57 protein-coding genes, 1 tRNA gene and 1 riboswitch (1 of these 59 cut by a window edge) are annotated in these 55237 nt (G+C 72.3%); of the genes, 24 read left to right on the plus strand and 34 right to left on the minus strand.

Features of this window, described 5'->3' with window-relative positions:
* Positions 1-577 precede the first annotated feature (577 nt).
* Positions 578-757, plus strand: a complete 180-nt coding sequence (locus tag ACIBG4_RS27360) for a hypothetical protein (RefSeq protein WP_397204252.1) — start codon at positions 578-580, stop codon at positions 755-757.
* Between the two features lie 83 nt (positions 758-840).
* Here the strand turns inward: ACIBG4_RS27360 and ACIBG4_RS27365 are convergent, their stop codons facing one another.
* Positions 841-1596 carry a hypothetical protein gene (locus ACIBG4_RS27365; protein ID WP_397204253.1) on the minus strand — a complete coding sequence of 252 codons (756 nt, stop codon included), beginning with the start codon at positions 1594-1596 and terminating at the stop codon, positions 841-843.
* Between the two features lie 87 nt (positions 1597-1683).
* Positions 1684-2388 (minus strand): FCD domain-containing protein, encoded by a 705-nt coding sequence (locus ACIBG4_RS27370; protein WP_355437215.1) that lies wholly within the window; start codon positions 2386-2388, stop codon positions 1684-1686.
* A 121-nt stretch (positions 2389-2509) separates the two neighbouring features.
* Here ACIBG4_RS27370 and ACIBG4_RS27375 point away from each other — a divergent pair, with 121 nt between their 5' ends.
* The 7 genes from ACIBG4_RS27375 to ACIBG4_RS27405 all read left to right on the plus strand — a co-directional run bounded on the left by ACIBG4_RS27375 (position 2510) and on the right by ACIBG4_RS27405 (position 10040).
* A complete protein-coding gene (locus ACIBG4_RS27375; protein ID WP_397204254.1) occupies positions 2510-3913 on the plus strand; it encodes a glutamine synthetase family protein in 1404 nt (467 codons plus the stop codon).
* Positions 3914-3932: 19 nt separating this feature from the next.
* Positions 3933-5276, plus strand: coding sequence for an aldehyde dehydrogenase family protein (locus tag ACIBG4_RS27380; protein ID WP_355437213.1), 1344 nt, complete (start codon positions 3933-3935; stop codon positions 5274-5276).
* 97 nt (positions 5277-5373) lie between these two features.
* Entirely contained in the window at positions 5374-6138 is a 765-nt protein-coding gene (locus ACIBG4_RS27385) for a 3-oxoacyl-ACP reductase (protein WP_397204255.1), read from the plus strand.
* Between the two features lie 11 nt (positions 6139-6149).
* The gene (locus ACIBG4_RS27390; protein WP_397204256.1) at positions 6150-6839 is read left to right on the plus strand and encodes a gamma-glutamyl-gamma-aminobutyrate hydrolase family protein; all 690 of its coding nucleotides are present in this window, start codon (positions 6150-6152) and stop codon (positions 6837-6839) included.
* Positions 6840-6914: 75 nt separating this feature from the next.
* Positions 6915-7012: riboswitch (glycine riboswitch) on the plus strand.
* Positions 7013-7140: 128 nt separating this feature from the next.
* Positions 7141-8226, plus strand: a complete 1086-nt coding sequence (gene gcvT / locus ACIBG4_RS27395; protein ID WP_397204257.1) for a glycine cleavage system aminomethyltransferase GcvT — start codon at positions 7141-7143, stop codon at positions 8224-8226.
* Complete coding sequence (gene gcvH, locus ACIBG4_RS27400; protein ID WP_310710656.1) at positions 8223-8612, plus strand: glycine cleavage system protein GcvH; 390 nt, start codon at positions 8223-8225, stop codon at positions 8610-8612. Before gcvT ends, gcvH begins: the two co-directional genes overlap by 4 nt.
* Before the next feature lie 51 nt (positions 8613-8663).
* Entirely contained in the window at positions 8664-10040 is a 1377-nt protein-coding gene (locus tag ACIBG4_RS27405) for an L-serine ammonia-lyase (RefSeq protein ID WP_397204258.1), read from the plus strand.
* Positions 10041-10054: 14 nt separating this feature from the next.
* Here ACIBG4_RS27405 and ACIBG4_RS27410 read toward each other — a convergent pair whose 3' ends face one another.
* Both ACIBG4_RS27410 and ACIBG4_RS27415 read right to left on the minus strand, forming a co-directional pair.
* Positions 10055-10555, minus strand: a complete 501-nt coding sequence (locus tag ACIBG4_RS27410; RefSeq protein WP_397204259.1) for a hypothetical protein — start codon at positions 10553-10555, stop codon at positions 10055-10057.
* A 68-nt stretch (positions 10556-10623) separates the two neighbouring features.
* Positions 10624-11226, minus strand: coding sequence for a DUF6286 domain-containing protein (locus tag ACIBG4_RS27415; RefSeq protein WP_310710653.1), 603 nt, complete (start codon positions 11224-11226; stop codon positions 10624-10626).
* Between the two features lie 139 nt (positions 11227-11365).
* Between ACIBG4_RS27415 and ACIBG4_RS27420 the strand changes: the two genes are divergently transcribed.
* Positions 11366-12559, plus strand: coding sequence for an amino acid deaminase/aldolase (locus ACIBG4_RS27420; protein ID WP_397204260.1), 1194 nt, complete (start codon positions 11366-11368; stop codon positions 12557-12559).
* Between the two features lie 261 nt (positions 12560-12820).
* Here ACIBG4_RS27420 and ACIBG4_RS27425 read toward each other — a convergent pair whose 3' ends face one another.
* On the minus strand, positions 12821-13144 hold the full coding sequence (locus tag ACIBG4_RS27425; protein ID WP_397204261.1) for a DUF3618 domain-containing protein: 324 nt from the start codon (positions 13142-13144) through the stop codon (positions 12821-12823).
* A 178-nt stretch (positions 13145-13322) separates the two neighbouring features.
* Between ACIBG4_RS27425 and bcp the strand changes: the two genes are divergently transcribed.
* Together bcp and ACIBG4_RS27435 are read left to right on the plus strand one after the other, a co-directional pair.
* Entirely contained in the window at positions 13323-13796 is a 474-nt protein-coding gene (gene bcp, locus ACIBG4_RS27430) for a thioredoxin-dependent thiol peroxidase (RefSeq protein WP_397204262.1), read from the plus strand.
* A gap of 127 nt (positions 13797-13923) precedes the next feature.
* A tRNA-Leu gene (locus tag ACIBG4_RS27435) sits at positions 13924-14006 on the plus strand.
* Positions 14007-14009: 3 nt separating this feature from the next.
* Here ACIBG4_RS27435 and ACIBG4_RS27440 read toward each other — a convergent pair.
* Entirely contained in the window at positions 14010-15002 is a 993-nt protein-coding gene (locus tag ACIBG4_RS27440; protein ID WP_397204263.1) for an HNH endonuclease, read from the minus strand.
* 62 nt (positions 15003-15064) lie between these two features.
* Positions 15065-15409, minus strand: a complete 345-nt coding sequence (locus ACIBG4_RS27445) for a hypothetical protein (RefSeq protein WP_397204264.1) — start codon at positions 15407-15409, stop codon at positions 15065-15067.
* A gap of 568 nt (positions 15410-15977) precedes the next feature.
* Between ACIBG4_RS27445 and ACIBG4_RS27450 the strand changes: the two genes are divergently transcribed.
* The 4 genes from ACIBG4_RS27450 (at position 15978) to ACIBG4_RS27465 (ending at position 21278) form a co-directional block, all read left to right on the plus strand.
* On the plus strand, positions 15978-17120 hold the full coding sequence (locus ACIBG4_RS27450) for a sensor histidine kinase (RefSeq protein ID WP_397204265.1): 1143 nt from the start codon (positions 15978-15980) through the stop codon (positions 17118-17120).
* Entirely contained in the window at positions 17120-17791 is a 672-nt protein-coding gene (locus ACIBG4_RS27455; protein ID WP_397204266.1) for a response regulator, read from the plus strand. Before ACIBG4_RS27450 ends, ACIBG4_RS27455 begins: the two co-directional genes overlap by 1 nt.
* Before the next feature lie 133 nt (positions 17792-17924).
* On the plus strand, positions 17925-18689 hold the full coding sequence (locus ACIBG4_RS27460; protein ID WP_355437190.1) for an ABC transporter ATP-binding protein: 765 nt from the start codon (positions 17925-17927) through the stop codon (positions 18687-18689).
* Positions 18690-18767: 78 nt separating this feature from the next.
* Complete coding sequence (locus ACIBG4_RS27465) at positions 18768-21278, plus strand: ABC transporter permease (RefSeq protein WP_397204267.1); 2511 nt, start codon at positions 18768-18770, stop codon at positions 21276-21278.
* 46 nt (positions 21279-21324) lie between these two features.
* On the opposite strand, the gene ACIBG4_RS27470 is transcribed toward ACIBG4_RS27465, so the two are convergent.
* The 5 genes from ACIBG4_RS27470 to rph all read right to left on the minus strand — a co-directional run bounded on the left by ACIBG4_RS27470 (position 21325) and on the right by rph (position 26323).
* Positions 21325-21594, minus strand: a complete 270-nt coding sequence (locus ACIBG4_RS27470; protein ID WP_310710643.1) for a hypothetical protein — start codon at positions 21592-21594, stop codon at positions 21325-21327.
* A gap of 25 nt (positions 21595-21619) precedes the next feature.
* Positions 21620-23065, minus strand: a complete 1446-nt coding sequence (locus tag ACIBG4_RS27475) for a toxin glutamine deamidase domain-containing protein (protein WP_397204268.1) — start codon at positions 23063-23065, stop codon at positions 21620-21622.
* A gap of 132 nt (positions 23066-23197) precedes the next feature.
* On the minus strand, positions 23198-24883 hold the full coding sequence (locus ACIBG4_RS27480) for a molybdopterin-dependent oxidoreductase (RefSeq protein ID WP_397204269.1): 1686 nt from the start codon (positions 24881-24883) through the stop codon (positions 23198-23200).
* Positions 24884-25010: 127 nt separating this feature from the next.
* The gene (gene rdgB / locus ACIBG4_RS27485) at positions 25011-25607 is read right to left on the minus strand and encodes an RdgB/HAM1 family non-canonical purine NTP pyrophosphatase (protein WP_397204271.1); all 597 of its coding nucleotides are present in this window, start codon (positions 25605-25607) and stop codon (positions 25011-25013) included.
* Complete coding sequence (gene rph, locus ACIBG4_RS27490) at positions 25604-26323, minus strand: ribonuclease PH (RefSeq protein ID WP_310710639.1); 720 nt, start codon at positions 26321-26323, stop codon at positions 25604-25606. Before rph ends, rdgB begins: the two co-directional genes overlap by 4 nt.
* A gap of 68 nt (positions 26324-26391) precedes the next feature.
* Here rph and ACIBG4_RS27495 point away from each other — a divergent pair, with 68 nt between their 5' ends.
* A complete protein-coding gene (locus tag ACIBG4_RS27495) occupies positions 26392-27633 on the plus strand; it encodes an MFS transporter (protein ID WP_397204272.1) in 1242 nt (413 codons plus the stop codon).
* Between the two features lie 19 nt (positions 27634-27652).
* Here the strand turns inward: ACIBG4_RS27495 and ACIBG4_RS27500 are convergent, their stop codons facing one another.
* The 3 genes from ACIBG4_RS27500 to ACIBG4_RS27510 form a co-directional block, all read right to left on the minus strand.
* Entirely contained in the window at positions 27653-28405 is a 753-nt protein-coding gene (locus tag ACIBG4_RS27500) for an MBL fold metallo-hydrolase (RefSeq protein WP_397204273.1), read from the minus strand.
* Positions 28374-29225, minus strand: a complete 852-nt coding sequence (murI, locus tag ACIBG4_RS27505) for a glutamate racemase (RefSeq protein WP_355437176.1) — start codon at positions 29223-29225, stop codon at positions 28374-28376. The genes ACIBG4_RS27500 and murI overlap by 32 nt, the downstream gene beginning before the upstream one ends.
* Before the next feature lie 63 nt (positions 29226-29288).
* Positions 29289-30080: a thioesterase family protein gene (locus ACIBG4_RS27510; RefSeq protein ID WP_397204274.1), complete on the minus strand. Its 792-nt coding sequence runs from the start codon at positions 30078-30080 to the stop codon at positions 29289-29291.
* A 180-nt stretch (positions 30081-30260) separates the two neighbouring features.
* Here ACIBG4_RS27510 and ACIBG4_RS27515 point away from each other — a divergent pair, with 180 nt between their 5' ends.
* Positions 30261-32228 carry a DUF3352 domain-containing protein gene (locus tag ACIBG4_RS27515; protein WP_397204442.1) on the plus strand — a complete coding sequence of 656 codons (1968 nt, stop codon included), beginning with the start codon at positions 30261-30263 and terminating at the stop codon, positions 32226-32228.
* Between the two features lie 76 nt (positions 32229-32304).
* On the opposite strand, the gene ACIBG4_RS27520 is transcribed toward ACIBG4_RS27515, so the two are convergent.
* The 5 genes from ACIBG4_RS27520 to clpS all read right to left on the minus strand — a co-directional run bounded on the left by ACIBG4_RS27520 (position 32305) and on the right by clpS (position 34912).
* The gene (locus ACIBG4_RS27520; RefSeq protein WP_355437172.1) at positions 32305-33252 is read right to left on the minus strand and encodes a cysteine synthase; all 948 of its coding nucleotides are present in this window, start codon (positions 33250-33252) and stop codon (positions 32305-32307) included.
* 1 nt (position 33253) lies between these two features.
* Positions 33254-33526, minus strand: a complete 273-nt coding sequence (locus ACIBG4_RS27525) for a MoaD/ThiS family protein (protein ID WP_310710633.1) — start codon at positions 33524-33526, stop codon at positions 33254-33256.
* Positions 33527-33663: 137 nt separating this feature from the next.
* Positions 33664-34065, minus strand: coding sequence for a M67 family metallopeptidase (locus ACIBG4_RS27530; RefSeq protein ID WP_310710632.1), 402 nt, complete (start codon positions 34063-34065; stop codon positions 33664-33666).
* Positions 34066-34074: 9 nt separating this feature from the next.
* The gene (locus ACIBG4_RS27535; RefSeq protein WP_355437169.1) at positions 34075-34599 is read right to left on the minus strand and encodes a DUF2017 domain-containing protein; all 525 of its coding nucleotides are present in this window, start codon (positions 34597-34599) and stop codon (positions 34075-34077) included.
* A 10-nt stretch (positions 34600-34609) separates the two neighbouring features.
* Positions 34610-34912 carry an ATP-dependent Clp protease adapter ClpS gene (gene clpS / locus ACIBG4_RS27540; protein ID WP_310710630.1) on the minus strand — a complete coding sequence of 101 codons (303 nt, stop codon included), beginning with the start codon at positions 34910-34912 and terminating at the stop codon, positions 34610-34612.
* A gap of 43 nt (positions 34913-34955) precedes the next feature.
* Here clpS and ACIBG4_RS27545 point away from each other — a divergent pair, with 43 nt between their 5' ends.
* Both ACIBG4_RS27545 and ACIBG4_RS27550 read left to right on the plus strand, forming a co-directional pair.
* Positions 34956-36233: a nicotinate phosphoribosyltransferase gene (locus tag ACIBG4_RS27545; protein ID WP_397204443.1), complete on the plus strand. Its 1278-nt coding sequence runs from the start codon at positions 34956-34958 to the stop codon at positions 36231-36233.
* 14 nt (positions 36234-36247) lie between these two features.
* A complete protein-coding gene (locus ACIBG4_RS27550; protein WP_397204275.1) occupies positions 36248-36817 on the plus strand; it encodes an isochorismatase family protein in 570 nt (189 codons plus the stop codon).
* Between the two features lie 15 nt (positions 36818-36832).
* Here the strand turns inward: ACIBG4_RS27550 and ACIBG4_RS27555 are convergent, their stop codons facing one another.
* Both ACIBG4_RS27555 and ACIBG4_RS27560 read right to left on the minus strand, forming a co-directional pair.
* Positions 36833-37255 (minus strand): PIN domain-containing protein, encoded by a 423-nt coding sequence (locus ACIBG4_RS27555; protein ID WP_397204276.1) that lies wholly within the window; start codon positions 37253-37255, stop codon positions 36833-36835.
* Complete coding sequence (locus ACIBG4_RS27560) at positions 37255-37488, minus strand: hypothetical protein (protein ID WP_397204277.1); 234 nt, start codon at positions 37486-37488, stop codon at positions 37255-37257. Before ACIBG4_RS27560 ends, ACIBG4_RS27555 begins: the two co-directional genes overlap by 1 nt.
* Positions 37489-37653: 165 nt before the next feature.
* On the opposite strand from ACIBG4_RS27560, the gene ACIBG4_RS27565 reads away from it, so the two are divergent.
* On the plus strand, positions 37654-38475 hold the full coding sequence (locus ACIBG4_RS27565; protein ID WP_397204278.1) for a hypothetical protein: 822 nt from the start codon (positions 37654-37656) through the stop codon (positions 38473-38475).
* Positions 38476-38674: 199 nt separating this feature from the next.
* Here ACIBG4_RS27565 and ACIBG4_RS27570 read toward each other — a convergent pair whose 3' ends face one another.
* The 6 genes from ACIBG4_RS27570 to ACIBG4_RS27595 all read right to left on the minus strand — a co-directional run bounded on the left by ACIBG4_RS27570 (position 38675) and on the right by ACIBG4_RS27595 (position 46333).
* Positions 38675-40426, minus strand: a complete 1752-nt coding sequence (locus ACIBG4_RS27570; RefSeq protein ID WP_397204279.1) for a DEAD/DEAH box helicase — start codon at positions 40424-40426, stop codon at positions 38675-38677.
* 145 nt (positions 40427-40571) lie between these two features.
* Positions 40572-41798, minus strand: a complete 1227-nt coding sequence (locus ACIBG4_RS27575) for a hypothetical protein (protein ID WP_397204280.1) — start codon at positions 41796-41798, stop codon at positions 40572-40574.
* 97 nt (positions 41799-41895) lie between these two features.
* Positions 41896-43287 carry an MFS transporter gene (locus tag ACIBG4_RS27580; RefSeq protein WP_397204281.1) on the minus strand — a complete coding sequence of 464 codons (1392 nt, stop codon included), beginning with the start codon at positions 43285-43287 and terminating at the stop codon, positions 41896-41898.
* Positions 43288-43296: 9 nt separating this feature from the next.
* Positions 43297-44280, minus strand: coding sequence for a zinc metalloprotease (locus tag ACIBG4_RS27585; protein ID WP_397204282.1), 984 nt, complete (start codon positions 44278-44280; stop codon positions 43297-43299).
* A gap of 77 nt (positions 44281-44357) precedes the next feature.
* A complete protein-coding gene (locus ACIBG4_RS27590) occupies positions 44358-44618 on the minus strand; it encodes a DUF3039 domain-containing protein (RefSeq protein ID WP_397204283.1) in 261 nt (86 codons plus the stop codon).
* 104 nt (positions 44619-44722) lie between these two features.
* Positions 44723-46333 (minus strand): MFS transporter, encoded by a 1611-nt coding sequence (locus tag ACIBG4_RS27595; protein ID WP_310710619.1) that lies wholly within the window; start codon positions 46331-46333, stop codon positions 44723-44725.
* A 156-nt stretch (positions 46334-46489) separates the two neighbouring features.
* Between ACIBG4_RS27595 and ACIBG4_RS27600 the strand changes: the two genes are divergently transcribed.
* Positions 46490-47182: a TetR/AcrR family transcriptional regulator gene (locus ACIBG4_RS27600; protein ID WP_397204284.1), complete on the plus strand. Its 693-nt coding sequence runs from the start codon at positions 46490-46492 to the stop codon at positions 47180-47182.
* 4 nt (positions 47183-47186) lie between these two features.
* On the opposite strand, the gene ACIBG4_RS27605 is transcribed toward ACIBG4_RS27600, so the two are convergent.
* The 5 genes from ACIBG4_RS27605 to ACIBG4_RS27625 all read right to left on the minus strand — a co-directional run bounded on the left by ACIBG4_RS27605 (position 47187) and on the right by ACIBG4_RS27625 (position 52141).
* Complete coding sequence (locus ACIBG4_RS27605; RefSeq protein WP_355437143.1) at positions 47187-47765, minus strand: YqgE/AlgH family protein; 579 nt, start codon at positions 47763-47765, stop codon at positions 47187-47189.
* 637 nt (positions 47766-48402) lie between these two features.
* Positions 48403-49812, minus strand: coding sequence for an NAD-dependent malic enzyme (locus ACIBG4_RS27610; protein WP_310710616.1), 1410 nt, complete (start codon positions 49810-49812; stop codon positions 48403-48405).
* 122 nt (positions 49813-49934) lie between these two features.
* Positions 49935-50564, minus strand: a complete 630-nt coding sequence (locus ACIBG4_RS27615; RefSeq protein ID WP_310710615.1) for a cytidylate kinase-like family protein — start codon at positions 50562-50564, stop codon at positions 49935-49937.
* Positions 50565-50590: 26 nt separating this feature from the next.
* Positions 50591-51532 carry a tetratricopeptide repeat protein gene (locus ACIBG4_RS27620; protein ID WP_397204285.1) on the minus strand — a complete coding sequence of 314 codons (942 nt, stop codon included), beginning with the start codon at positions 51530-51532 and terminating at the stop codon, positions 50591-50593.
* A 96-nt stretch (positions 51533-51628) separates the two neighbouring features.
* Positions 51629-52141: a MarR family transcriptional regulator gene (locus ACIBG4_RS27625; RefSeq protein ID WP_310710613.1), complete on the minus strand. Its 513-nt coding sequence runs from the start codon at positions 52139-52141 to the stop codon at positions 51629-51631.
* Between the two features lie 231 nt (positions 52142-52372).
* On the opposite strand from ACIBG4_RS27625, the gene ACIBG4_RS27630 reads away from it, so the two are divergent.
* From ACIBG4_RS27630 to ACIBG4_RS27640, 3 genes are all read left to right on the plus strand, one after another.
* Positions 52373-53725, plus strand: a complete 1353-nt coding sequence (locus tag ACIBG4_RS27630; protein WP_397204286.1) for a hypothetical protein — start codon at positions 52373-52375, stop codon at positions 53723-53725.
* 52 nt (positions 53726-53777) lie between these two features.
* On the plus strand, positions 53778-54449 hold the full coding sequence (locus tag ACIBG4_RS27635; RefSeq protein WP_397204287.1) for a DUF4230 domain-containing protein: 672 nt from the start codon (positions 53778-53780) through the stop codon (positions 54447-54449).
* Between the two features lie 146 nt (positions 54450-54595).
* Positions 54596-54727: a hypothetical protein gene (locus ACIBG4_RS27640; protein ID WP_355437134.1), complete on the plus strand. Its 132-nt coding sequence runs from the start codon at positions 54596-54598 to the stop codon at positions 54725-54727.
* A gap of 16 nt (positions 54728-54743) precedes the next feature.
* Here the strand turns inward: ACIBG4_RS27640 and ACIBG4_RS27645 are convergent, their stop codons facing one another.
* Positions 54744-55237, minus strand: the final stretch of a protein-coding gene (locus ACIBG4_RS27645) for an acetyl-CoA C-acetyltransferase (protein ID WP_397204288.1). 703 nt of this gene lie beyond the right edge of the window; the window shows 494 of its 1197 coding nt (coding positions 704-1197); the start codon falls outside the window, past its right edge; it ends in the stop codon at positions 54744-54746.

A 55237-nucleotide genomic window follows, 5' to 3' on the forward strand; every position in this document is an offset into this window, starting at 1 on the left:
GGGGGGGCCGGCGCGCCGCGCGCCCCCCCTCTCGGCCCGGCCGCCCGCCCCCCCCCCCCCCGCCCGGCCCCCCCCCCCCCCCCCCCCCCCCCCCCCCCCGACGGCGCCCGCCTCCAAGGTCCCCTGCTGACCAGAAGGCACGGCAGAGTCGCTTCCCAGGCCATCAGCGTCTCTGCTCCATCGGAGGATCAACTCTCCGCACATCGACGACGAGAGAGCAGATGAAATCAACTCACGGAACCCTCGCCATGATCGTGGCGGGATCTCTCATCACAGGCGGCACCACGAGCGCCGCGCAGGCGGCCGAGCCGGTGTCTCCCGTGACTGGGGTGTCGGGCTCGGTGACGCTGCTGACCGGCGACCGGGTGAGCGTCACCGCGAACGGTTACCGGATCGAGCCGGGGCCAGGCAGGAAAGAGGGCTTCGACGTTCAGCGCCGTCAGGGCTCACCTTCACGTCATTCCAGAGGACGCGAAGCGGCTGCTGCCCAGGGCTGCTGGATGAGCGCCTGTTCGACGTCACGCAGTTGCTCACCTGGCGGTACGGCGACGCTCACAAGGAGGAGATACCGCTGATCGTGCAGTCAGCCGAGGGGAAGTCGGCACAGGCGCTCAGCGGAACGCGCAGCGGCCCGACCGCGTGCTTCCAGTACGCGGTGCGCTGGCTGCGGCAGAACGACGTGCTGCTGCCGGGGATCAGCAAGCTGACCCGGCTGGTGGCGCGCGAGTTCTCGGCCCGGGAGGGCGGACCGTCGTAACGGCCGTACTCCGCCGACGCACGGGCGCTCCGCGACGGCGGTACGCCGCCGGCCGACCTCGGGCACGTCCGGGTCCGCAGAGGTCAGGGCAGCCGACGTCCGCGCCGGGTGGACGGCAGGTCGTGACGGCCCGACAGGAACTCCTGGAAGGCGATCTTGGCGGTGATCGCCGGGCGTCGCCACCGCTCCTCCCGGTGGACCGCCTTGGCCATCTTGCGCGGCGAGCGCCTCGCGAAGAACCAGTGCGCCCACGGCGACCCCGGTCGCGCCAGCCGTACGGCTCCGACCACCAGCAGCACCGGGACGAACAGCCCCACGAGCCCGGTCCAGATCTTGCCCTTGAGCAGCGTGACGACGGCCAGCGCCAGGTTGGCCACGATGAGCAGCGCCGGGTTGACCGGCGTACCGTAGTCCCAGGTCAGCGGCCGGAGCCCGGTGAGCAGCAGCCCCGCGACGGCGACCGCGACGAACACCGCGTCCACCGACGTGCGGCCCTCCTCCTCCCAGTACACGTCGTGCAGATGGAGGATGAGCGCGAACTCGTCGAGCACGAGCGCCGAGCCGATCCCGAAGATCGACGCCGCGGCGGCGTAGCCGACCTGCGACGCCGACGAGACGATCAGCCCGCTGACCCCGCCCACGAGCATCAGCACCACGCCGAAGACCACGTGGTGGATGTGCATCTCCCCGACGTTGACGTCGCGGAACCAGCCGACCTTCGCCCTGATCAGGCGCACGTTGATGCGGGTGGCGATGAACGAGACGATGAGCGCGACGAAGTAACAGAACAGCGGCAGCCGTCCCGTCGCGATGATGCTCTGCTGGAACCAGTTCCCCATGACCTTCGTCCTCGATGCTACGGGTCTGCCGCCATGGGCGGGCTTGTACCCAATCGGGCACCCCGGAAGGGGCATCGGGCACCGGCGTCAGGAGAGGAACGCGCGCAGCAGCGCGGCGGTGCCCTCCAGGTGCTCGGCGACGGCGCGGCGGGCCGCCTCGGGATCGCCCGCGAGGATGGCGGCGACGATCGCCTGGTGCTGGCTCGCGGAGTGCTCCAGGTTGACCTGGAGCATCGGGATGGCGTTGAGCAGGTCGCCGACCCGCAGGCGGGCGTCCGCGCAGGTGGCGGCGAGCAGCGCCGAGCCGGTGAGCTCGGCGATGGACAGGTGGAAGGCGGTGTCGAGGCGGCGGTAGTCCTCGACGCGGGCCTCGTCGAGGTCGGCCAGCCGGCGGCGCAGCACCGCCCGCCGCTCGTCGGTGAGCTCGCTCGCGGCGAGCACGGCCGCGGCGCCGCACTCCACCGCCATCCGGAACGTCAGCGCGTCGGTCAGGTCGGCGGTGCCCATGTCGGCCACGACGCGGCGCAGGTCGCCCGTGCCGGGCTCGGGCGGGACGTAGGTGACGAACGCGCCGCCATAGCGGCCCCGCCGTACGTCGAGATAGCCGGCTTCCTGGAGCGCGCGGATGGCCTCGCGCAGCGTCACCCTGCTGATGCCGAGCCGGACGGCCAGCTCCCGCTCGGGCGGAAGCTTGGCGCCCGGCGGGACCACGCCGAGCTTGATCGCCTGGAGCAGCCGTTCCACGGTCTCCTCGAAGGCGTTGCCCGCCCGTACCGGGCGGAGCACCGTCATCAAACGCGCAGACTCGTCCAACGTGTCCTCGGGTCTTGACAATTCATCGCATCATGCACATCAATGGTCTGACACTAGCCCAATCAACGGGAATGCGCGGCGGCCGGACGGGAGTGAGCACGTGAGCGAGCCGAACACGCCCGGCAGGCCCAGTGGCAGACCCGGTTACACCCCGGGCCTCCTCGGAGTGCGGGAGCTGCGCGAGGAGGTGGCGGCCGGGCGGATCGACACCGTGCTGCTGGCGATCGCCGACATGCAGGGCCGCCTGCAGGGCAAGCGGCTGTCCGCGCGCTTCTTCCTGGAAGAGGTCCTGAGCCACGGCTCGGAGGGCTGCAACTACCTGCTGGCCGTGGACGTCGACATGAACACGGTCTCCGGGTACGCCATGTCGTCCTGGGAGCGCGGCTACGGCGACTTCGTCATGCGGCCCGATCTGTCCACGCTGCGCCGCGTCCCGTGGCAGGAGGGCACGGCCATGCTCATGGCCGACCTGGTGTGGGAGGACGGCGCGGACGTGACCGCCTCGCCCCGGCAGATCCTGCGCCGCCAGCTCGCCCGCCTGGCCGAGCGCGGCCTGGCCGCCTACGTCGGCACCGAGCTGGAGTTCGTCGTCTACGACGACACCTACGAGGACGCCTGGAGGCGCGGCTACCGCGACCTGACGCCCGCGAACCTCTACAACGTCGACTACTCCCTGCTCGGCACCGCCCGCGTGGAGCCCCTGCTACGCCGGATCCGGCGCGAGATGGAGGGCGCCGGCCTGTACGTCGAGTCGGCCAAGGGCGAGTGCAACCTCGGCCAGCACGAGATCGCCTTCCGCTACGCCGAGGCGCTGCGCACCTGCGACAACCACGCGATCTACAAGAACGGCGCCAAGGAGATCGCCGCCCAGGAGGGCCGCTCGATCACCTTCATGGCCAAGCCCAACCAGCGGGAGGGCAACTCCTGCCACGTCCACATCTCCGTGCGGAGCCTCGACGGGGAGCCGGTCATGGCGGGCGACGGGCCGTACGGGATGTCGCAGCTCGGCGCCCGCTTCGTCGCCGGGCAGCTCGCCTGCCTGCGGGAGCTCACGCTGCTGTTCGCGCCCAACATCAACTCGTACAAGAGGTACGTGCCGGGCAGCTTCGCGCCGACCGCGGTCAAGTGGGGCCTGGACAACCGCACCTGCGCCCTGCGCCTGGTGGGCCACGGGGAGTCGCTGCGCGTGGAGAACCGGGTTCCCGGCGGCGACGTGAACCCGTACCTCGCCGTGTCGGCGCTGGTCGCGGCCGGGCTGTACGGCATCGAGAACGAGCTGCCGCTGGAGGACCCGTTCGAGGGCAACGCCTACGCCTCGGACGCCGAGACCGTGCCCCACACGCTGCGTGACGCGCTGGCGCTGTTCGAGCGCTCGAAGCCGGCCCGCGAGGCGTTCGGCGAGGACGTGGTGGCGCACTACGCGAACGGCGCCAGAGTGGAGCTGGCCGCCTTCGACGCGGCGGTGACGGACTGGGAGCTGTTCCGCGGCTTCGAACGGATGTGACGACTGTGACGGACACGATATGAAGATCATCAATCCGGCGACCGAGGACGTCGTCGCCGAGGTCGAACTGGCCGACGCGGCCGAGGTGGACCGGGCTGTGGAGCGTGCCAGGCGCGCCTACGCGTCCTGGCGGGAGGTGGCGCCCGGTGACCGGGCGCGGCTGCTGCGCCGCTTCGCCGACCTGGTGGACCGGCACGGCGAGGAGCTGGCCCGGCTGGAGACGGCCAACGCCGGCCACCCCATCGGCAACTCCCGCTGGGAGGCGGGCGCGGTCCGCGACGTCCTCCACTTCTACGCGGGCGCGCCCGAGCGCAACCACGGCAAGCAGATCCCGGTGCCCGGGGGCGTGGACGTCACGTTCCAGGAGCCGCTGGGCGTCGTGGGCGTCATCGTGCCCTGGAACTTCCCGATGCTGATCACGAGCTGGGGCGTCGCCCCGGCGCTCGCGGCGGGCAACACGGTGATCGTCAAGCCCGCCGAGTGGACCCCGCTGACCGCGCTGCGGCTGGCCGAGCTGGCCCTGGCGGCGGGCCTCCCCGAGGGGGTGCTCCAGGTCCTGCCCGGGGCAGGGGAGGTCGCGGGAGCCCGGCTGGTCGAGCACCCGGACGTGGCCAAGATCGTGTTCACCGGCTCGACCGAGGTGGGCAAGGAGATCGCCGCCAAGGCCGCGGCCCACGTCAAGCGCATCACCCTGGAGCTCGGCGGCAAGTCGGCCAACATCGTCTTCGCCGACGCCGACCTCGACAAGGCCGCCCGGGCCGCCCCCTACGCGGTCTTCGACAACTCCGGCCAGGACTGCTGCGCCCGTTCCCGGCTGCTCGTCCAGGCCGAGGTCTACGACGAGTTCCTCGAACGCCTCGCGCCGGCCGTGCTCGGCGTCAAGGTGGGCGACCCGCTCGACGAGAGCACCGAGATGGGGCCGCTGGTCAGCGCCGAGCACCTCGAACGCGTGCGCGGCTTCGTGGACGGCGAGCCGCACCTGCGGGGCACCTGCCCGCAGGGCAAGGGCTACTGGTTCCCGGCGACGGTGCTGACCTCGAAGGTCACCGACCGCGCCTTCACCGAGGAGATCTTCGGCCCGGTCGTGTCGGTCGTCCCGTTCGCCGACGAGGCGGAGGCCGTCCGGATCGCCAACGACACCCGCTACGGCCTGAGCGGCTCCATCTGGACCCGCGACGTCGGCCGGGCGCTGCGCGTGGCCCGCGCGGTGGAGGCCGGCGCCCTGTCGGTCAACTCCAACTCGTCGGTGCGCTACTGGACGCCGTTCGGCGGCTTCAAGCAGTCCGGCCTCGGCCGCGAGCTCGGCCCCGACGCCCTGTCCGCGTTCACCGAGACCAAGAACGTCTTCATTTCATCGGAGTGAACCCGACGCAGTGAGCGGAGTGGAGGCCCGACGAAGGAGGGACTCCGCGAAGCGAATGAGGAGCGGTGAGCGACCAATCGAGCAGGGAGTGACATCTATGCAGCGTTTGCAGGACCGGGTCGCCGTCGTCACCGGCGCGGGCAGCGGCATCGGACTGGCCACGGCGCGCCGGTTCGCCCAGGAGGGCGCGCGGGTCGTGTGCGTGGACGTCGACGAGGAGGCGGGCACCAAGGCCGCGGCCGAGGTCGGCGGGTTGTTCGTGCTGGCGGACGTGACCAGCGAGGACGACGTCGAGCGGATGTACCGGACGGCGTTCGAGACGTACGGCAGCGTGGACGTGGCGTTCAACAACGCCGGCATCTCGCCCCCCGACGACGACTCGATCCTGGAGACCGGGCTCGACGCCTGGCGGCGCGTGCAGGAGGTGAACCTGACGAGCGTGTACCTGTGCTGCAAGCACGTCATCCCGTACATGCGGCGGCAGGGCAAGGGCTCGATCATCAACACGGCGTCGTTCGTGGCGGTCATGGGGTCGGCCACCTCGCAGATCTCCTACACGGCCTCCAAGGGCGGCGTGCTGGCCATGTCGCGGGAGCTCGGCGTGCAGTTCGCCCGCGAGGGCATCCGGGTCAACGCCCTGTGCCCCGGGCCGGTCAACACGCCGCTGCTCCAGGAGCTGTTCGCCAAGGACCCGGAGCGGGCGCAGCGCAGGCTCGTGCACGTGCCGGTGGGCCGGTTCGCCGAGGCGTCGGAGATCGCCGCCGCGGTGGCGTTCCTGGCCAGCGACGACGCGTCGTTCGTCACGGCGTCGGAGTTCCTCGTCGACGGGGGCATCTCCGGCGCGTACGTGACGCCGCTGTAGGGGGGCTGATCGTGTCCCGTCCGGTCATCGGCATCACGACGTACGTGGAGCCCGCGCGCTACACCGTCTGGGAGCTGGACACCGCGCTCCTGCCGTTCATGTACGTGGAGCAGGTGGTGCGGGCCGGCGGGCAGCCGGTGCTGCTGCCGCCGGCCGGCGAGCCCGGCCCGGTGGCGGCGCGGCTGGACGGGCTCGTCCTGGCCGGCGGGGGCGACATCGACCCCGCCCGCTACGGCGAGGAGCCGCACGAGCGCACCGGCTACGTGCGCAATTTCCGCGACGACGCGGAGTTCGCGCTGCTGACGGCGGCGCTGGAGCGGGGGCTGCCCTACCTGGGCGTCTGCCGCGGGCTGCAGGTTTTGAACGTGGCGCTCGGCGGCAGCCTCCACCAGCACCTGCCGGACGTGGTCGGCCACACCGGGCACTCACCCGCGCCGGGCGTGTTCGGCCACCTGCCGGTACGGCCCGCGCCGGGCTCGCGGCTGGCCAAGGCGCTCGGCGCCGAGCCGGTGGAGGTGCCGCACTACCACCACCAGGCCGTGAACCGTCTCGGGCGGGGGCTGACCGTGACGGCCACGGCCGGCGACGGCACGGTGGAGGCCGTGGAGCTGGACGGGCACCCGTTCGCCCTGGCCGTCCAGTGGCATCCGGAGGCGGCGGCCGACTGCGCGCTGTTCGAGGCCCTGGTGGCCGCCTGCTGAGACGGACCCGGCGATCCCGAGGGGGCGCACGCGACAACAGCCCCGTCACGGCACTAGGCTTGCGGGCATCACCGGCGAACCCGTGCGGGAGAGCGCCCTGACAGCCATCCAGGGTCCCTGAAGGAGCAAGCCCTCCCCGCGAACCTCTCAAGGCAAAGGACCGCACGGACGAGGTGACCTCTGGAAAGCAGGCCCCCGGGCCTCGCCGAAGGTGAAAGTCCGGCAAAGCCCGGGCGAAGCTCTCAGGCAACCATGACAGAGGGGGAGGATCCTGGCATCCGACCCTGCCCTGAGGTGCGAAATGTCCCGACCCACACCGTTGCGAGACGTTCACGAGAGTCTCGGCGCCACGCTCACCGACTTCGCCGGCTGGCTGATGCCGCTGCGCTACGGCAGCGAGTCCGCCGAGCACAACGCCGTCCGCGGCGCGGCCGGGCTGTTCGACCTCTCGCACATGGGCGAGATCTTCGTCACCGGGCCGCAGGCGGGCGAGGCGCTCGACTACGCCCTGGTCGGCCACCTGTCGGCCCTCGTGCCCGGCCGCGCCCGCTACACCATGATCGTCAATGAGCGGGGCGGGGTGCTCGACGACCTCATCGTCTACCGGCTGGGCGACGAGGAGTTCATGGTCGTGGCCAACGCCTCCAACTACGAGAAGGTCGCCGCCGAGCTGGGCGGGCGCGCCAAGTCGTACGACGCGGTGGTCGAGGACCGCTCCGAGCAGTACGCGCTGATCGCCGTGCAGGGGCCGCACGCGCAGGAGATCCTCGCCACCCTCACCGACGCCGACCTGCCCGGCCTCAAGTACTACGCGGGACTGCCCGGCGTGGTCGACGGGCGGCAGGCGCTGATCGCGCGCACCGGCTACACCGGCGAGGACGGGTTCGAGCTGTTCGTGGCCAACGAGGACGCCGTGCCGCTCTGGCACGCCCTCACGCGGGCCGGCGAGCCGTACGGGCTGCGCCCCGCGGGCCTGTCCAGCCGCGACACGCTGCGCCTGGAGGCCGGCATGCCGCTGTACGGCAACGAGCTGAGCGCCGAGCTGACCCCGTTCGACGCGGGGCTGGGCAGAGTGGTGAAATTCGACAAGCCGGGCGACTTCGTCGGCAGGTCGGCGCTGGAGGCGGTCAAGGACACGCCGCCGCGGCGCCGGCTCGTCGGTCTCGTCGCCCGGGGCCGCCGGGTGCCCCGCCACGGGTTCCCGGTCACCAAGGACGGTGCCGTCGTCGGCGAGGTCACCAGCGGTGCCCCCTCCCAGACCCTGGGCAGGCCCATCGCGATGGCCTACGTCGACACCGGGGCGGACGAAGGTCTGGCCGTGGACATCCGGGGCAGCCATGAGGCCATGGACCTCGTGGAGCTGCCCTTCTACAGGAGGAACAAGTGAGCAACATCCCTGACGAGCTGAGCTACACCAAGGAGCACGAGTGGGTGGCCGGCCTTGACGAGGCCATCACGGTGACCGTCGGCGTCACGGCGTACGCCGCCGAGGCCCTTGGCGACGTGGTGTACGTCCAGCTCCCCGACGTGGGCGCGACGGTCGCGCCCGGTGACTCCGTCGGCGAGGTGGAGTCGACCAAGTCGGTGAGCGAGATCTACGCCCCCGTCGGTGGCGAGGTCGTCGAGGTCAACCAGACCGTGGTGGACGACCCCTCGCTGGTCAACAGCGACCCGTACGGCGAGGGCTGGATGTTCCGCGTGCGCGTCGAGGGCGACCCCGAGGACCTGCTCTCGGCCGAGGAGTACACGGCCCTCACCTCGGGCGAGTCCTGACCCATCCGCCGGGGCCCACCGGGCCCCGGCCCTGCTGAAGGGCGCACATCAATGGCGATCAGCGTCTTCGACCTCTTCAAGATCGGCATCGGCCCGTCGAGCTCCCACACCGGCGGCCCGATGGCCGCCGCGCACAAGTTCGCGCGCGGCCTGGACGAGGACGGCCTGCTCGACCAGGTGGACCGCGTCGAGGCCATCCTGTACGGCTCGCTCGGCTTGACCGGCAAGGGCCACGGCAGCGACAAGGCGGTCCTGCTCGGCCTGTCGGGCGAGAAGCCGGAGCTGGTCGACGTGGACACGGTCGACGAGCGCCTGGCCGCGATGCGCGCCTCCGGCACGGTCAAGCTCTACGGCACGCGCGAGATCCCGTTCGTCGTGGGCGAGGACCTCGTCTTCGAGCGGAAGATCTCGCTGCCGGGCCACCCCAACGGCATGCGCTTCACCGCCCGCGCCGATGACGGCTCGGTGCTGCGCGAGAAGGTCTACTACTCCGTCGGCGGCGGCTTCGTGGTGGACGAGACCGCGACGGGAGCCGACCGGATCAAGCCCGACGACACCATCCTGCCGTACCCGTTCACCACCGGCGAGGAGCTGCTCAAGCACTGCTCGGCCTCGGGCCTGTCGATCTCGGCGCTGATGCTGGAGAACGAGAAGGCGTTCGGCCGCTCCGAGGAGGAGATCCGCTCCACCATCCTGAACCTGTGGCGCGTCATGGCCGAGTGCGTGCGGCGGGGCATCGCCAAGGAGGGCGTCCTGCCCGGCGGCCTGAAGGTCAAGCGCCGGGCCAACCAGCTCCACCGCCGCCTCCAGGCGGAGGCGTCCGGCGACGACCCGCTGCGGGCGATGGACTGGGTGTCGCTGTTCGCCCTGGCCGTCAACGAGGAGAACGCCGCGGGCGGCCGCGTCGTCACCGCTCCCACCAACGGCGCCGCCGGCATCGTCCCGGCCGTGCTGACCTACTACTCCAAGTTCGTCCCGAGCGCCGACGACGAGGGCGTGATCCGCTTCCTGCTCACGGCCGCGGCGATCGGCGTGCTGTTCAAGGAGAACGCCTCCATCTCGGGGGCCGAGGTCGGCTGCCAGGGCGAGGTCGGCTCGGCCTGCTCCATGGCCGCGGCCGGGCTGACCGAGGTGCTCGGCGGCACCCCCGAGCAGGTCGAGAACGCGGCCGAGATCGGCATCGAGCACAACCTCGGGCTGACCTGCGACCCGATCGGCGGGCTGGTGCAGATCCCGTGCATCGAGCGCAACGCGGTCGCCTCCATCAAGGCGATCGCCGCGGCCCGCATAGCGCTGCGCGGCGACGGCCGCCACTTCGTGGCACTGGACAAGGCGATCAAGACGATGCGGCAGACCGGGGCCGACATGCTCGACAAGTACAAGGAGACCTCGCGCGGCGGCCTGGCCGTCAACGTCATCGAGTGCTGAGGCCGCCGGCGGGCTCAGCGGCGGACGTGGAGGCGGACGACCGCGCCGGTGTCGTCGTCGCGGACCTCGCGGCGGATGCGGCCCACGATCTCCTTGTCCAGCTTGCCGACCATCGCGCCCACGTCCGCCGACGGTGCGCAGGTGACGGCGATGCGCAGGTGGTCGCCGTCACCCACGACGCGCACCCCCGTACGGCTCAGCCCGTCCACGTCCTTGAGCCCCACGCACAGCATGGCCGTGCCCGTGCCGGAGCGCACCCCGCGGCGGCCCCATCCCAGGCAGAGCAGCAGCCACCGGAGTGAGACCAGGCCGAGCAGCATCAGCCCGAGGGCCGCGGCCCACAGCGTCCACGACTGGGCGGCGACGATCTGCGCCGTCTGCTCGGGCAGCACCTTGGCCCGCGGCGACAGGCCACTGAGCCTGTCATCGGCGCGCAGCCACGCGTACGCGCCCAGGAGCACCAGCACCGCGCCCACGACGGCCAGCCCGACCCGGTTGCCCGCGTACTGTCTCACCCTTGCCCCTCTCGGCTCACCAGCGTCTCCCTCAGCTCATCACGTCGCTCGCCATCGCCCCTTGTGGTTCACCAGCGCCTCCTTCTGCGCAGCCGGACCACGACCTCTCCCGTGCCGAGCGTGCCGACGCCCGCCAGCCGGTCGCCCACGGCCGCGCCCACCTGGCGGAGCATCGCGCCCGTGCTCTCCGCGCCGGTCGTCACTGTGACCTCGATGGTGCGCCGGCGCAGCCGTACGCGTGCCCGTGACACGCCCTCGACCTCCTGCGCCACGGCGCGCAGCGTGCGGCGCAGGCCCACACGCGTGATGCCGATGACGATGTTCGGGTCGGACGTCTCGACCGGCACCAGGTGGCAGCGGCCCGGGACGACGGCGAGCAGCAGCAGCGCGGCGCCCGCGCCGGCGATCCAGAGCGCGCCCGTGCGCAACTCGGCCCAGGCGTGCCGGCCCGCCAGGTCGATCAGGCGCTCCAGCGGCAGCAAGCCGAGTGGCTTGCCCACCAGCGCCGTGACGATCTCGGCGGCCGACAGGCCGAGGCAGACGGTGAGCGCCAGCGCGACCACCGCCCCGGCGGGGGTGCGCGCCGGTTTCAGCGCACGGGTGGAGCGGAGGAGGGGGCTCTCCTGCGCCGGCAGGAGGGCTCCGGGCAGAAGCTGCTGGAGCGTGCTCATCACACCGACCACAGGTACACGGGCCGGGCATCGGATGGATCATGCCCTCGCCGCCGGTTTGCCCGATCATTACAAGGGTGTCCGGGCAACATGAACTGCCCTCATGTTCAATTGCCCGATATGCGGTTACGCTGCTGGTATGGACGTCCGCCCGCGTTACGACCGCGCCACCGCGACGCTGGACCCGCCGTTCGCCGTCCTCGACCTCGACGCCCTGCGGGCCAACGCCGCCGACCTCGTACGGCGCGCGGGCGGCAAGCCGATCCGCGTCGCGACCAAGTCGATCCGCTGCCGTCCCGTGCTCGAACGCATCATGGCCATGGACGGCTTCCGCGGGCTGATGGCCTTCACGCTGCCGGAGGCGCTGTGGCTGGCGCGCTGCGGGTTCGCCGACATCCTGGTGGCCTACCCTACGGCGGACCGGGCGGCGCTGGCGACCCTGGCCGGTGATCCGCGCCTGGCGCGGGAGATCACGGTGACCGTGGACTCGGCCGAGCACCTGGACTACGTGGACGACGCGGTGGCGGCCATCCACCCCCGCCCCGAGATCCGGATATGTCTCGACATCGACGCTGGATATGTCGCCCTCGGTGGGAAATTTCGGGCGGGAGCGCTGCGCTCCTCGATCCGCGAGCCCGAGGAGGCCGCCGACCTGGCCGCCGAGATCGCCAAACGGCCCGGGTTCCGGCTGTCCGGCCTCATGGCGTACGAGGCACAGATCGCCGGGGTGGGCGACGACCCGCCCGGCAATCCCGCGATGACCCGCGCGATCCGCGTCATGCAGCGACGCTCGGCCCGCGAGCTCATCCTGCGCCGCGGCCGCGTCGTCAACGCCGTCAGCCGGCTCTGCGACCTGGACTTCGTCAACGGCGGCGGCACCGGCTCCATCGAGCGCACGGTCCGCGAGAAGGCCGTCACCGAGGTCGCGGCCGGCTCCGGGTTCTTCCACCCGCGCCTGTTCGACTTCTACCGGGCCTTCACCGGCCGTCCCGCGGCGCTCTTCGCGCTGCCGGTGGTCCGCCGGCCGGCCCCGGACACGATCACGGTCCTCGGCGGCGGCTACCTGGCCTCCGGGCCGCCCGGCCCCAGCCGCCTCCCCCAGCCGTACCTGCCGCCGGGCCTGCGCTACGCGCCCGACGAGGGCGCCGGGGAGGTGCAGACCCCACTGCTCGGCGAGGCCGCGGAGGACCTGCGGGTGGGCGACCGTGTCTGGTTCCGCCACGCCAAGGCGGGCGAGCTGTGCGAACGCTTCGCGGAGCTCCACCTCATCGACGGCGACGAGGTCGTCGGCACGGCCCCGACGTACCGGGGCGAGGGCAAGACCTTCCTCTGACCCTCTCGGCCCTCGGACGCTCTGGGCCTTCCTGACCGTCTCGGCCTCATGCCCTCTGGATCCTCTTGGCCGTCTTGACCCTCTGGACCCCTTAACCCCCTGGCCGTCTTGGCCCGATCCCGCCGGGCAGCCCGGGGGCGGTGGCCGGGCGGCCCGGAGGCGGTGGCCAGGCGGCCCGGGGGCGGCGATCCCGCCGGGCGAGCCAGGGACGGTGGCCGGGCGGCCCAGGGCGGTGGTCCCGCCCCGGGCGACGCCCAGGTCTCAGCGGCGGCGGCGCCGCCACAGCGCGATCGCGGCGCCCAGCACCAGCACGGCCCCCACCCCGATCAGCACAGGCCCCAGCTCGGGCGGCTCGTCGTCCCACAGCCGCTCGGAGTCCTCGCCCGGCGCCGGCCGTTGCGTCACTCCCAGCGCGTCGCCCACGGACGCGACGAACAGCCCGGCCCGCGCCTTCACATCGGCGACCGTGCGCTCCTTCACCCGCTTGGGGCTCACGCGGTCGGCGATGGCGTCGACCGTCTGCGCCAACTCCGCGCGGGTCCGCGCGATCCGCCGCTCCAGCTCGTCGGGATCGGTGTCTGCCATGGCTCTCCTCTCGACCACGCTCCGGTCGGCCGGCTCATGTCGGCGCCCACTCCGTGGTCGCGGACGAGCACGCCGGCTCCGGTCGTGATCAGTCTGTCAGGTCGGCACCCCGCGCGGCACGGCGGGCGGCCCGGCGTACCGGCCCGGTAGGTTTTGCTGGACGAACTCAGGAGGGCCCATGACCGAAACCAAGCTCGCGCCCGGCGACGCCGCGCCCGAGTTCACGCTACCCGCGGCGGGCGGAAACACCGTCTCCCTGGGCGATTTCCGCGGCAAGCGCGTGATCCTGTACTTCTACCCGGCCGCCATGACGCCGGGCTGCACCAAGCAGGCGTGCGACTTCCGCGACAACCTCGCGCAGCTCACCGGGGAGGGGTTCGCCGTCCTCGGCGTGTCCAAGGACAAGCCTGCCAAGCTGGACAAGTTCGTCGAGCGCGACGAGCTGACGTTCCCGCTGCTGTCCGACCCGGAGCTGGACGTCCACAAGGCGTACGGCGCGTACGGCACCAAGAAGCTGTACGGCAAGGAGGTCGTCGGCGTCATCCGCTCGACCTTCGTCATCGACGCGGACGGCAAGATCGAGCAGGCGCTCTACAACGTGAAGGCGACGGGCCACGTCGCGTCCCTGAAGAAGAAGCTCGGCCTCGCCTGACCGCCACCGCGGGCCCTCAACGGGGCCCGCACGGGGGCTGGACCCCTGCGGCGCATGGCGCGAACACGTATGCCCACGCTCGCGCCGGGACGCTAAACTGTCCGGAGCCCGCCACGGCGGGACTTACGCGGGCGTGGCGAAATGGCATACGCGGCAGGTTTAGGTCCTGTTGGTGGAGACACTGTGGGGGTTCGAGTCCCCCCGCCCGCACATTCATCGACGCGTTGAGCCGCGATTCCTGCCCGCAAATGTCGGGGTCTGCGAATGACAGTTCGGGCACAGCAGCCGAAGGTTATCGCTGCGGTTATCCAAGGGATCGCCGTTGACGTGATCCACCTCCAACGTCAGGGGCTGCCCCTGCCATGTTTCGCCACCGCCGCATCGCGCGCACACCGCAGGCACCCCCAGCGCCCGCAGGGCACGGCGGAGCCTGGCGCCGGGAGTTCGGCTCGCGCCAGGCGGACGCACCACCAGGACGGCGGTCGGATCGCGGTACGAGCCGTCGAGCGCGACGCTGGTGGGCTCGCGCCTGAAGTGCGATGTGTCGATGCCGTGACGCGCCAGGCATCGCAGTACGCGCCTCCGGTTCGCCTCGCCCGAGGCGAGCCCCAGTCGCCGCATCAGCTCCGCGACGGAGTGCACATCCCCGACGACTGACCGGACCTCCGCCTCGTCGAGAGCGAGCCGCCGGTATGCGGTCGGCTCCGGGATCCCCGCCGCCCGCAACCGCCGCCGGACCCGCTCGCGTGCCGCACCGCTTCCGGACAGGCCCAGCCTCCGGAGAATTTCCCGCATGCTCTTTGCGCCGCGAGCCGCCTCAGCCAGGGCGTCGTCGCCGAAATCGGCCACCGGATTCAGCTCACCCGAAACACCTGAGAAATGGGACGTGCTGATACCGGCGGCCTTGATGCGCCTGCTGATGTGCGAATGTGCGCCACCGCTGCGCGTGATGCCGAGATAATCCAGAACTCCGTTGACACTCGTCGACGCGGCGACCGCCCCGGCGAGGATTTCCGGTGTGTACGTGACTGCGGCGCCTCGCCGGAAATGTGTCGTGTCGATGCCCAACCGGTCCAATGTCCGCCGCATGCCGGCACGGCGGCCACCCGAGTTGTTCAGCCCCAACTCGGCGAGGACGCCGGCCACGGATGTGACGCGACCCACCAGGCGGGCCAGCTCCTCCGGAGATGGATACGCGGATGGCATGGAAGCACCCTAGGAAATCCCACCGACATTCCCAGCCGCCGTGGTGGCCCGGTGCTCTGCGCTCAGCCCGTGCGGGTGGGGGTCGGGGTGATGGGAGGCGGGGCTGTGGGGGGAAGCGACATGGTGGGGACGGGCGTCGGCGGGATCATGGGTGCGGTGGGGCCCGGCGGGAACGGGGCGGCGTCGCGGCAGTACGTGCCGCCGGGGACCGGGCGGCAGTCCGGGTGGACGCCCGGGTGGCGCTCCCAGTCGCGGTAGGGGCCCCAGCGGGGCCGGTCGTCCCAGTGGGAGGCGCGGTCGTGGTGGGTGACGCCGACGACGAGCGCCACCGCGGTGCCGCCCAGCAGGCCGCCGATGACCAGGCCGATCAGGCCCGCGCCGATGATCTGGGCCGGCTTCTGACGCACGAAGTCGCGGAAGGAGGAGTCCTGTCGCGGAGGCGGAGGGGGCGGAGGCGGTCCCCAGCCGGGGCTCGGGTGCGCCGCCGGCGGTTGCTGCCGCGTGCGGTCCGTTCCTGAAGCCGGCGGCCGTTCCTGCGTGGCGTCCGTCCGTGGAGCGGTGGGCTGGTGCTGTGCCGCGTCCGTCCGTGGAGCGGTGGGCTGGTGCTGTGTGGCGTCCGTCCCTGGAGCGGAGGGCCGGTCGTGCGTGGCGTCCGCTCCTGGAGTGGAGGACTGGTCCTGCCTGGCGTCCGCTCCTGGAGCGGGAGGTCGTTCTACTGAGACCGGGTCGCGCGGCGCTTCCTCTTCGCCGCGCGACCCAGCTCCGCGATCATGATCCGCCATCACGATCTCCCTTTACTGCCCCATAAGGGGGCACTCCCAAGGTCAACTATGCCCATGCAGTCGTAAGGCCGGCGTAAGACCTGGGTCGTACACCGACTTCCCCCTTGAGGCGGACAAAGTCCCGCCAGGCCGTACGTATCGTAAGGATGTGTTCGGCAGGGTACATGCGTGGTCGAAGCGCCATGCGAAGATCATGGATGCCCTCCGGGGCGCGCCGCTCGCGGCGCTGACGTTGATCACCGTCCGGCCGTACGCGGACGGCACCGTCCAGGGACCCGGCGCCACGCTCCACCTGGCCGGGTACCTGGTGCTGTCGGGGCTGCTCATCGTGCCGCTGCTGTGGCAGCGGCGCAGGCCGCTGACGGTGTTCGGGGCCGTGGCGCTGGTCTGCTTCGTCCAGTGGGCGCTGGGTTTCGATCCCGTGCCGGCGAACCTCGCCGTGCTCCTGGCACTGTGGTCGGTGGCCTACCAGTGCGTGTTCCGGTGGGCGCTCGCGGCGGGGCTGGTGGCCGAGCTGGGCGTGTACCTCGTGCTGGTGCACTGGGGCCAGGTCTCGTTCAGCATGTTCTTCAGCGGCTCCATCTTCGTCGTGACCACCTGGCTGACCGGCCTGTACGCCAACACGCGCCGCCGCTACCTGGAGGGCCTGGAGGAGCGCGCCGAGCGGGCCGAGCGCGAGCGCGACCAGCAGGCGCGGCTGGCGGCGACGGCCGAGCGGGCGCGGATCGCCCGGGAGCTGCACGACGTGGTGGCCCACCATGTGAGCGTCATCGTGGTCCAGGCCGACGGCGCCGGCTACGCCATCGACCGCGCCCCCGAGCAGGCCCGCCAGGCCGTGCGGAACATCTCCAGGACCGGCCGTGAGGCGCTGGCCGAGATGCGGCGGCTGGTCGGCGTGCTGCGCGAGGACCGTGAGGGCGGTGCGACGGGCACCGACTACACGCCCCAGCCGGGCCTGGCCCAGCTTGAGGAGCTGGTGCGCGGCGCGGGCGTGCCGGCGCGGCTGCGGGTGTCGGGCGTGCCGAGCGACCTGCCGGAGGGGCAGCAGCTCGCGGTGTACCGAATCGTCCAGGAGGCCCTGACGAACGCGTTCAAGCACGGCGGGCCGGGAGCGCGCGCGCTGGTGGAGCTCACGTACGGAGGGCCGGAGCTGGTGGTGCGGGTGAGCGACGACGGGCGGGGCGCGGCGGCGCCGCGCAGCCACGACGGCCACGGGCTGGTCGGGATGCGCGAGCGGGTCGGCATGTACGGCGGGGCGGTGTCGGCGGAGCCGCGTCCCGGCGGCGGGTTCGAGGTGCTGGCCCGGCTGCCCGTCCCCGCGACCAGGGCCGCCTGATGAGCGGCCGGGAGGGTGCCCCCATCCGGGTGATGCTGGTCGACGACCAGGAGCTGCTGCGCGCCGGGTTCAGGATGGTGCTGGCGGCGCAGCCCGACATCGAGGTGGTCGCCGAGGCGGGCGACGGCGCGCGGGCGCTGGAGGTGCTGCGCGGCACCGACGTGGACGTCGTGCTCATGGACGTGCGCATGCCGGGCATGGACGGCGTCGAGGCCACGGCCCGGATCCAGGGGCCGAAGGTGCTCATCCTCACGACGTTCGACCTGGACGAGTACGCGTTGGCGGCGGTGAAGGCGGGCGCGTCGGGGTTCCTGCTGAAGGACGTGCCGCCGGACGACCTGCTGAACGCGATCAGGGCGGTGCACGCGGGCGACGCCGTCATGGCGCCGAGCACGCTGCGCCGGATGCTCGACCGGTTCGCCGCGAACCTCCCGGACCAGGACCTGCCCGACGGTGCCGGGCTGACGCCGCGCGAGCGCGAGGTGCTGCTGATGGTGGCGCGCGGCCTGTCCAACCTGGAGATCGCCGCCGCGCTGGAGGTGGCGGAGGCGACCGTGAAGACCCATCTGGGGCGGGTGCTGGCCAAGCTGGGGCTGCGGGACCGGGCGCAGGCGGTCGTGTACGCGTACGAGGCGAGGCTGGTCGTGCCCTCCCACCGGCCGCGAGCCTGACGCGGGTGCATCGGCCGAAAGGCTGACCGGCGTCATCGCACGGCCTATACGAAATCCCTCCTCAGGGCCCATTTTTTCCGCATATCTCGCTCGTAGCGTGAGTCGCGTTCCCCAACCCCTTGAAGGAGTGGACGTGACCATCACCGAGACCGAGACAGGGAGCCGCCGCAGGGCCGCCCCCGCCGTCGTGGCGCGCGGCCTGACGAAGGTGTACGGCCAGGGCGACGCGAAGGTGTACGCCCTGCGCGAGGTGGACGTGGCGTTCGAGACCGGCGCGTTCACGGCGATCATGGGCCCGTCCGGCTCGGGCAAGTCCACGCTGATGCACTGCCTGGCCGGGCTGGACACGGCCACGTCGGGCACCGTGCGCATCGGCGACGTGGAGCTGACCGGCCTGAGCGACAAGCGGCTCACGTTGCTGCGCCGGGAGCGGATCGGGTTCGTGTTCCAGGCGTTCAACCTGCTGCCGACGCTGACCGCCGAACAGAACATCCGCCTCCCCCTGGAGATCGCGGCCCGGCAGCCGGACCAGGTGCTGTTCGACCGGGTCGTGGAGACGGTCGGCCTGCGGGACCGGCTCGGGCACCGGCCGACGGAGCTGTCCGGCGGCCAGCAGCAGCGCGTGGCCGTGGCACGGGCGCTCATCAGCAAGCCGCAGGTGATCTTCGCGGACGAACCGACCGGCAACCTGGACTCGCGCAGCGGCGCCGAGGTGCTGTCATTCCTGCGCACCTCGGTGCGGGAGCTGGGGCAGACCATCGTCATGGTCACGCACGACCCGGTCGCCGCCGCGTACGCGGACCGCGTGGTGTTCCTGCGGGACGGCGAGCTGGTCACGGAGCTGGCCGCGCCCACGCCGCAGTCGGTCCTCGACACGCTGATGAAGCTGGAGGCCTGAGATGACGCACCCCGCTGAGACGACGCACACCGCTGAGACGACCCATGCCGCTGAGACGACCCGTACCGGAGGCGCGGCGTGCTGAGGACGACGCTGGCCGGGCTGCGCGCGCACCGGCTGAGGCTGCTGCTCACGTCGCTGGCCATCACGCTGGGCGTGGGCTTCATCGCCGGCACGTTCGTGCTGACGGACACCGTCCAGGCCGGGCTCGCGCAGAAGGTCACGGCCGACGCGGGCAAGGTGGACGTGGCCGTACTCGCCGAGGGGCCGGACGGCCGGCTGCCCGCGGCGCTGCTCGACAAGGTGCGGGGCCTACCGGGCGTCACGGACGCGCAGGGCGTCGTACGCGGGCCGGCGCCGCTGATCGGCAAGGACGGCAAGGCGGCCGGCGACGCTCCGACGACGGGCCTGTCGATCTCGTCCGGCCCGCTCAGCCGCGCCGTGATCGTGTCCGGTACGGGCCCCGGCTCCGACGACCTGGCGGCCGTGCTCGACGAGAGCACCGCCAAGGCCCAGGGCGTCAAGGTGGGCGGCACGATCACCGTGCTGGACCTGCAGCGGCGGGCGCGGATGTTCAAGCTGGTCGGCCTGCTCGACCCGGGCGTGGACCAGGAGCTGGCCTACACCGGTGTGGTGGGCTTCACCCCGGCCATGGCGCAGCGGATGACGGGCGAGAAGGGGTTCCGCGAGATCGACGTCGCGGGGGCCGACCCTGACGCGCTGCGGCGGACGGTCGCCGCCGCCGCGGGCGGCGAGGGCCGCCAGGTGCTCACCGGAGCGCAGCTCGCCGACCGGCTGGCCCGGCAGGCCGGGGTGGAGATCAAGGCGGTGACCGTGGGGCTGCTCATGTTCGGGCTGGTGTCCATGCTGGTGGCGGCGCTGGTCATCTACAACACGTTCACGATCCTGGTGGCGCAGCGCACCCGGGAGATGGCGCTGCTGCGCTGCATCGGCGCGACGCGGGGCCAGGTGTTCGGCTCGGTGCTGCTGGAGTCGGTCGTGATCGGCCTGCTGTCGGCCGTCCTGGGCCTGCTGGCCGGGTACGGGCTCGGCGCGGGGACGCTCGCGGTGCTCGGCGCGCTGGACGCGCCGCTGCCGACGGGGGCCGCCGTCCGGCTGGCGCCGGGCACCATCGGCCTCGGGCTGGCCGTCGGGCTGCTCGTCACCATCGGCTCGGCGGTGCTGCCGGCGCGCACGGCCACCCGGGTCGCGCCGGTGGCCGCGCTGCGCACGCAGGTGGAGGAGCAGGCGTTCCGCACGGGCCTGCTCCGGATGGTCGCCGCCGGGGTGTTCCTGCTGGCGGGCCTGGGCACAGCCGGTGTCGGCGCGCTGGTGCTGGAGCCGGGGCATCAGGTGTCCCTGTTCGTGGTCATGGGCGGTGGCGTGCTCACGTTCCTCGGCGTGCTCATCCTCGGGCCGGTGCTGGTCAGGCCGCTCAGCGCGCTGGTCGGGGCGGTCCCGGCCCGGCTGTTCGGCGTGCCGGGACGGCTGGCCGTGGACAACTCCGGCCGCAACCCGAGGCGGGCCGCCACCACGACGGTCGCCCTGACCGTGGGCGTGACGCTGATGACGCTCATCTCCGTGCTCACCGCCTCGACCCGGGTGACGCTGACCGACAAGCTCGACGACCAGTTCCCCATCGACTACATGCTGGCCACCCAGGAGCGCGACTCGGCCATTCCCCGCTCCGTCGGCGAGGAGCTGCGGCGGCGGCCGGAGCTCGCCTCGGTGGTGCAGATCCGCGACACCGAGGCCAAGGTCAGCGGGCCGAAGGGCGGCGCGAGCCGCGTGGACGTGGGCGCGTACGACGGCCCGATGGACCCGCCCGTCACGGCGGGCTCCATGCGCGGTCTCGGCGACGGCCAGGTCGCGGTCGAGGACGACGTGGCCGCCAAGCTCGGCGTCCGCGTGGGCGACTCGCTGTCGCTGACGACGAAGGAGGCCGGCGCGGTCACGCTCGCCGTCGTCGCGGTGCTGGACGGCTCCGACTCGGCGCTGCCGGACCTCACCGTGGCCACGACCGCCTTCGACCGGTACTTCGGCGCGCTGCCCGACTCCAGGGTGATGGTCGACGCCAAGGACGACGTGGCGGCGGACAGGTCCCGGGCGGTGGTGGACGCGGCGACGGCCGCGTACCCGACGGTCAAGGTGTCGAGCTCGACCGAGGTGCGCGGCGAGTTCGACGAGGCCCTGGACATGCTGCTGATGATCGTCACGGGGCTGCTGGGGCTGGCCATCCTCATCTCGCTGCTCGGCATCGCCAACACGCTGTCGCTGTCGGTGCACGAGCGGACCCGGGAGTCGGCGCTGCTGCGGGCCCTCGGCCTCACCCGGCCGCAGTTGCGGCGCATGCTGTCGGTGGAGGCGCTGGTGCTCGGGCTGATCGGCGCCCTCGTCGGGGTGGTGCTCGGCGCGGTGTTCGGCTGGGCCGCGGTGCGGGCGATGATCGACGGGGCGGTGTACGTGGTGCCGTACGGGCAGGTCGCGCTGTTCGTGGTGCTGTCGGGGCTGGCGGGGGTGCTGGCGGCGGTGCTGCCGGCCCGGCGCGCGGCCCGCGCCTCGATCGTCGGCGCCCTGGCGAGCGGCTGACGACCCGTCAGTCGCGGGATGCCCTCAGCGGCGGGTGCGGCCCGGCTCAGCGGGGAGTGCGGCCCGGCCACAGCTCGGCGACCGTCTCCGGGTCGAGCAGGGGGCGGCTCACGATCTCACCGGTCACCCGGTCGATCACGATGCAGCCGCCGCCGACCGTGGCCGGCAGCGTGGCCGGGTCGTCGGAGTCGGGCTCCCTGACCCAGGCCACGTACCCCTCGCCGAACCCGTGGACCCCCACCCGCACCGGGTCGTCCACCGGCCGCACCCCGTTGAAGTACTCCTCCGCCACCGCCCTGGCCTGGTCGAGGTCCACCGCGCTCACCTCTGCCCGTCGCGACTCATCGTGGTCTCCCGTACCGGTCGACGACGACGCAGAACACCCCGGTCACCGTCGTGTAGGGAGGATCGACCGCCATGTGGCCGCGCTGGGCGTCGATCCAGATGACCTCGCCACCGAAGTTGACGGCGTTCCAGGCGTGGGAGCCGCCGCCGGGCCAGCGCACGACGATGACGGCCGCGGCCCCGTGGCCGGCCTCGATCAGCCGCCGTTCCACCAGCGGGTAGGCGTGCCGCCCGTGACCGGCGTACTGGAAGCGCTGCCCCACCCACCGCTCGATCCTGGCGGCCCCGCCCGTCTCGCCGCTCAGCACGGGCCTGCCGAGCCGGTCGTACTCGGGGTGCCGGGCCGCCGCGGCGGCGGGCTCGCCGTGCCACGTGGACAGCACGGCCAGGGCGCAGTCGGCGGCGTTGGAGGCCCGGAAGGGGTCGTCCGCCGGGCCGCCGCCGTTGATCAGCCTGACCCAGGTGCCGCGCGGGTCGGGGAAGCGCGTGCCGGGCGGCACGGCGCGCCGCAGGTCGTGCTCGACCTGCGGGTCGGGACGCGCCAGCCCTCCTGCCATCCCGTACGGCCGGCAGTCGGCGAGCCGCGGCGGCCTGGCGGGACCGTCGAACCAGTCGGCCGTCCTCGCCCGCCGACCGGCCGCTCCCCCGGCGGGCACCGCCCAGCCGGCCCAGCCCGGGGCCTCTCCCCGGGCGGGCATGATCCATCCGGACTGTCCTCCGAGCGTGGAGTCGTCGCCGCGTTCCTCCACCATGGGCGCCGTGGCGACCGCAGGAGGTGGGGCCGGAGCGGAAGGCGGGGCGGTGACATCCAGCGGCCCCGGGGGCGCCGAGGCTGCCTCACCGGGGGCAGCGGGCACGCCCGGCCGTCCCTCCGGGGGCGCGTCGGCCGGACGAGCGGATGGGCGCCCCTCCGGGGCCGGGCCCGGAGGCGTGCGCAGGAGACCGCCGCCCACGCGGACCGCCGCGGGACCGCTGTCGGGCGGTGCGGGGTCGGGGGCGGAGGTGGGCATGGAGGTGAGGGCGGAGACGTGCCCATGGGCGACGCCACCTGCCGCGTCCGCCGCGGGTGACCGGTGCCGCGCCGTCGTGGCACCCGCTGGCGTGACACCCGCCGTCGTGGCCCCTGTTGACGTGACACCCGCCGTCGTGGCACCCGTCGGCGCGGCGGCACTCGGCGCGGCGGCACTCGGCGCGGCGGCACTCGGCGCGGCGGAACGGGGCGCGGCGGCACTCGCCCGCCGCTCCTCTCCGGACCTCTGCTCCCCCGCCGGCCGCCCGGATGCCGGTGGTCGTGGGGCGAGTGGAGTGGGGTCGGGCGGGCCGGGGTCCGGCGGGTCGGCGGCGCGCTCGTAGTCGCGCCACCGCACGCCGTCGCCGACCACCGGGTCGTAGTGCCCTCCGGGAAGGACCCACCGGACGCGGGGCTTGCGGTCGCGGATCACGTCCTGCCTCCTGTCGTGCTCGACGCCGATCGTAGGGCCGCCGCCCCGGCCAGGAGGGCCACTCGGCAAGTTCGGGCACCACGATCCACCCGCTGTACCTGCACAAACGCGGAGAAAGGGTACGACGGAGCGTTAGGAGACCTGGACCGTGATCGTGTGCCAGCCGGTCGCGCCGTCCGGCGCGGGAGGCGCTCCCTGCTCCGCCTGGGTACGGCCGGCGGCGTCGGTCGCGCGTACCTCGATCGTGTGGCGGCCGGGTGTGGCGTCCCAGTCGAGCGCCCACTGCCGCCACGTGTCGGGCCCCGGCACCGCGGCGAGGCGCGCCTGCCGCCACTCGCCGCGGTCCACGCGCACCTCCACGGCGTCGATCCCGGTGTGCTGCGCCCAGGCGACCCCGGCGACCGTCGTGCGGCCCGCCCGCACCGTCGCGCCCTGCCGGGGCAGGTCGATGCGCGACTGCGTCTTGATCGGCGCCTTGGCGGCCCAGCCGCGCGGCGTCCAGTACGCCTCGTCCCGGTCGAACCTCGTCACCTTCACGTCCACCACCCACTTGGTGGCCGAGACGTACCCGTACAGCCCCGGCACCACCTGACGCACCGGGAAGCCGTGGTCCACGGGCAGCACCTCCCCGTTCATGGCCACGGCGAACAGCGCGTCCCGCCCGTCCATGACCACGTCCACCGGGGTTCCGCAGGTGAAGCCGTCGGCGGAGGTGGACAGGAGCATGTCGGCGCCGGACTGGAGCCCGGCCTCGCGCAACACGTCGGCCATGCGGACGCCGAGCCAGCGGGCGTTGCCGATGTACTCGCCGCCGACCGGGTTGGACACGCAGGTGAGCGTGATGTCGGCCTCGGTGAGAGGCCGCTTGAGCAGGTCGGCGAAGGTCATCTCGATCGGCCGGTCGACCATGCCGTGGACGCGCAGCCGCCACGTCCGCGGGTTCACCTGGGGGACGACGAGCGCGGTGTCCACCCGGTAGAAGTCCCGGTTCCTCGTGGTGAAGGGGGACAGGCCGCTGATGCGGAAGTCCGTCCCGGCGGGCAGCGGCGCGGCGGGCGTGGCGGGCGCCGGCAGGGCCAGGCCGCCCCTGGCGGTGTCCACGGCCTGACGGTCCGACAGGACCCGCCCGAGCACGGTGGCCGCCCCCGCCACCACCACCCCGCTCGCGACCCCGGTCAGCAGCCTGCGCCGGTCGAACCCACCGGCCGCGGACGCCCCGGGCCGCATCACCACGGGCCGCTCCACCCCGGACGGCCCCCCGTCCTCCCCGGCACCGCCGTCACCACGGAAGCCCGCCTCCCCGGCGCCGGCCTCACCACGGAAACCCGCCTCCCCGGCGCCGGCCAGGACCGCGGGCTCCTCGGCGGGCGCCGGGTGGAGACGCGCCCGCCGTTCGAGGAGGCGCAGCGTCCAGACGCCCGCCGCCACGCCCACCACCGTCGGGAGCACCCCCGTGATCCCGGCGCCCGGCCGGGTCAGCACCGCCAGCACCCCCACGGCCCCGAACGCCAGCAGCCCCGCGTCGCCCGCCACCGGCCGCCGCCGGGCCGCGATCCCCAGGGCGGCCGCGATGACGGCCAGCACCACGAGCACGCCCCCGACGAGGACCGTCTTGTCGTTGGCGCCGAACGCGTTGATCGCGAAGTCCTTGACCGGTGGGGGCGTCAGGTCGACGACCACGTCGCCCACGGCCACCACCGGGAACGTCTCCGGCCCCGCGATCCCGGCCACGAGCCGGGCGACGCCGAGCGCCACCGCCCCGGCCGTCAGCCCCGCCAGCGCGCCCGCCCAGGCGGGCGCCATGTCTTGCCTCTGCACGGTACCGACGCTACGCCCGCGGCACCCGCCCGGTTCTTACGCGCCGGTTACGGGACTGCCACGCCAACGTCAGGACCCCACGCACACGTCAGGACTCCACGCACACGTCGGAACCGCCGCACGAACGTCAGGACGACGGTGACAGCAGGTCGCGGACCTGCGGGGCGAGGGCGCGGAACGCGCGGCCCCGGTGGCTGATCGCGTCCTTCTCCTCGGGCGCCAGCTCGGCCGTCGTCCGCGTCTCACCGTCGGGAACGAAGATCGGGTCGTACCCGAACCCGTTGGACCCGCGCGGAGCGGAGATCAGCCGGCCCGGCAGGTCGCCCTCGACCACGCAGGTCTCCCCCGACGGCAGCGCCAGCGCCGCCACGCACGCGAAGTGGGCCGTCAGCCGCTCGGCGGGCACGTCGGAGACCTGGGCCAGCAGCAGGTCGAGGTTGGCCTGGTCGTCGCCGTGGCGGCCGGACCAGCGGGCGGAGAAGACGCCCGGCATGCCGTTCAGCACGTCGACGCACAGGCCGGAGTCGTCGGCCACCGCGGGCAGCCCGGACCCCTGGGCGACGGCGTGCGCCTTGAGCAGGGCGTTCTCCTCGAACGTGACCCCCGTCTCGGCGACCTCGCCGATCGAGGGGAACTCCTCCAGCCCCAGGATGTCGAATCCCGACAGGATGCGGCGCAGCTCCGCGATCTTGCCCTGGTTGCGGGTGGCGAGCACTATCTTCATCGGCCGAGCGCCTCCATCTGGATCAGCGTCAGCTCCTCGCAGCCGCCGGCGGCCAGGGCGAGCAGCTGGTCGAGCGTCCCGCGGTCGAACGGCGCGCCCTCGGCGGTGCCCTGCACCTCGACGAAGCTGCCGGAGCCGGTCATGACGACGTTCATGTCCGTCTCGGCGGCCACGTCCTCGGTGTAGCAGAGGTCGAGCATCGGCACCGCGCCGACGACGCCGACCGAGACGGCCGCGACGGAGCCGACCAGCGGGTCGCCGGGGCACATCTTGCGCTCGCGCATCCAGGCCACGGCGTCGGCCAGGGCGACGTACGCCCCGGTGATCGCGGCGGTCCGGGTGCCGCCGTCGGCCTGGAGGACGTCGCAGTCGAGGACGATGGAGTTCTCGCCGAGGGCCTTGTAGTCGACGCAGGCCCGCAGCGACCGGCCGATCAGCCGGGAGATCTCGTGGGTGCGCCCGCCGATCTTGCCGCGGACCGACTCGCGGTCGTTGCGCGTGTTGGTGGCGCGCGGCAGCATGGCGTACTCGGCGGTCACCCAGCCCTGGCCGCTGCCCCGGCGCCAGCGCGGCACGCTGTCCTGCACCGAGGCGGCGCACAGCACGCGCGTGCCGCCGAACTCGACGAGCACCGAGCCCTCGGCGTGGGCGAGCCACTGCCGGGTGATGGTGATCGGGCGTAGCTGGTCGGGAGCACGGCCATCCTGTCGAGACATGCAGTTCACCCTATCTCCGCACCGTGACGCTCTTGACCGAAAGTGTCCGCCACAGCGATCCTTACGCAATGACAACGGGGGTGTTGCGGAGCCCTGACTTCATCAGGTTCCTCAGCTCACATGTGGCCGACGAGCTCGGGGTCAACATCTCCCGGGTCGCGCTCCCGCTGGTCGCCGTCCTGGTCCTCAACGCCGGCGCGCTGGAGGTCGGCCTGCTGTCCGCGTTACAGACCGCGGCGTTCCTGGCGATCGGGTTACCCGCGGGGGTGTGGGTGGACCGCATGTCGAAGCGCCGCGTGATGATCACCGCGGATCTGGTCCGGTGCGCGCTGCTGGCGAGCATCCCGCTCGCGTACATACTGGGACTGCTGTCCATGGGGATGATGCTGGCGGTGGCGCTGCTGGCGGGCATGGCGCAGGTGTTCGACGACGTGGCTGATCAGACCTACCTGCCCGAACTGGTCAGCAAGCAGAGCCTGAGCAGCGGCAACTCCAAGCTGGAGTTCGTGCGCTCCGGCGGCGCGCTGGCCGGCCCCAGCCTGGGCGGGCTGCTGGTGCAGGCCCTGGGCGCGCCGCTGACGGTGTTCGCCACCGCGCTGGCCTCGCTCGGCTCGGCGATCCTGCTCACCTCGATCAGGACGCCCGACCGGCGGGCTCCCGCGGGCGGCGGGCGCACCGGCATGCTGCGGGACATCCGTGAGGGGCTCGTGTTCGTCTGGGGCGACCGGCTGCTGCGGGCGATCGTCACCACGACCGCCGGCACCAACCTGTGCGTCAGCGCCGTGCTCGGGCTGTCGGTGCTGTTCCTCGCCGACGAGGTGCGGCTGGCGCCGGGGGTAATCGGCGTGCTGCTCATGTCCGGCGCGGTCGGCGGGCTGCTCGGCGGGCTCACCGGGACGTGGCTGTTCACCCGGTACGGCACGGCCCGGGTGACCTGGCTGGCGATCGCCGTGACGTCGCCGTTCGGCCTGCTGCTCCCGATGACGCAGGCCGACTGGCGGGTGGCGTTCTTCAGCGTCACCTCGATCGCGCTGTCGTGGGGGGCGATCCTCTACAACGTGGGCCAGGTCACCTACCGGCAGATGATCGCGCCGGAGCGCATGCTCGGCCGGATCAACGCCACGGTCCGGTTCGTGGTGTGGGGCACGATGCCGCTGGGCGCGCTGCTCGGCGGGCTCGTGGCCCAGCAGATCGGCGTGCGGGAGGCGTTGTGGCTGTTCATGGCCGGCCGGCTGGTGTCGTTCCTGCCGCTGCTGTTCTCGCCGCTGCCGCGGATGCGCGACTTCACCCAGGTGCGCACCGACCCCTGAACCAGCCGGCCCGACGAGGTCAGGCCAGTTCGTAGACGGCGCCGCTCCTGGCCAGCTCGATGGGGCCGTCGTAGCCGCCCCGGGAGGCGTCGTCGAGCACGGTCGCCTGGTCGTTCCAGGGCACCAGGTGGGTGAGCACGAGCCTGCCGGCGCCGGCCTTGGCCGCGTGGACGGCGGCCTGCCGGCCGGAAAGGTGCAGATCGGTGGGCAGCCCCGGCCGGTCCACGAAGGACGCCTCGCACAGCATCAGGTCGGCGTCCTCGGCGAGCTTCACCAGCTCGGCGCACTCGCCGGTGTCGCCGGAGTAGGCGACCGTCCGCCCGCCGTGGGAGACGCGGAAGCCGTACGCCTCGACGGGGTGGTTGACCAGGCGGGCCGTCAGCGTGAACGGTCCCACCTCGAACGTGCCGGCCGTCAGCGTCCGGAAGTCGAAGGCCGTCTCCAGCGCCGGCTCGTCGGGCATGCCGTACGCGGCGGCCAGCCGCTTCGACGCGTCGGCGGGCGCGACGACCGGCACGCGCGGGTACGGCGCCTCGGGGCCGTACGTGCGGGCCACGTGGTAGCCGCACATGTCGAGGCAGTGGTCGGCGTGCAGGTGGGACAGGCAGATGGCGTCCACGTCGTACAGGCCGATGTGCCGCTGGAGGGCGCCCAGCGCGCCCGCGCCGAGGTCGAGCAGCATCCTGAAGCCCTCGGCTTCGAGCAGGTAGCACGACGCGGGGCTGTCGGGGCCCGGGAAGCTACCCGAGCAGCCGATGATGGTCACCTTCATGTGGGCCTCCGTTGCAGGTAGTACCCCCGACCGGTGTGACTTCGACCGCGTCGATCTCCGGGCCCAGGAAACGCCGTCCCAGGTGGGCGAACAGCGTGGAGTCGCCGGTGGCGCGGAAGCGGTGCCGGGGGGTGACGTCGCTTCCGGCCGCCAGGCCACGGTCGTGCAGGATCCGATAGACGTCCTTGGCCGTCTCGTCGGCGCTGGAGACCAGCGTGACCTCGTCGCCGGCGACATAGGAGATGGCGCCGGTGAGGAGCGGGTAGTGGGTGCAGCCGAGGATGAGCGTGTCGCACCCCGCCTCCCGGATGGGCGCCAGGTACTCCCGGACCGCCTCGATGACCTCCTCGCTCGTCGTGTCCCCCCGCTCGGTGTACTCGACCAGGCGCGGGGCGGCCACGCTGGTCAGGCGTACGTGGGGGGCGGCGGCGAAGGCGTCGTGGTAGGCCATCGACGCGATGGTGGCCCGGGTGGCGATCACGCCCACCTCGCCGGTGCGGGTGGCCCGCACCGCGCGCCGGGTGGCGGGCTGGATCACCTCGACCACCGGGACGTCGTAGCGCTCGCGCGCGTCGCGCAGCACGGCGGCGCTGGCGCTGTTGCACGCGATCACGAGCATCTTCACGTCGTTCTCGACGAGGTGGTCCATCACCTCCAGCGCGTAGGCGCGCACCTCGGCGATGCTTTTCGGCCCGTAGGGCTGGCGCGCCGTGTCGGCCACATAGGTGATGGACTCATGGGGAAGCTGGTCGATGATCGCCCGGGCGACCGTCAGGCCGCCCACCCCGCTGTCGAAGATCCCGATGCTCGCGTCCTGCACGTTTCAGAGGGTAGGGGACCCGCGACCTGCGCACTGCGTAAGAATACTCACAGTGCGTTCGTGTCACCCCCGTCCCACGCGTGCCAGCTGGCGGGCCTGGGCGACGAGGCGGCCCCGGGAGTCGCGCACCTCGACCTCCTCGTCGAACCAGCCGCCGGAGACCAGCCGGCCGCCGCCGATGAGCGTGAGCCAGCCGGGGGCGGGCAGCGCGCGCAGGTGCCAGGTCAGGTCCACGGTGGGCGCCCAGCCGCGCGCCCCCGTCGAGAACACCACGGGCGGCAGCGCGTCGACCGCGAGGGCCAGCACGTACGGGTCCGGGTCCTGGGTCTCGGCCATCCGGAAGTACGCCCGCGACTCGGGCCGGCCGGTGGGACGGCCGCTCAGCCAGCCGATCGTGGGTGGGTCGAAGAGCAGGTCGAGCTGGGCGTTGAGCGTCATGCCGGACTCGGGCTTGGGGTCGGGCAGCCGGACACAGTCCTCGGGGCGCGGCATGACATATCCCGATTCATCGGCATACGTGGGCTCCGCGTCGTGGAGCGTGGCGGTCGTCACCAGTGCCGCGATCTGGGCGACGTCGTTCTGGACGAGTGTGGCCCGGGTGAATGCGGCGGTCTTGCCTGCCTTGAGCTGCTCGACCCGAACCCGCGCCGGACCGGCCGCCGGCGACCGGAGGAACTGGACCGTCGTGCTCACCGGGTGCTCGAACGGCGAGGAGTCCACCACGGCTCGCAGCATCACGGCCATCAGGTAACCGCCGTTGAGCGGCCCGCCGATGGCGTAGCCGGGGTCGAGGCAGACGTCGTAGGTGGTCTCGTCGACCCTGATCGCCTGCGTGGCCTCGTCGAACTTGGTCATCAGTCCCGCCTCACAAGTACCGAACTATATTCTAGTAGCCCGCATACTCTACGCGACCGGGGCAGGAGCCGGGGCAGCCGGACGATCCACGGCCTTGTCGTCTTCAGTGCATTGCAAGCGCCCGTACAGCAACATCCGTTACCTTTCCTGTGGTCATAAGTCCACATTGTGAGTTGAGTGATGTCTGCGAATAATCCCCCTCCTGGCCAGGATCCTGATCGGACGACGGCTTACCGCTGGAGCTCGGAGCAGTCCCCCAACCCGCCTACCGCGCCGCAGGGCCAGCCGTACCCGCCGCAGCAGCCCTACGCGGGCCAGCAGCACGGTCAGCCGTACGGCGAGCAGGCGTCGTCGGGTCAGCAGCCCGGGTACGGGCAGCAGGCGTCCTACGGCCAGCCCGCCTACGGCCAGCCGGACCACGGTCAGGCGGCCTTCAGCCAGCAGGCCGGCTACGGCCAGCAGCCGTACGGCCAGCAGCCCGGCCAGCAGCCCGGCTACGGCCAGCCGGACTTCGTCCAGCAGGGATACGGGCAGCAGGGCTACGGGCAGCAGTCCCAGGGCCAGCCGGGCTACGGCCAGCAGAGCTACGGCCAGCAGGGCTACGAGCAGCCCACCTACGGGCAGCAGCAGTACGCGCAGCAGGGTCACGGGCAGCAGCAGGGCTGGCAGCAGCAGGGGCCCGACGGGTTCGGTCCCGCCCAGCCGGCCGGCAAGGGCCGCAAGAGCTGGATCATCGCCATCGCCGCCGCCCTGGCCGTGGTGCTGCTCGGCGGCGGCGCCGTCTGGGCCGTGGGCGCGATCGGCGGCGGCGGCACGCAGCCGCACGAGGTGCTGCCGCCCAACGCGATCGCCTACGTCCGCCTGGACCTGGACCCGGCCGCCAACCAGAAGGTGGCGCTGTTCCAGATCGCCCGCAAGTTCTCGGTGACCAAGGACGCGTTCACCGGCGAGGACCCGCGCCAGGCGCTGTTCAACTCCATCAAGGAGGACGACGACAGCCTGGCCAAGGTGGACTTCGCCCGCGACGTGGACCCGTGGCTCGGCAGCCGCATCGGTGTGGCCGTGATGCCGCCCGCGGCGGCCGGCAAGGAGCCGGAGTTCGCGGTGGCCGTCCAGGTGAAGGACGAGGCCGCGGCCAAGGCCGGCATCGCCAAGCTGATGGGCGACGACAAGTACGGCATCGCCTTCCGCGACGACTACGCGCTGCTCACCGACGAGCAGGCCAAGGCCGACACGTACGCGGCCGAGACCGCCAGCCTGGCGAGCGCCGCCGACTTCTCCGACGACCTCGACGCCGTGGGCGAGCAGGGCGTGCTGTCCTTCTGGGCCCGCCTCGGCGAGGTCGGCAAGCTGGCCGCCGAGGACATGGACGCCGAGGAGGCCAAGGCGCTGGAGCAGGTGAAGAACGCCCGGTTCGCCGGCGCGCTGCGCTTCGACAGCGCGTACGCGGAGCTGGCCGGCGTGGTCCGCGGCGCGGAGGGCCTCGTGGACGGCGACCTGGAGGGCGCGAAGCTGAGCACGCTGCCCGCCTCGACGGCCGGCGCGCTGTCCGTCTCCGGCCTCGACCAGATGCTCACCAAGAAGTGGGCCGACATCGAGAAGTCCATGACGGCGGCCGGCGGCGGCGAGTTCAAGCAGTTCATCGACCAGGCCAAGCAGACCTACGGCCTCCAGCTTCCGGACGACCTGGCCACGTTCTTCGGCAAGAACCTGACGGTGGCCGTGGACAGCGAGGGCCTCGACAGCGACCAGGTCAAGGGCGGCGTCCGCATCGTCACGGACCCGGCCAAGGCCCAGGCCGTCTTCGACAAGGTCCAGAAGGCCATGGCCGCCGAAGGTCAGCCCGCGCCCAAGGTCGCCAAGGTCGCCGGTGACGGCACGTTCACGCTGGCCACCACCGACGAGTACGCCAAGAAGCTCGCCGAGGAAGGCGCGCTGGGCGACAGCCAGACCTTCACCACGGCCGTCCCGGACGCCGACAAGGCCACGTTCGCGGTCTTCGTCGACCTGGACAAGGTGGAGAAGTACTACCTGCAGAGCCTGAGCGGCGAGGACAAGACCAACGCCCAGGTGCTGCGCGCGGTGGGCCTGAGCGGCACCCAGACCGACTCGGACGCCACGTTCTCGCTGCGGCTGCTGTTCAACTGATCGGCTCAGGACGTGAAAGAAGGCGGCCGGCTCCACGCCGGCCGCCTTCTTCTTTCACGCTCGCGCGTCAGGGGCGTCACGCCCAGAGCTGGCCTTCCAGCCGCTCCTCCGCCTCGTCCAGCGTGCCCTCATACGCGCCCGTCGACAGGTACTTCCACCCGCCGTCGGCCACCACGAACACCACGTCGGCCCGCTCCCCCGCCTTGGCGGCCTTGGCCGCCACCCCGAGCGCCGCGTGCAGGGCGGCGCCCGTGGACACGCCGGCGAAGATGCCCTCGGCGGCCAGCAGCTCGCGGGTGCGGCGCAGCGCGTCGGCCGAGCCCACCGAGTAGCGGGTGGTCAGCACCGACTCGTCGTACAGCTCGGGGATGAAGCCCTCGTCCACGTTGCGCAGGCCGTACACCAGCTCACCGTAGCGCGGCTCGGCCGCGACGATCTTCACCTCGGGCACCCGCTCCCGCAGGAACCGGCCGACGCCCATGAGGGTGCCGGTCGTGCCGAGCCCGGCCACGAAGTGGGTGACCGTGGGCAGGTCCTCGAGGATCTCCGGGCCGGTCGTCTCGTAGTGGGAGCGCCAGTTGGCCGGGTTGCCGTACTGGTAGAGCATCACCCACGACGGGTTGGCGGCGGCGAGCTCCTTGGCGCGGCGGACGGCCTCGTTGGAGCCGCCCGCGGCGGGCGAGGAGATGATCTCCGCGCCCCACATGCGCAGGAGCTGGCGGCGCTCCTCGGAGGTGTTCTCCGGCATCACGCAGATCAGCCGGTAGCCCTTGAGCCTGGCGGACATGGCCAGCGAGATTCCGGTGTTGCCGCTGGTCGGCTCCAGGATCGTGCAGCCCGGGGTGAGCAGTCCGTCCTTCTCGGCCTGCTGGATCATCCACAGCGCCGGACGGTCCTTGATCGAGCCGGTCGGGTTGCGGTCCTCCAGCTTCGCCCAGACGCGGACGTCAGGCGCGGGCGAGAGCCGGGGCAGGCCGACCAGAGGAGTGCGGCCGACCGACTCGATCAGCGAATCGAACCGCATGTCACCCGCCGGCGACGGCCGGGAGGACGGTCACCGTGTCGCCGTCGGAGACGGGGGTACCGAGACCGCCGAGGAAACGGACGTCCTCGTCGTTCAGGTACACGTTGACGAACCGGCGCAGGTTGCCCTGGTCGATCAGGCGGTCCTTGATGCCGGGGTGGGCGGACTCCAGGTTGCTGATCAGCTCGTCGAGGGTGGCGCCCTCGGCGGCGACCGCCTTGGCACCGCCGGTGTAGTTACGCAGGATGGTCGGAATGCGAACCTCGATGGCCATCTCGCTCAGTCTCCTCAGGTCAGGTCGTCCCATCGGCGGCAACGCCGACGGCTGGATGCGAATTCCAGGTCAGCGACAGTCGTAGACGACGACAGCCGGGGTGTGTGCGAAGAGAAAGCTCTGCACCGGCCGGACCATCATGGGATGAACCTTACCTCTTCCTCGGTGACGACACCGTCGACGATCCGGAAGGAGCGGAACTCCACCTCCTGCTCGTCACGGGTCGAGACGAGCACGTAGTGGGCGCCCGGTTCGGAGGCGTAGGAGACGTCGGTGCGCGACGGGTACGCCTCGGTGGCCGTGTGCGAGTGGTAGATCACGACCGGCTCCTCGTCACGGTCGTCCATCTCGCGCCAGACGCGGAACTGCTCCATCGAGTCGAAGCGGTAGAAGGTCGGCGAGCGCTCGGCGTTCTCCATCGGGACGAACCGCTCCGGCACACCGTCGCGTCCCGCGATCACACCGCACGCCTCGTCGGGGTGGTCGGCCCGCGCGTGGGCAACGATCCGGTCCACCAGTTCCTGCGAGATCGTCAGCATGCCCGGAAGCTACCAGAGGGCCCGGACCAGGGTGTCCTGGAGGTAGGTGAGCCAGTCGTAGGTCACGTAGGCCGGGTAGCGGGGGTCGTCCTCGGACATCGTCGCGATCTCCTCGTGGATCTCCTCGGTCACCTCCAGCTTGGTGCCGAGGGCCAGCCGCACGTCGTTGAGCGCGCGCAGCCACGCCTGGGCCTGCTCGGGCGTCAGCTCGGTGCGTCCGGGCCGGGCCGTGTCGAGCATGGTGCGCGCGTCGGCGCGCTTGCCGTCGCGCAGCGTCGCCTCGGTGTAGCGGCGGAACTCCGCCGCGTCGCCCGCGTCCTCGTACGCCGAGGGGAACAGCCGCGCCAGCACCGGGTCCGACGGCGCCTCGCCCCCGCCGCCGATGCCGAGGGCGCGCTCCAGCGGGTCGTCGCCGGTCTCCCCCGGCTCGACCAGGCCCAGCACCTGTGACACCAGCGAGCGGAGGATCGCCACCTCCGGCGCCTCGAACTGGGCGATGACCACGCCGCGCTTCGACGAGAACCCCGAGCTCACCCGTACCGCCTCACTTGACCGAGTCCGGCTGGACCGTCGCCCACAGGCCGTAGGAGTGCAGGATCTGCACGTCGCGTTCCATCTCCTCGCGCGTGCCGCTGGACACGACGGCCCTGCCCTTGTGGTGGACGTCCAGCATGAGCTTCTCGGCCTTCTCGCGGGTGTAGCCGAAGACGGTCTGGAAGACGTACGTCACGTACGACATGAGGTTCACGGGGTCGTTCCAGACGATCGTCACCCAAGGCAGATCGGGCCGGACGTCCGATGACGGACGCTCGACGGCGATTGGAGCGGTGCTACCCACATTCCCCATCCTGCCCTACCTCCGCCGTAGTCTTCGAGTCGTGACATTGAGCATGAGCACCGCGTTGCTGACAGATCACTATGAGCTGACGATGTTGCAGGCGGGTCTGCGAAGCGGCGCCGCCCACCGGCGCGCCGTTTTCGAGGTGTTCGCGCGGCATCTTCCTGGGGGCAGGCGTTACGGGGTCGTCGCGGGGACGGGCCGCGTCCTGGACGAGCTGGAGAACTTCCGTTTCGGTGAGGAACAGCTCACCTTTCTGCGGGAGAACCGCGTGGTCGACGCGTCCACCCTGGAGTTCCTGGCGGAGTACCGCTTCTCGGGCGACATCTGCGGCTACGCGGAGGGCGACCTCTACTTCCCGGCCTCCCCGATCATGGTCGTCGAGGGCACCTTCGCCGAGGCCGTGCTGCTCGAAACCATGATCCTGTCCATTCTCAACCACGACTGCGCGATCGCCTCGGCCGCGTCCCGCATGCGCAACGCGGCGGGCGGCCGGCCGCTCATCGAGATGGGCTCGCGCCGCACCCACGAGCGGGCCGCGATCGCCTCGGCCCGCGCCGCCTACCTCGCCGGGTTCGCCTCCACGTCCAATCTCATGGCCGGCCACGTGTACGGCGTCCCCACGGCCGGCACGGCGGCGCACGCGTTCACGCTGCTGCACGACTCCGAGCAGGCCGCGTTCGAGGCGCAGATCGCCTCCCTGGGGCCCGAGACCACGCTGCTCGTCGACACCTACGACGTGCCGGAGGCCGTGCGGACCGCCGTCGAGCTGGCCGGCACCAAGCTGGGCGCGGTCCGCATCGACTCGGGCGACCTCGCCGCCGCCGCGCAGGAGGTCCGCGAGCAGCTCGACGCGCTGGGCGCCTTCGACACGCGCATCCTGGTCACCTCCGACCTCGACGAGTACGCCATCGCCGCGCTCGCCGCCGCCCCCGTGGACGGCTACGGGGTCGGCACGTCCCTGGTGACCGGGTCCGGCGTGCCGACGGCCGCGCTCGTCTACAAGCTGGTGGCCCGCGAGACGGCCGCGGGCGAGATGGAGCCGGTCGCCAAGCGCTCGGTCGGCAAGCCGTCGCGCGGGGGGCGCAAGCACGCGTACCGGCTGTTCGACGGCCAGGGCCGGGCGGAGACCGAGCTGATCACCACCTCGGGCGAGGCGCCGGAGGGCGGCGTGCCGCTGCTGCGGCAGCTCGTGCGCGGCGGCGAGCCCGTCGGCAGGGAGCCGCTGGCGGACGCCCGCGCGCGCCACGCCGAGTCGGTCGCGACGCTGCCCCAGGAGGCGCTGCAGATCGGACGCGGGTACGCGGCGATCCCCACCGAGTTCGCCTGACGTATCGTGCCTCTATGGGCACCGCGTTAATCATCGTCGACGTGCAGAACGACTTCTGCGAGGGCGGCAGCCTCGCCGTGGCGGGAGGCTCGCAGGTGGCCGCGGCGATCACCCGCCACGTGGCCGACCACCCCTACGACCACGTGGTGGCCAGCCGCGACTACCACGTCGATCCGGGCGACCACTTCTCCGACCACCCCGACTACGTCGCGACCTGGCCCCGCCACTGCGTCGCCGGCACACCGGGCGCCGACTTCCACCCGGCGCTGGACGTGGCGGCGGTCGAGGAGGTGTTCAGCAAGGGCGCCCGCACGGCGGCCTACAGCGGCTTCGAGGGCGCCTCGGGCGACGGGGTGAGCCTGGGAGCGTGGCTGGCGGAGCACAAGGTGCACGAGGTGGACATCGTGGGCATCGCCACGGACCACTGCGTGCGCGCCACGGCACTGGACGCGGTCAAGAACGGCCTGGCCGTACGGGTGCTGCTGGACCTGACGGCCGGGGTCTCCCGCCACACCACGGACGCGGCCCTGGCCGAACTCGACGCCGCCGGCGTCACCCTCAAGGGCGCCCCCGCGCTCGGCTGACCCCGCGACGGCCTCTCAACGGCCGTCGGCGGGAAGGACCGTGAAGGCGTCACCCCGGAGCGGCTTCATCGTGCGGAAGTGCCGCTGGTCCAGCGTCAGCACCCGAGTGGTGCCATGCCGGGCCGCGACCAGCGCGACGGACGCGTCGGTCAGCCCGATCCGCATGTCGGCGTACTGGCCGATCAGATCAGCCGCGATCTTGACGTCGTGATGCGTCATCGTCACGAGCTCGTAGGCGCCGCTCGCGACTTCTCGAAGATAACTCTGCTCGGCGGACAGACCGATCCGGGTGACGAGCATGTAGTCGAGCTCCGCGAGAACGAAGGGCGAGAGCAGGATCGGCCCTGTCTCCTCTTCCAGAACCCGCTTGGCCGCGAGGTGGTCGGCCGAGGCATGATCGATCGCGGCGAAGGCGCCGCTGGTGTCCAGGACCAGCATCAGCCGACACCGTCCGCGCCGAACCCCTCGGCGAGCACGTCGTCCACGCTGCGCGCCAGCTCCGGGTCCCCGCTGTCGAAGAGAGGGAGCGTGGGACGGGGACGTTCCCCCAGCATCTCCACGGCCAGCGCCCGCCGGATGGCGTCGCGCATGTAGTCCTCTTCGGTCATCCTGTGCACTCGGGCCGCCTCCGCGACCCGCTGCTGGATGTCCTCCGGAAGGTACAGGCTCACTTCAGGCACTCCTTCAAGGTACCCCGGCGTCCCTTCGACGCCTCTCGCCACGCAACGTACACGATCGACAACGGAACGTTCAGGGGATCGTCAAGCCGGAGCGGCCACGCCGAGGGAGAAGTAACACGGAGAGTCACGTGTCTCATCCCGGTGTGAGGTCTCTTCATGCTCGCCTTCTCTCTCGGACTGGCCTGGCTCGTCCTCGGCCCGTTCAGCCTGTGGGTCCTCGTGTCCGGCCGGGCCTGGGCCCGGGCCGGCGCGGTGCTGGCGCTGACGATGCTGGAGGTGGCGACGATCGCCACGAACGCCGTCCGCTTCCCCTTGCCCGATCCCCACGGCGGGGCCGTTGCGGCGCGCCCTGAAGCGCGGGCGGAGTGCGCCGAGCGGGAGCCGCTGCCCCGGACGGGCCGGGTGGAGGGGCGGCGCGGCGGGCTCGTCCTGTCCTGGCCGGCGGCGGCCGGGGAGTGCGCCACCGCCGACGTGGTGCTGCGGGCCGAGGGGCGCAGGCTCAGGGTGTGGCTCCACGAGGGGCCCGCGCCGGGCTCGGCACCGGGCTCGGCCGCTCCGGGCGCGAGCGGCGACGCCGGCTCGGTGGGCGCGGGCGGCACACGAGGCTCCCATGGCGCGAGCGGCTCAGTCTCGGGCGCCCCAGGCTCGAAGGGCGCGGGCTCGGGGGGCGCGGGCTCGGGGGGCGCGGGTGGGCGGAGCGTGCCTGTGCGGGTCGAGGAGGGTGAGGCGTCGCTGCGGGTGCCGCTCACGGCGGCGGGGGTCCGTCCAGCCCAGGGCTCCGGCGACGCGGGGCACGGACACGGGCACCTCGGCCGTTACGTGCTGATCGACGGCCGGACCGGCCACCGCATCCCCGCCCCCGACGGCTCCGACGACCTGAACGCCCCGGACGCCGCCACCACCCACGGGAGCTCCCGCCCCCACGACGCCCCTGACGCCTCGAAGGCCCCGGGCGTGGATCACCGGCGCGCCACCTGAGGTCCGGGCCAGGACGCCACGCGCCCGGCCCGCCCGCCGGGCCGGGCGCGTTCACCAGACACACGGCCGCCCGTACGTGAGACTGCGGGCGGCCGCCCGTACGTGAGACCGCGGCCGCCCGCTCGCTGAGACGGCGGACGGCCGTACATGAGACTGCAGACGGCCTCCCCCTTCGTGGGGCTGCGGGCGGCCGGACAGGTCAGCGGCGCTGGGTGGCCCAGTGGCGGATCTTGTCGATGCGTTCCTGGATCTGCTCGGCCGTCGCCTGGGCGATCGGCGGGCCGCCGCAGGCGCGGCGCAGGTCCGAGTGGATGACGCCGTGCGGCTGGCCCGTGCGGTGGTTCCAGGCGCCCACGAGCCCGTTCAGCTCCCGCCTCAGCTCCGCGATCCGCTCGTGCGGCGCCAGCTCGGGCGGCGCCTCGTCCTTGGGCTCGCGGCGCCTGGCCGCCTGCTGGTCCGACTGACGCTTGCGCAGCAGCGTGGCCACCTGGTCCGGCTCCAGCAGTCCCGGCAGGCCGAGGAAGTCCTCCTCCTCGGCGGAGCCGACCGCGGCCCCCGTGCCGAACTCGCCGCCGTCGAACAGGACCCTGTCGAACGTCGCCGACGTCTCCATCGTCTCGAACGGCAGCTCGTCGCCCAGGACGTCGGGGTTGTCCTGCCTGCGGTTGGCCTGCTCCAGGAGGCTGTCGTCGAGGCCGTCCTCGGGCGGGCGGCGGTTGAGGACGTGGTCGCGCTCCACCTCCATCTCGTTGGCCAGCCCCATGAGGGTCGGCACCGAGGGGAGGAACACCGAGGCGGTCTCGCCGCGCTTGCGGGCCCGGACGAAGCGCCCGACCGCCTGGGCGAAGAACAGCGGGGTCGAGGTGGAGGTGGCGTAGACGCCGACGCACAGGCGCGGGATGTCGACGCCCTCCGACACCATGCGGACCGCCACCAGCCAGCGGTCCTGCGAGGCGGCGAACGCCTTGATCTTCTTGGACGCCCCCGGGTCGTCGGAGAGCACGACGGTGGCGCCCTCGCCGGTGATGGCGCGCAGGTGGCGGGCGTAGGCGCGGGCCGTCTCGTGGTCGGTCGCGATGACCAGGCCGCCGGCGTCGGGCACGCCGCGCCGGACCTCGGTCAGCCGCCGGTCGGCGGCCTGCATGACCTGCCTGATCCAGTCGCCCTTGGGGTCGAGCGCGGCTCGCCACGCCTGCGAGAGCTGGTCCTTCGTGAGCGGCGTGCCGAGCGTGGCCGCGATCTCGTCACCGGCCCGGGTGCGCCACTTCATCTCGCCGGAGTACGCGAGGAAGATCACGGGACGGACGACGCCGTCGTCGAGGGCGGGGCCGTAGCCGTAGGAGTAGTCGGCGACGCTGCGCTTGAGGCCCTCGGTGTCCTCCTGGTAGCCGACGAAGGGGATGGGGTTGTCGTCGGAGCGGAACGGCGTGCCGGTGAGCTGGAGCCGCCGGGTGGCCGGCTCGAACGCCTCACGGATGCCGTCGCCCCACGACTTGGCGTCGCCGGCGTGGTGGATCTCGTCGAAGATGACCAGCGTCTTGCGGGCCTCGGTGCGCGCCCGGTGCAGGGCCGGATGCATGGCGACCTGGGCGTAGGTGACGGCGACGCCGATGTAGTCGCGGGAGGTGGTGCCCTGGCTGTTCTTGAACTCGGGGTCGATGCCGATGCCGACCCGGCTCGCGGCGTCGGCCCACTGCCGCTTGAGGTGCTCGGTGGGGGTGACGACGGTGATCGCCTTGATCACTCCCCTGGCCAGCAGGTCACTGGCGATCCGCAGGGCGTAGGTCGTCTTGCCCGCGCCCGGGGTCGCCACGGTGAGGAAGTCACGCGGCTCAAGCCTGGTATAGAGGTCGAACGCCTCCTGCTGCCATGCCCGGAGCTTCTGGGCGGTGCCCCACGCGGCACGGTCGGGATAGGAAGGCGATAGGTGGGACGCGGCGAAGGTGCTCACCGCATCACCTCTGGGGTTCGTGTGCTTCGCTCTCTCACAGTGACCCAAGGGTAATCGGGCACACCGACAAGACGTGCCGTGCACCGCGGATCCTGGCCAAGGTCGTCCTTGCGTGCTAATGGGCGTCAGGTGGCTTTCAGGTGGCTTATCGCACGCTCGCCAGCAGCGCGTCCAGCGCCTGTCTGCGTGCGGGTTCCTCGGGTTGGAGCAGCCCGACGACGAGCACCGCGCCGCCGTCGCGGGTGAGCAGGATCACTCTCAGGTACGCGGGCCGGTTCACGACGTCCTGGTACTCGGCGCGCAGGGCGCGGGTGTGCCCGCCGGCCAGGTTCCTGTCCTCGACGACGCCGACCCGGTCGCCCTTGAGCAGGAGCCGGGAGTACAGCTCGGCGGCCTGGGCCGCGGCCTTCCTGGGGTCGCCCACCGGTTCGCCGACCGGCCTGGCCATGACGAGGGCGCCGTCGCCGTCGCGGGCGACCGAGGTGAACCCGGTGACCGGCGGCACCGCCCCCGCGTGCCACCCGTCGGGCAGCGGGATGACGACCTTGGCCCGGGTGTCGGCCAGGCTCTCCTGCCGGGCCTCGGGGCCGTCCGTCCGTCGCAGGGCGGTCACGCCGAGCAGGGCCACGGCGGCGACGGTGGCCAGCAGCGCGAGCGCCGTGCCGGCCCGCCGCCAGAGGTGGCCGCCCGCCCTCACGGGCGGGCCGGGGTCGGCGGGCGCGCCGTACATGCGGGCGGAGGGCGGCAGGGAGTCCCACGGGCGGCGCCCGTCGTCCCTTCCGTGGTCCTGCCAGTCGTCCTCCTGGTCGTCGAGGTCTTCCGGGCCGTCCCAGGCGTCGGTCTCAGGGGGCTCCTCGCGGCGGGGCCGGCCCGTGAGCCAGTGGGAGAGGCCGCCGCGGCCCGGGGCCGGAAGGGCGTCCTCCGCGGCCCGTACCGTCCTGGGGCCCCACGGGCGTTCCGTGGAGTCGTCACCCGCTCCCGGCTTCCGGCGGAAGACGGGTGCCCAGGTTCCGTGCTCCAGGTCCGGGTCGTCGTCCTCCGGGCCCCAGAACTCCTCGTCCGGCTCCTCCTCCCGGACGGCGCGCACGTCCCTCCGGGCAGCGGGCGCCGTCTTCCGGGGAGCGGGCGCTTCGTCCTCAGCCTCGGACGGAGGGTCCCGGGGCGGGTCCGGTACGGCTCTCACGGGCGGGTACGGCGGCTGGGCGCCCCGGCTCCGCCCGGAGCCCCCGGCAGGGCCCGGCACGCCCGTCACCGGAGGGTACGGCGGCTCGCCCGCGCGTCCCCGGGCCGGGGCGCCCGTCCAGTCCTGGGGAGCGGTGCGGCGGTGCCTGGCCCCCGTGCTCGGCGGCCAGACCAGGTGGTCGTCCTCCATGGCACCTCCTGGCCGCTGTCCTATCACTCCTCGCGCCCGAGATCTGGCGAACCGTGACCGCTGTGACAGGTGGGGCGGAAAGAGTCGGACGGCGGCGTCAGCGGACGCGGGAGGCGAGCAGGGTGGTGCAGAGCGCGAGGGCGCCCATGAGGCAGCAGATGACGATGTACCCGCGCGCGATCTCCGCGGGGCTGTGCCCGATCACGTTGATCAGCGCGCCGCCCACCCCGAGCGCCAGGGCGGACCCGAGCATGTCCGTCACCGACAGCGCGGCGCTGTTGGCCCCCTGCTCGTTGAGCGGCGACTGCTTCAGCGCGGTGACGCTGACCGTGGTCATCCCGAGGCCCATGCCGAACCCCGCGATCACCCACGCCGGCACCGCGACCCACCCGGTGACGCCCGGCACCGCCGCGAGCAGCGCCAGCAGCACCCCGGCCGTGACGCAGGCCGCGCCCAGCCGCAACCGCCGGTGCGGCTCGGCGGTGCGCCGGCTCTGCAGGAACGACCCGGCCGACCAGCCGAGCGCGCCGATGGTCAGCGCGATGCCCGCGGCCGTGGGGTCGAACTTCTTGACGGACTGGAGGGCGAGCGGGATGAAGGCGTTCACGCCGAAGAACGGCGCCGAGAACATGCCCCGCATCATGATGGTCGTGGGCAGCCCCCGGCCGAACCGCAGCGCGCCGGGCGGCAGCAGCCTGCTCAGCCCGTACCCGAGGAGGGCGAGGCCCGCGACGGCGGCGACCGCGCTGGGCAGCGGCATGACGTGCAGCCCGTTCACCCCGTACAGCAGCACGCCGGCGCCGCCCGCGGCCGAGGTGGCGGCGATCGTCATGGGGAGCGGACGCGACCGCGGACCCTCCGGCGGCGCCGTCTCCTCCTCCGCGCTCCGCGGGCGCAGCGCGGGGATCAGCATGACGAGGGCGGGCACGACGAGCGGGACGATGCCGTAGAACACCCACCGCCAGCCCCACTGGGCGGCGACGAACCCCGCCACGGCGGGGCCGACCATGGCGGGCACCACCCAGGCGGCCGACAGCGCCGCGAAGACCTTGGGGCGCATCGCCGCCGGGTAGACCCGGGCGATCATCACGTAGAGGGCGACGATCGTGGAGCCCGCGCCGAGCCCCTGCACGGCCCTGGCGACCAGGAACATCGTCTTGCCGTCCGCGGCCCCGGCCAGCACCATGCCGGTGACGAACAGCACGAGGCCGAGCAGGAACGGCGCCGTGTAGCCGCGCCGGTCCGACCACAGGCCGGACACCACGTTGGCGAACAGGCTGGCGATGAGGAAGGCCGAGAAGCTCACCCCGTACAGGTCGAGCGCCTGGAGCTGGCGCGAGACCTCCGGCATGACGACGCCGACCGACATGCCCTCGAAGGCGACGAGCGTGACGACGAGCAGGATGCCGACGGTCGGTGCGCGGTAGGCGGCGCCGAGGATGCCGGTGCGGGAGTCGTATGGAGTGTCGAGTGCCTTCGGTCCTGTCACCGGGACATCCTAAGTGTGCGGGGATCGCCCGGCGAGGCGGCCTCCGCTTCCGACTCGAGCCGCCGCCTGGGCGGGCGCGGGCTCCCGGTAGACGGCCCACATCTCGCGCATCCGTACGGCCTGACCCTGGGTGAACTCCCACATGCAGGGATCTTTGGCGTAGTCCATGAAGTTGTGGAACGGGTCGGGCCGCCCGTCGGGCAGGCAGGTGTCCTTCGACTCGGGGCATCCCTCGGTGGGCCTCGCCTCCGGCGCGGTGTCCTCGATGCCGTCGCCGGGGGTCTCGCAGCCGTTCTCGAAGGTGTGGAAGAGGCCGAGCCAGTGGCCGATCTCGTGGACGGCGGTGTAGCCGCGGTCGTAGTCGGCGAACGTGCCGCCGGGCAGCGTGCGCCAGTCGATGACCACGCCGTCGATCTGGGGGTTGTCCTTGTACCAGTACGGATACGTGGAGAAGCCGAGGACCTGCCGGTCGAGCTGGGCGATGTAGAGGTTGAGCGTCTCGGGGCCGCCCCTGCGCAGCGCCTGCTTCATGGCCTGCTCGTTGGTGGTGGGGTCGGCGAACCAGTCGGCGTTGCGCACGAGCCGCGCCCCGGCCAGGCGGAAGGTGACGCCGGAGTCCGCGCCGCCGAACCGGCCGGAGTAGGCGTCCCTGAGCGTGGCGAACTGGGCCTTGACGGCGGCGGTGGACGCGCGGGTGACGCCGTCGGTGAGGACGTGCACCCAGACGGGCACGGTGACGTGCTCGGGCGCCCGGGTGCCGGCCAGGCCCTTGTCCAGCTCGGTGAGGACGCGGCCGACGTCCTGGGGGCGCGGCTGGCGCGGCTCGGGGCCGCGCGGGGTGTCACGGCCGAGCCGGGCGGCGGGCTCGCAGCCCGCCTGGCCGCCGGTGTCCGGCGCCCGGGCGGGACGGATCGCGGCCTCGCCGCGGTGCGGCGGCGCCAGACCGGCCGCCAGCAGGCATGCCAAAGTGACGGCGGTCGCGCGCCGGGCCATGCAATCCCCCGTTACCGATCGAGTTGGTCAGATCACCGACCGTAACTCGACGGGAGAGGATCACACGTGAGCAACACTCACTGGTTCTTGTCGTCGCCCGGGCCGCCGCCCGGCGGGAGACCCTCGTAGATCTCCTTGCACTCCGGGCACACCGGGTACTTCTTCGGGTCGCGGCTGGGCACCCAGACCTTGCCGCACAGGGCGCGGATCGGCGTGCCGGTCACCATGCTCTCGGTGATCTTGTTTCTGTCCGCGTAGTGCGAGAACCGCTCGTGATCGCCGTCGCCGTGCGACGTCCGCGGCGTCGTTTGCTGCTCGGGGAGGATCTTCGTACTCACCCCACCGAGTCTATGCCCCGCGTCCTCCTGCACCGGGCAGCCGTACGGCCCCCGCCAGGAGCCGTTCTCCTGGCGGGGGCCGTACGGGACAGGCGGGGACGTCGTCAGCCCACGTGGACCGGCGCGCCCGGCTCGGACTTGCGGCCCGCCTTGACGAACAGCGTGAGGGCCGCCGTCAGCAGCGCGACGCCGGTGCTCACGAGGAACGCCAGGTGCATGCCGTCCATGAACGCGTTGTGGATGGCCGGCCCGAGCGTCTGCTGCAACTGCGCGGGCGTGCCCGGCGGGAGCCCGCCGAACGCGGCGGCCTTCTCCAGCAGCGACATCTGCTCGGCCGGGATCTTCTGGGCGGCCGGGCCGAGGTAGCCGGGCAGCTTGCTGGAGATCTCGGCGGCCATGACGGCGCCCAGGATGGCGGTGCCGAGCGCGCCACCCACCTGCATGGCCGACTGCTGCAGACCGCCCGCGACGCCGCTGAGCTCGATCGGGGCGTTGCCCACGATGATCTCCGTGGCGCCGACGAAGACCGGCGACAGGCCGAAGGCCAGCAGGACGAACGGGATGCCGCTCTCGATGAACGAGGCGTCGATGCTGAGCTGCGACATGAGGAACATCGCCGACGCGGTGATCACCAGGCCGATGGCCATCGTGATCTTCGCGCCGAGCCGGCCGATGAGCATGCCGGCCAGCGGCGAGGCGACGATCATGCCGGCGCTCATCGGAAGCATGCGCAGGCCGGCGTCGAGCGGGCTGAGGCCGTGCACGCCCTGGAAGAAGAAGCCCAGGAAGAACATCGCGCCGAACATGGCGAACGCGACCATCATCATGAGCACGGTGCCGATCGAGATCGACACGTTGCGGAACAGGGAGAGCGGAACCAGCGGCTGCTTGGCCTTGCTCTGCCAGAAGATGAACCCGGCGACCAGCACGGCGAAGCCGACGAGGAAGCCGATGGTCTTGGTGTCGCCCCAGCCCCACTCGGGGGCCTTGATGATCGACCAGACGAGGGCGAACATCGCTCCGGACAGCAGCACCACGCCGAGCCAGTCGATGCGGGCGAGCGTCTGCGAGCGGTTCTCCTTGATGAGGAGCAGGCCCATCAGCAGCGCCACGATGCCGACCGGCGCGTTGATGAAGAACACCGACTCCCAGCTGACCTTCTCGACCAGCACGCCGCCCACGATCGGACCGGCGGCGCTGGACAGGCCGATGATGGCGCCCCAGGCACCCATCGCCTGGTTGAGCTTCTCGCCGGGGAAGGCCCCGCGCAGCAGCGCCAGCGCGGCCGGCTGGAGCAGCGCGCCGAACAGGCCCTGCAGCACGCGCAGGCCGATCAGGGCGCCCACCGGGGACAGGCCCGGGACGACGTCGGCCAGCTCCTGGCTGAGGCCGATGCCGACCGACGAGAGCGCGAACCCGGCCACGCCGATGAGGAACACCCGCTTGTGGCCGAACAGGTCACCGAGCTTGCCGGCCGTGATCAGGAAGACCGCCAGAGCCAGCAGGTAGCCGCTGGTGACCCACTGCAGGTCGGACAGCGAGGCACCCAGATCGTGCTGGATGACCGGGTTGGCGATGCCGACCACGGTCCCGTCGAGCATCACCATGATGACGCCGAGGCTGACCGCCAGCAGCACGAGCCATGGATTGCTCCCCGCCCCCGTGGCACCGGACTCCGGTGCCGGCGGCGCGTCAACCGCCTTCGTGTGCGCCATGAAACCCCCTCAAACACATGTGTCCCACGCCGGGACATAGATCTCTTTAGCCTCGGGTAATCTATGTCAGTCGATGAAAGATCACAAACCGTTTAAAAAAGTCAGGCCGCGACTTATGACACAATGTGACACGAAGATGTCGAGGGAGTGACGTGCATGGGTCTGCGGGAACGCAAGAAGGAGAAGACGCGCCTGGCGATCCTGGACGCCGCGCTGGACCTCTTCCTCGAACAAGGGTACGACTCCACCACGGTGGAGCAGATCGCGGGGTCGGTCGACATCTCGCCCCGGACCTTCTTCCGCTACTTCACCAGCAAGGACGCCGTCGCCTTCTGGTTCCACGAGCACGGCGAGGAGGTCATGCTGGAAACCCTGCGTTCCCGGCCGGCCGGAGAGCCCCCGTTCGCCTCCATGACGCACGCGCTGCGCGCCGTGCTGCGCGACATGCAGGACTCAACTCCCGAGGACGCCCAGAGATTCCTCAAGCTGCGCAGGCTGCTGGACGACCACCCGCACCTGGTCGGCCTGACCGTGGCCAGGGGCGCCGAGACGGAGCGGCACCTGGCCGCCGAGATCGCCGCGCGCCGGGGCGCCGACGTGACCACGGACCGGGTGTCGCACCTGGTCGTGGCCATCGCCATGTCGTCGCTGCGGGTCGGGTTCGAGTGCCCGCCGGGCCGGCGGCCCGAGCTGTCGCAGGTCGTCCAGCAGATGGAGGAGACGCTGGAGCTCGTGGAGAGCATGATGCGCCCCGGCTGGGACACGGGCGATCCGGCGGCTCCGGCAGCTCCGGAGGATGGGGCGGATGCGGCGGATGCGGCGGGTCGCCCCGGGTCCGGGGACGCCTAGCAGGTCAGTTCATCGTCGGGTCGTCCGGGCAGTTGGCCACGAACGCCAGCTCGCCGCGCTGCCGCCGCAGCACGTGGCGCCAGAGCGAGCGCGGGTCGGTGTGGAAGGTGTCGCCGGCCTCCGAGTCGACGACGTACCACGCCCCCTCGGCGATCTCGCTCTCCAACTGGCCGGACGTCCACCCTGCGTACCCGGCGAAGATCCGCATCTGCGAGATCTCGCCCTGGAGGATCTCGGGCGGCGCGTCCAGGTCGACGGTGCCGAGCCGCGAGACGGACGGCGTCCCCGCGTGGAGGCGGCGCCATCCCAGGGGCTCCTCGCCGCTGGGGACCGCGGCGAGGGCCAGCGCGCTGTCGGTCTGCACCGGGCCGCCCTCGAACAGCACCGGCGGCCCCGTCACCAGGGGGTCCCACACGGGCAGCACCTGGGTCACGGAGATCTCGCTCGGCCGGTTGAGCACCACACCCAGGGTGCCGCCCTCGCTGTCGTGTTCGAGGATCAGCACGACGCTACGCCGGAAGTTGGGGTCATCGAGAAGCGGCGTCGCCACCAACAGACCGCCGACGTAGATCGCTTCCGCCATACATCCATCATGAAGGGTCACCCGCGTATCTCGCTCCCCTGGTCCGGCGTTGTGACGTTTTGCGGCTCCACGAACACGCGACGTGCGGGGCGTCCGCGTCTGAAACCACGCGAACGGCGGCACGGCGGAGACCGGGTCCCGGCTGCTCGAACCCGCCCTGCTCGGCGCCCTGGACCTGCCCGACCGCCTCGTGATGGCGCCCCAGGTCGGCCGGCAGCGCCCCGGACCTTCACCTCGGGGACCCTGACGACCTCGCCCTCGCCGTCCCACACCACAAGAGGACCGAGCACCCCGAGCCGCATGGCGCAGAACGCCGCACAACGCCTGCCGCTCACCGGGGCGCCGAGTCGGTCGGCCGCAGGGGCCGCGGGCGTGGCCGGGAGCGGGGCGCGCGGGTGGCGACATGCGGGTGTCCGAGGCGCCGCGCTTCTCCGGACGCGGCCATGTCCGCCCTGGCACGGGTGACGGCGCGGGCGACAACCGGGCGCGGGTGACGGGCAGCGGTCACGGAAGGCCCGGGCAAAGGGCGGCGTTACGGCGGCGCGCCCCCGTCCGGTCAGCGGCCGTCTCCCTGGAGGCCCCCAGCCCCGTACGGCGACCGGGGCCTGCCAGGCTGTGCCGTGAAAGACGATCGCCTCTATGCCTCGGTGAAGCCGCGCGCGCGGCCGCCGGCGGACTCGCGGACCGCCGCCGCGACCGCGCCCGCCACGTCCGGGTGGAACACGCTCGGGATGATGTAGTTGGGACCCAGCTCCTCGGGCGTCACGACGGCGGCCAGCGCCCCGGCGGCGGCCAGCAGCATCTGCGTCGACACCTCCGTGGCCTGCGCGTCCAGCAGCCCCCGGAAGACGCCCGGGAAGGCCAGCACGTTGTTGATCTGGTTGGGGTAGTCGGAACGGCCCGTCGCCACCACGGCCGCGTGCTCGCGGGCGTCGTCCGGCGACACCTCCGGCTCCGGGTTGGCCAGGGCGAAGACCACCGCGTCGCGCGCCATCGTGGCGACGTCGTCGCCCGTCAGGATGCCCGGCGCCGACACCCCCACGAACACGTCCGCGTCCTTGACCGCGCCGCGCAGGTCGCCGGAGTAACCCTCGGCGTTGGTGTGCTCGGCGATCCACCTCAGCGACTCGTCGAGGTCGTCGCGGCCCTTGTGGACGGCGCCGAGGTAGTCGCAGACCACGACGTTGCGGGCGCCGGCCGCGAGCAGCAGCCGCAGCACCGCGTTGCCGGCCGCGCCGGCCCCCGCCATGGTGATCCGCACGTCCTCGATGGACTTGCCCACCACGCGCAGCGCGTTGGTGAGCGCGGCGAGCACGCAGATGGCCGTGCCGTGCTGGTCGTCGTGGAAGACCGGGATGTCGAGCAGCTCGCGCAGCCGCCGCTCCACCTCGAAGCAGCGCGGCGCCGAGATGTCCTCCAGGTTGATGCCGCCGAAGCCGGGCGCGATGAGCTGCACGGTCCGGACGATCTCGTCGACGTCCTGCGTGTCGAGGCAGAGCGGCCAGGCGTCGATGCCGGCGAAGCGTTTGAACAGCGCCGCCTTGCCCTCCATGACCGGCAGCGCCGCCTCCGGGCCGATGTTGCCGAGGCCCAGCACCGCCGAGCCGTCCGTGACGACCGCGACCGTGTTGCGCTTGATGGTCAGCCGGCGCGCGTCCTCCTTGTTGCGGGCGATCGCCAGCGAGACCCGAGCCACGCCCGGCGTGTACGCCATGGACAGCTCGTCGCGGTTGCGCAGCGGCACCTTCGACACCATCTCGATCTTGCCGCCGAGGTGCATGAGGAAGGTCCGGTCGGAGACCTTGTGGATGACGACGCCCTCGACGGCCTCCAGCTGGTCGACGATGGCCTGGGCGTGGTCGGTGTCGCGCGCCGCGCAGGTGACGTCGATGCGGAGCTTCTCGTGGCCCGCGTTGGTGACGTCGAGGGCGGTGACCACGCCGCCCGCCGACTCTACGGCGTGGGTGAGCTGGCTGACGGCCTTGCCGCCTGCCGGCACCTCCAGCCGCACAGTGATGGAGTACGACACACTCGGGACGGTCGCCACGTCAATCGCTCCTTCGGGCCTGACCAAGAAGTTCTCCTATGGTAGGGGGAACACGGTCAGGCCGACGCCCCGGCCGTCGTCACGGGTGTGCGGAGCCCGTCGTCACCGGTGGGAGAGCGCCGTCAGGACAGCGCTTCGGCCGCCGTGACGATCAGGTCGACACAGGCCGGCACGGGGATGCTCGTGCTGTCGATCACGAGGTGGTAGAGGCTCGGGTCGGCCGCGTCGGCCCGGTAGAAGTGGCGCACGTAGGCGGTGCGGGCGCGGTCGTTGCGCTCGATCATCTTGAGGGCCTCGCGCTCGTTGAGGTCCCTCAGCGTGGCCGTCTGGAGCACCCGTCGCCGCAACGGCGCGTCGAGCCGCACGTGCAGGGCGCCGGGATGGTCGGCGAGCACGATCGCGCCGGCCCGGCCCAGGAAGACGCCGCCCTGGGCGCGGGCCATCTCCTGGAGCACCTGCTCGGTGCGCCGGACGAACTCCTCGGGAGCCAGGGGCATGGCGCCCGCCATGTACACGTCCACGCCGCCGAAGGTCACCGTGGGCAGCCGCATCGCCCCGGCCAACAGCCTGGCCAGGCCGTGCGCGGCGCGGTCGTCGTGGGCCAGCGCCTCCTCCAGGGTGCAGCCGAGCTCCTCGGCCACGGCGCCGGGGATCGCCCGGTCGACGAACGGCACGCCGAGGCACTCGGCCACGGCGGGGCCGATGTGGCCGCCCGCCGTGCCGTACGTCGCCGAGATGGTGACGACCCGCACACCCTCAGGTTAGAACAGCGCGAAGGTCAGAACAGCGCGTTGGCCAGGGCCCTGCGCGCTTTGGCCAGGGACGGGTCCTCGGCCGGGAGCGTCTCGAACAGGCCGAGCAGGTGGCGCCGCGCCCTGTCGCGCTCGTCGCCGGAGGTGCGCTTGACGACGGCCACGACGCGGGCGAACGCCTCGTCGACCGAGCCGGACAGCATCTCCATGTCGGCGGCGAGCAGGTGGGCGTCGATGTCGGCCGGGTCGGCCAGCCGCCGCTGCACGTCGGCCGGGTCGGCGCCGGTGGTGCGCTTGATCAGCCGGACGCCCGCCAGGCCCATCTTGGCGTCCTCGTCGCTGGGCACGCGGGCCAGCAGCCGCTCGTAGGCGGTCTCGGCCGCGTCGAGGTCGCCCTGCTCGATGGCCTGCTCGGCGGCCAGCAGGTCGGGGTCGGCCGGAGGCGCCTCGGGCGCCTGCTCGCCGTCGCCGTCGACCTGGGCCGGCCTGGCGTCGGGGTTGGCCTCGTAGAACTGCTCGACCGCGCCCATCAGCTCGTCGAGCCAGCGGCGCACCTCCTGCTCGGGCAGCACCTGCTGGAAGCCGGTCACCGCCTGCCCCTGGAAGACGGCGAGCACGGTCGGCACCGCCTGCACGCGCAGCGCCTGCGCGATCTGCGGGCTGGCGTCGACGTTGACCCTGGCCAGGACGGCCCGGCCGCCCATGGACCCGACCACCTTCTCCAGCACGGGACTCAGCTGGGCGCTGCCCGGCGCCCGCGGCGACCACAGGTCGAGCACGACGGGCACGCTCATCGAGCGGTCGATGACGTCGGTCGTGAAGGTCTCCTCGGTCACGTCGACGATCGAGGCCGAGGAGGCCGCCTGCGGGCCCGCGGTCTCCCGCCGGGCCTGCGCGTCCAGAGCCTGCTTGCGCGCGCCCAGGTCCACCGCTCCGTAGAGCGACCCGGGCCTAGAGAAGTCCGCCATGCTCCTCATCTTGCCGCATGCCACGACGCGGGGACGCCAGCGAGGGCCGCCGTCCGCCACGGGCCGAATCCGGACGCCGCGCGCCCGCACCGCCGATCACTCCCCGAAGTCGCCCGCGGCCACCCGGAGCGTGCGCAACTGGTCGAACATGGCGTGCAGCTCGTCCTCCCCGTACATGGACAGGCCGAAGTCGCCCGCCATCAGGTCGGCCGTGGCGCGGCGCACGACGTCGCGGCCCGCGTCGGTGATCTCCGCCAGCACGCCGCGGCCGTCCTTGGGGTTGCGCATGCGGCTGACCAGTCCGGACCTCTCGAGCCGGTCAACGGTGTTCGTGACGCTGGTCGGATGCACCATGAGACGCTCTCCGATCTTCCACAGCGGGAGCGCCCCCGTCCTGCTGAAGGTCAAGAGCACCAGCGCCTCGTACCTCGCGAAGGTCAAGTCGTACGGCTTCAGGAGCGAGTCAAGTTGCGACAGGAGGATCTGGTGCGCTCTCATGATCGAAGTGACGGCGGCCATGGCGGAAGAGGGTCCGAAGTGAACACGCCAGGTCTGCGCGGCGCGTTCGATGGGATCGAACGGCAGGTTGAGCGGCTTCGGCTGCGACACAGCGCTACGGTAGCGCGCCGCTCGTCCCCATTCGTCTGGTTACTCTGAGCTATCGCATTCACTGCTTGGCCAAGAATCCGGACGTCAATCATCACGCTCAGTTATGGTTCTCGCATCAAACGGTGACGCGGACACCAAGTCCATCGGCGGTGGGGACCTGCCGGACTGCTGACGTTCCGCGTTCGCCTACGGGGCACGGGGGGTGCTTGATGGACTTCAAGGGGAGATCGCGTGCGTGAGCACGCGGGCGTCACACGTGAGGAACTGAAACAGAGCGCGGCCGTCACCGTCGCCGTGCTCATGGCGCTCGGTCTGGCCGCGGCATGGAGCGTCCTGATCCCTGGCGTGGACGCGTGGGAGAACATCGTGGCCGCGGTCATCGGCTCGCTCCGGCTGACCGGGCCCGTGGCGGCCGGTTTCGCCGCCTGGGTGGCGCTGCGCAAGCGGAAGGCGCTGCGCGGCCGGACGATCGGCGCGTGGCGGGCGCTCAAGGCGCCGCTGGCGATCGTGGTGGTGGTGCTCGGGTCGTTCGCCGCGACGGTGCTGGTGCTGGCGGTCAAGACGGTCCTCACCGAGCAGGCCGGGCCGCTCGGCCTGCCGGGGCTGGGCGTGGGCATGGCCGGGCTGGCGCTCTACTCGGTGATCGGGTGGGTCGCGGGCTGGTTCGCGCCCGTGGCGATCACGCCGCCGCTGGCGGGACTGGGCTGCTACCTGCTGTTCAACCGGCTCGCCGCCGGCGGTGGCTGGACCGACCGGCTCACTCCGGGCGCCGGCCGGCCGTACGACCTGTTCCAGATGAGCGGCGGCGCGGCGTTCCTCGACCAGACGATCTGGCTGCTCGGCATCACGACGGCGCTGCTGCTCGGCTGGGCCGCGATGGTGACCCGGCAGGCGCTGGTGCTGGCCTGCGCGCTGCTGGCCGTGCTCGCGGCCGGCACCGGGGTGGCGCGGCTGCTGGGCGCGCCTAAGCCGGCCGCCGCGCAGGACATCGCCTACTCCTGTCAGGAGTGGCCGATCACCGTCTGCCTCCATCCGGCCATGCGGGCGGGCCTGACCGAGCTGGGGGCGGCCTTCACCAAGATCGCTTCGCGGCTGGCGGGCACCCCGGCGGCGTTCACGCGGGTCGAGCAGCGGCCGCTGGAGGACGAGCTGAGGCCGGTGCCCGGACTGGCGCCCATCCACGTGCGCGACCTGTCGGCGGGCTTCGCGGACGAGGCGTCGTACGAGTACGTCGAGTCGCTGGCGGCCAAGTGCACCGGCACCCCGGCCGACGGCTACCGGGAGATCGTGATGGCGTGGCTGCGGGGCGAGCCGCTGCCCGGAGGGCCGCTGCCGGAGCACGAGTACGCGGCGGCGTGGTTCTCCGGGCTGAGCGAGCACCAGCGGCGCGAGTGGCTGCGCATGTTCTTCAGCGACTTCCAGTCGTGCAGGCTGTCGAGCACCCACTTCGGCGGCGGCCCCGCCGAGACGCCGCGGGGCCGGTCGGGGGCGGCCCGGGTGGCCACGACCGCGGGCTCCCCCCAGCAGGTGTATCCGGTCTATCCGGACGCGGGCGACGCGCCCGTGACCGACTGGAGACCGTAGATGTCACCAAACCGCTGGCAATGATGATCCACGTCCGGGTAGTCAACACCGTATGACGACATCCCGTACGGCGCCCGCCACGGTCTCACCGGGGCGGCGCCGCAGGTGGCGATACGTGGCCGGCCTGCTGGTCCTCGCGGTCCTGCTCGTGGTCGGCGGCCGGCTGGCGTGGACCTGGCTGGACCCCACCGGCGAGCGGAACATCGACCGCAGCCAGCCCGTCCTGCTCCAGTCCATCAAGGACCTGAGCCGCTTCGAGGCCGCGACCGGCAGCTTCCAGGTCGTGGTCGACCTGGAGAAGGACGCCAACTTCCTGCCCGACGCCGTCAAGGGCACCCGGACACTGTTCGTGGGAGCGGGCGGCGTCGACGCGTACGTGGACTTCTCGGGGCTCGCGGCCGACGCCGTGACGGTGTCGCCGGACCGGACCCAGGTCACGATCCGCCTGCCGCGCTCCCAGTTGGAGAAGCCCAACCTGGACAACAGCCGCTCGTACGTCTTCGCGCAGCAGCGCGGGCTGCTCGACCGGGTGCAGGACTTCCTGTCGTCCTCGCCGGGCGACCAGAGGGAGGTGTACGTGCTGGCCGAGAAGAAGATCGCCGAGGCGGCGGCCGCCAGCGACCTGCGCAGGCGGGCCGACACCAACACCAAGGCCATGCTGGAGGGGCTGCTGAAGTCGCTCGGGTTCACCAAGGTGACGGTGAAGTTCAGCGACGAGCCGTGACCTAGGCACCCCTAGGTACCTCAGGCCGTGCCCGTCCGTCCATGGGTGTCCAGGGATAAGGCATCCGCCCGATGTGGGCGGACGGGCCTTAGGGCGAGTCTTGAGAGTGCAGGCAACAAGCACCTCAAGATCCGGGAGCCGGACTGATGCACGCCGAACTCGAGTACCTCGTCATGAAGAACCGCGCGGAGGAGCTGCGGCGCGTCGCCGACGACCACCGCCTCGCCCGTCAGGTGAGCGGCCGCCGGCGGTCGCTGATCTCCAAGCTGTTCTCGTGACCCTCTCCCACGACTGTTAGCTCTCGTCCGGGGACGGGACGCGGATGATCAGGGCGTCGCCCTGGCCGCCTCCGCCGCACAGGCCGGCCGCGCCCAGCCCGCCGCCGCGCCGGCGCAGCTCGTGGGCGAGGGTGAGCACGATGCGCGCCCCCGAGGCGCCGATGGGATGGCCCAGCGCGATGCCGCCGCCGTTGACGTTGACCTTGTCCAGCGGCAGGTCCAGCTCCTTGGCCGACTGGAGCACCACGCTGGCGAACGCCTCGTTGATCTCGACCAGGTCCAGGTCGGCGACCGTGAGGTCCTGCTTGAGCAGGGCCTGCTTGATGGCGTTGGCCGGCTGGGACTGGAGCGAGGCGTCGGGACCGGCGACGTTGCCGTGCCGGCCGATCTCCGCCAGCCACGGCAGGCCCAGCTCCTCGGCCTTGGCGCGCGACATGACGACGACCGCGCAGGCGCCGTCGGAGATCTGCGAGGACGAGCCAGCGGTGATCGTGCCGTCGGCCGCGAACG

This window comes from Nonomuraea sp. NPDC050383, assembly GCF_044459125.1.
Classification (GTDB): Bacteria; Actinomycetota; Actinomycetes; order Streptosporangiales; family Streptosporangiaceae; genus Nonomuraea.

Coding starts and splice junctions, on each gene's coding strand:
- ACIBG4_RS27365 (WP_397204253.1), bottom strand. CDS start 1,596: ATGGGGAACTGGTTCCAGCAGAGCATCATCGCGACGGGACGGCTGCCG.
- ACIBG4_RS27370 (WP_355437215.1), bottom strand. CDS start 2,388: ATGACGGTGCTCCGCCCGGTACGGGCGGGCAACGCCTTCGAGGAGACC.
- ACIBG4_RS27380 (WP_355437213.1), top strand. CDS start 3,933: ATGAAGATCATCAATCCGGCGACCGAGGACGTCGTCGCCGAGGTCGAA.
- ACIBG4_RS27385 (WP_397204255.1), top strand. CDS start 5,374: ATGCAGCGTTTGCAGGACCGGGTCGCCGTCGTCACCGGCGCGGGCAGC.
- gcvT (WP_397204257.1), top strand. CDS start 7,141: ATGTCCCGACCCACACCGTTGCGAGACGTTCACGAGAGTCTCGGCGCC.
- ACIBG4_RS27405 (WP_397204258.1), top strand. CDS start 8,664: ATGGCGATCAGCGTCTTCGACCTCTTCAAGATCGGCATCGGCCCGTCG.
- ACIBG4_RS27415 (WP_310710653.1), bottom strand. CDS start 11,226: ATGAGCACGCTCCAGCAGCTTCTGCCCGGAGCCCTCCTGCCGGCGCAG.
- ACIBG4_RS27420 (WP_397204260.1), top strand. CDS start 11,366: ATGGACGTCCGCCCGCGTTACGACCGCGCCACCGCGACGCTGGACCCG.
- ACIBG4_RS27425 (WP_397204261.1), bottom strand. CDS start 13,144: ATGGCAGACACCGATCCCGACGAGCTGGAGCGGCGGATCGCGCGGACC.
- bcp (WP_397204262.1), top strand. CDS start 13,323: ATGACCGAAACCAAGCTCGCGCCCGGCGACGCCGCGCCCGAGTTCACG.
- ACIBG4_RS27440 (WP_397204263.1), bottom strand. CDS start 15,002: ATGCCATCCGCGTATCCATCTCCGGAGGAGCTGGCCCGCCTGGTGGGT.
- ACIBG4_RS27450 (WP_397204265.1), top strand. CDS start 15,978: ATGGATGCCCTCCGGGGCGCGCCGCTCGCGGCGCTGACGTTGATCACC.
- ACIBG4_RS27455 (WP_397204266.1), top strand. CDS start 17,120: ATGAGCGGCCGGGAGGGTGCCCCCATCCGGGTGATGCTGGTCGACGAC.
- rdgB (WP_397204271.1), bottom strand. CDS start 25,607: ATGAAGATAGTGCTCGCCACCCGCAACCAGGGCAAGATCGCGGAGCTG.
- rph (WP_310710639.1), bottom strand. CDS start 26,323: ATGTCTCGACAGGATGGCCGTGCTCCCGACCAGCTACGCCCGATCACC.
- ACIBG4_RS27495 (WP_397204272.1), top strand. CDS start 26,392: ATGACAACGGGGGTGTTGCGGAGCCCTGACTTCATCAGGTTCCTCAGC.
- ACIBG4_RS27500 (WP_397204273.1), bottom strand. CDS start 28,405: ATGAAGGTGACCATCATCGGCTGCTCGGGTAGCTTCCCGGGCCCCGAC.
- ACIBG4_RS27510 (WP_397204274.1), bottom strand. CDS start 30,080: ATGACCAAGTTCGACGAGGCCACGCAGGCGATCAGGGTCGACGAGACC.
- ACIBG4_RS27515 (WP_397204442.1), top strand. CDS start 30,261: ATGTCTGCGAATAATCCCCCTCCTGGCCAGGATCCTGATCGGACGACG.
- ACIBG4_RS27520 (WP_355437172.1), bottom strand. CDS start 33,252: ATGCGGTTCGATTCGCTGATCGAGTCGGTCGGCCGCACTCCTCTGGTC.
- ACIBG4_RS27525 (WP_310710633.1), bottom strand. CDS start 33,526: ATGGCCATCGAGGTTCGCATTCCGACCATCCTGCGTAACTACACCGGC.
- ACIBG4_RS27530 (WP_310710632.1), bottom strand. CDS start 34,065: ATGCTGACGATCTCGCAGGAACTGGTGGACCGGATCGTTGCCCACGCG.
- clpS (WP_310710630.1), bottom strand. CDS start 34,912: ATGGGGAATGTGGGTAGCACCGCTCCAATCGCCGTCGAGCGTCCGTCA.
- ACIBG4_RS27545 (WP_397204443.1), top strand. CDS start 34,956: ATGAGCACCGCGTTGCTGACAGATCACTATGAGCTGACGATGTTGCAG.
- ACIBG4_RS27550 (WP_397204275.1), top strand. CDS start 36,248: ATGGGCACCGCGTTAATCATCGTCGACGTGCAGAACGACTTCTGCGAG.
- ACIBG4_RS27555 (WP_397204276.1), bottom strand. CDS start 37,255: ATGCTGGTCCTGGACACCAGCGGCGCCTTCGCCGCGATCGATCATGCC.
- ACIBG4_RS27565 (WP_397204278.1), top strand. CDS start 37,654: ATGCTCGCCTTCTCTCTCGGACTGGCCTGGCTCGTCCTCGGCCCGTTC.
- ACIBG4_RS27575 (WP_397204280.1), bottom strand. CDS start 41,798: ATGGAGGACGACCACCTGGTCTGGCCGCCGAGCACGGGGGCCAGGCAC.
- ACIBG4_RS27585 (WP_397204282.1), bottom strand. CDS start 44,280: ATGGCCCGGCGCGCGACCGCCGTCACTTTGGCATGCCTGCTGGCGGCC.
- ACIBG4_RS27595 (WP_310710619.1), bottom strand. CDS start 46,333: ATGGCGCACACGAAGGCGGTTGACGCGCCGCCGGCACCGGAGTCCGGT.
- ACIBG4_RS27600 (WP_397204284.1), top strand. CDS start 46,490: ATGGGTCTGCGGGAACGCAAGAAGGAGAAGACGCGCCTGGCGATCCTG.
- ACIBG4_RS27605 (WP_355437143.1), bottom strand. CDS start 47,765: ATGGCGGAAGCGATCTACGTCGGCGGTCTGTTGGTGGCGACGCCGCTT.
- ACIBG4_RS27620 (WP_397204285.1), bottom strand. CDS start 51,532: ATGGCGGACTTCTCTAGGCCCGGGTCGCTCTACGGAGCGGTGGACCTG.
- ACIBG4_RS27635 (WP_397204287.1), top strand. CDS start 53,778: ATGACGACATCCCGTACGGCGCCCGCCACGGTCTCACCGGGGCGGCGC.
- ACIBG4_RS27640 (WP_355437134.1), top strand. CDS start 54,596: ATGCACGCCGAACTCGAGTACCTCGTCATGAAGAACCGCGCGGAGGAG.